Here is a 56,486-nt window from a genome sequence, read left to right as displayed (position 1 = left end):
TACGTCCCCAACACCAACTCCAACACCGTCACCGTCATCGACCCGGAGACCTACAAGGTCATCGACTCGTTCCCGGTCGGCCGCCAGCCCCAGCACGTCGTACCGTCCTGGGACCTGAAGACCCTCTGGGTCAACAACGACCTCGGCAACAGTCTCACCCCCATCGACCCGAGCACCGGCAAGGCCGGCAGGCCGGTCGCCGTGCACGACCCGTACAACCTGTACTTCACGCCCGACGGCAAGTACGCCGTCGTCATGGCCTCCATGGACCGCCAGCTGGTCTTCCGCGACGCGCACACCATGAAGGTCGTCAAGGCCGTCCCGGTCCACTGCTACGGCGTCAACCACGCCGACTTCTCCCCGGACGGCCGCTACTTCATCGTCTCCTGCGAGTTCAGCGGCGAACTGCTCAAGGTCGACACCGCGCAGATGAAGGTCATCGGCCAGCAGCGGCTGCCGCACCGCGGGGCGATGCCGCAGGACGTCAAGATCTCCCCGGACGGCAAGCTGTACTACATCGCCGACATGGTCGCCAACGGCATGTGGATCCTCGACGGCGACAACTTCACCCAGCCGCGGTTCCTCTACACCGGCAAGGGCGCCCACGGCCTCTACATCAGCCGCGACTCCCGCGAGATGTACATCTCCAACCGGGGCGAGGGCTCCATCTCCGTCTTCGACTTCGCACAGAACCGGGTCACCAAGAAGTGGCACCTGCCCGGCGGCGGCAGCCCCGACATGGGCGGCGTCTCGGTCGACGGCAAGGTCCTGTGGCTGTCGGGGCGGTACAACTCCGAGGTGTACGCGATCGACACGCAGACGGGCAGGGAACTGGCCCGCATCAAGGTCGGCAGCGGCCCGCACGGCCTCGCGGTCTATCCGCAGCCGGGCCGCTACTCGCTCGGGCACACGGGAATCTTCCGCTGAACCGGAGGCAGCCGGACCAGGGACGCCTGAACCGAGGTCAGCCGGACACGCCGCCGTTCGGGTGAGGATCCGCGTGCCGCCGCCGCGGAGTGGGGATCGTGCTGAGCATGATCTCAACTCGCCTGCGGCGGCGGCTCGTTGCCGCCGTCCTGTCCCTGGGTGCCGTCCTCGCCTCGACGGCCGCCACCGCTCCCCCGTCCCCCGCCGCGGCGGCAGCCGCCAAGGCCGCGCCGTCCTGTCCCCGGTTCGAGGACAAGCTGAAGGCCGCCGCCGACCGCAACGTGGACCTCGACCGGATCACCCCGACGCCCGCCTGGCGCACCACCTGCGGCACGCTGTGGCGCAACGACAACCGGGCCCCGGCCGCCATCTTCGAAGAGGGCTTCTTCCCGCGGGACGTGGTCCACGGCCAGTACGACATCGAGAAGTACGTCCTGGTCAACCAGCCCTCGCCGTACGTCTCCACGACGTACGACCACGACCTCTACAAGACCTGGAAGTCGAAGTACAACTACTACATCGACGCTCCGGGCGGCATCGACGTCAACAAGACCATCGGCGACACCCACAAGTGGGCCGACCAGGTCGAGGTCGCCTTCCCCGGCGGCATCGCCCGGCAGTACATCGTCGGAGCCTGCCCGGTCGACAAGCCGACCAAGACGGAGATCCTCAGCGACTGCGTGAGCAACCCGTACTACCAGCCCTGGCACTGACGCCTCGGGGAGCGGGCCGCTCGGGCCCGCTCCTTGAGTCTCCACCCGCTGGAAGGCCCAGACTCGGGGACATGACCGAAGACGGCACCGGACTGCTCACCATCGGCGCGCTGGCCCGGGCCACCGGACTGACCGTGCGCACCATCCGCTACTGGTCGGACGAGGGCGTCCTCACCCCGGTGACCCGCTCGTCCGGCGGCTACCGGCTCTACGACAGTGCCGCCGTCGCCCGCCTGGAGCTGATCCGTACCCTGCGCGAGCTGGGGCTCGGCCTGGACGACGTACGGCAGGTGCTGGCCGGGGAGCGGACCGTCGCCGAGGTCGCGGCGACCCATGTCGCGGCCCTGGACGCGCAGATCCGGGCGCTGAAGGTGACCCGCGCGGTGCTGTCGACGGTCGCCCGACGAGGTTCCGACGCAGAGGAGACGGCACTCATGAACAAACTCGCACGGCTGTCCGCCGCGGAGCGGCAGCGGATCGTGGACGACTTCGTGGCGGAGATCTTCCACGGCCTGGACACCGCCGACCCCTGGATCCGGGAGCGCACCCGCAGCATCGGCGTGCAGCTGCCGGACGACCCGACGCCGGAACAGGTCGACGCCTGGGTGGAGCTGGCGGAACTGCTGCAGAACCCGGACTTCCGGGCCACGATGCGACGGATGATCGAGTTCAACGCCGCCGACCGCACTCCGGACACCCCGTCGGGTGCCTCGGCGATGTTCTTCCAGCGGCTGGTCGAGCTCGCCGGCGCCGCGCGCGAACGCGGAGTGACCCCGCAGTCACCCGAGGCGGACGCCGTCCTGACCGAACTGCTCGGCGCGGACGCCGACCGCGCGGCCGTGCTCCACCGGATCGACCTCGGCAACGAGGTCGTCCGCTACCGGGAGTTGGCGGCCCTGATCAAGGGCGAGCCGGAGCCGCCGAGGTTCCAGGAGGAGTTCGCCTGGGTGGTCGCCGCGCTGCAGGCCTGGCCGGGCCGTTAATCTGACCTGCGTCAGTACGCCAGCACGGCAGTAGAAACACGAGCAAAAGGGGCGGATCGGTGGCGGACATCGAGGAAGCACGCAAGCAGTTCGACCGGATCGACGCGAACGGTGACGGATTCATCACCGCTGCCGAGTTCAAGTCCGCTCTGGCCCAGGAGGGTGACTGGAACGTCACCGAGGCGGTGGCGGAGTCCATCATCAAGCAGCGGGACCTCAACGGCGACAAGGTCCTGTCGTTCGACGAGTTCTGGGCCTACCTGAACAAGTGACGTGCCGAAAGGGGCCCTCCGCAGGGAGGGCCCCTTTGTCTTGCCTGCCTGCCATGCCCGCCTGTCGTGCCCGGCTGTCACGCCCGCCTGCCGTGCCCTGGCTGTCACACCCGCCGGATCCGCACGCTCCACCGGCCCCCGTGCCGCTCCAGGGTCAGCGGCAGCTCGAAGCACTTGCCGACCTGGTCGCTGGTGAGGACCTCCGCGGCCCGCCCCTGCGTGATCACCCGGCCGTCCCGCAGCAGCACGGCGTGGGTGGTGCCGGTCGGCAGTTCCTCCAGGTGGTGGGTGACGAGCACGGTCGCCAGCCGCGGATGCGCCGACCGCAGCTCCTCCAGCGCCTCGATCAGCTGCTCCCGGCCGGGCAGATCCAGGCCGGTCGCGGGCTCGTCCAGGAGCAGCAGCCGGGGCTCGGGCATCAGGGCCCGCGCGATCAGCGTCCGGCCGCGCTGCCCGTGTGAGAGAGTCGGCCAGCGGGCCTCCCGCAGCGCCGCGAGCCCCAGCGTCCCGATCAGCGCCTCGGCCCGCTCCTCCTGCTCCCGGGACGGCCGCCACCTCGGCACCGGCTCCACCGAGTTCGTGACCCCGGTGAGCACCACCTCCCGTACGGTGAGCGGCGAGGCAAGCGGATGGCGCGGATTGACGTGCCCCACATGCGCGCGCAGCTCCCGCAGATCGACCCGGCCCAGCCGGCGCCCGAGCACCTCGACCGTGCCCCGCGTCGGATGCACCACCGCCCCGAGCAGCCCGAGCAGGGTGGACTTGCCCGCGCCGTTGGCACCGAGCAGCGCCCAGTGCTCACCGGCCCGGACCGTCAGGGACACCTCCTGGAGGATGGGCCGCCCGTCGCGGACGAAATCGACACCCTCGGCACGCAGCACCTCGCTCACCTCGCCACCCCCCGGTTCACCGCGGACAGCACCGCCCGCACAGGCGTGTGTGCGATCCGGGTCGGGGCCAACTCCGGTTGGCAGCAGGGGCCTTCACCCGTTCATGGTAAGGGTGGTAGCGGTGGTACGGCATGGGGCTACGGCATGGGGCTGGGGCTCTGAGCTTGAAATTAAAGGTTTCCCCTCGGTCTTCAGGGTCGGGGGGTGTCCTGTTTTTGGGGATGTTTGCCGACAGGGTGGCGGGGTGCGGGGCTGGTGGTGCGGCCTGGCGGGCGGCCGGGGCCGGGGCGGGTGGCTTTCGGCGGTCTGGCGGGGGTGCCCAGGATCCGGCGGATCCGGGGATAGCCGCGTCGGACGCGGCCGGGGGTGAGCCGATCCGGTGTGAGGGGTTTCTCCCAGGGCCGGCGCAGGTCGTCGGCGAGGGGGCGGGCGAGGCTGAGCTGGGTGTAGGCGGCGAGGATCAGCCAGACCCATCGGTCGGCCTGTTCTGGCGTGCGCAGGCGGGGGCGGGTCAGGCCGAGGGCCTGCTTGAAGAACCGGAATGTGTGTTCGATGTCGAATCTTCTGAGGAAGATCCGCCACAACCGGTCGACGTCGTGCGTGGCGGCGTCGGGGACGGAGTGCCACAGCCACAGCGGCTTGGGATCTCGATTGCCGGGCAGGTACTCGACCGCGAGGTGGACCAGGGTGCCCTCGACGTTGGGCAGGGCGCCGGGATGGTCGGCCCAACCGCCTTGGCGGCGCTCCAGCTTGGGGTGCAGGCGTCCCCAGCAGCGGGCCGTCACGGCACCGAACCGGTCGTGGCGGGTAGTGGACTCCTGGGCGGGCGCGGGGTGGGTGGCCGGGTCAGCGAGCCGGAAGGGCTCGCCGTGACGCGGTTGCCGGCCCTTGGTGGGTCCCTTGCGGCGCCCGGGTGGGTGGTGCATGACGCGGTCGGCGCGGATCCGCCCGAGCAGGCGGACCGGCTCGTCGCGCAGCAGCCACGTCAGACGCACGATGTCGTAGCCGGAATCCAGCACGAACAGCACCTCGGGGTCGCCCTCGCGCCACTGCCCGGCCTCGCGCAGACGCGCGAGCAGGTCCCGGACCTGGGTGGCGGTGACGTCAGTTAGGTCATCGTCCGGGCTGAGGCGGACTGCGTCCAGCGGCCCGGTCCATGAGGTCCGGCCCCCGCCCAGCGCGGCGGCGACCTGGTAGGGCCACCCCGGGATCGTCTGCCGCACCCCGTCGCAGCGACATGGCCGGTAGCAGTGCAGCCGGTCCGGCGAGCACTCCGCATCCGGGCGCGGCCACGGTGTCACGTCCAGCGCGATCGAGATCTGCCCGTCCGTCCCACGCGACAGCTCCAGGCTGGCCAGCGCCAACCGCAGCCGCGACACATCCAGGCGGCCCTGGGCCAGCGCGTCGTACATCGCCCCGTGCCCGCGCCGGTGCACCACCTGGAGCGACAGTTCCGGCAGCGACACCACCGGGCCGTCGGCACACAGCACCGCGTCCGTCAACTCGAACAACGCATCGGCACGGCGCGGCATTGCCGCGTACAACTCCATCCGAAAGGACGACAGTTCTGCAAGTGCCTGCCGATCAGCGGCTCCATGGACGACACTCGACACCGACGACCTCCCGGCCCGTTGTGCGACTCGACATCACACAGCGTGAAGCGGAGGTCGTCGCCATGTCCGGCAGATCCCCGTGTGAGTGAACGACTCGAACCTCAGACGATCACTGAAGGTTTAATTCCAAGCTGAAGGGTCCCAGAGGGCCTTCATCGGCGGTCACCGCCTTCGCGGCAAGATCGTCGTACGCCGCCGGCCTGTCCGTGCCTGCCCTCACCCGATCGCCGTGCGGCAGGAATAGTCCCCGCGCGGCCGGGGTTGACGCCCGACAACAGAAGCATGCGCGTGCATGTAAGCGTCACTCATCCGGAAGGCCTGTCATGAAGATCGGCATCATCGGCGCGGGCAACATCGGCGGCAACCTCACCCGACGGCTCACCGCCCTCGGCCACGACGTCTCCGTGGCCAACTCCCGCGGCCCCGAGACGCTCAAGGCGCTGGCGGAAGAGACCGGTGCGACCGCGGTCCGGGCCGAGGACGCGGCCAAGGGCGCCCAGGTCATCGTCGTCACCGTCCCCGTCAAGGCGGTCCCGAACCTCCCCTCCGGCCTGCTGGACGGCGCCGCCGAGGGCGCGGCGGTGATCGACACCGGCAACTACTACCCGCGGGAGCGCGACGGCCGCATCGCGGGCATCGAGGACGAGGGCATCACCGAGAGCCGCTGGACCGAACGGCATCTCGGGCACCCGGTGATCAAGGTGTTCAACGGCACCTACGCCCAGGACATCCTGGACCGCCCCCGTCCCGCGGGCGACCCCGAGCGGCTCGCCGTCCCGGTCGCCGGCGACGACGAGCAGGCCAAGCGGACCGTCCGCGCCCTCGTCGACGAACTCGGCTTCGACACGGTCGACGCGGGCGGCCTCGACGACTCCTGGCGCCAGCAGCCGGGCACCCCGGTCTACGGCCTGCGGGCAGGCGTGGAAGGAGTGAAGAAGGCCCTCGCCGAGGCATCCCGGGAGCGCCCGGCGGACTTCCGGGGCTGAGCCGGCGGACTTCCGGGGCCGAGTCCGACGGCTCCGTGCCCCCACGCACGCCGCCGAGTCGGGGACACTCCCCGGGAGGCGCTGCGTGGGGGAAGGCCGTCAGGGGCGCTGCCGGCCCGCTCCGTCGGCCGTCATGCGCCGTGGGCCCACTGCTGCAGAGCGGCCTTGCTCGCGAAGTCCGCCACGTTCTCGTCGTGCGGCGTGCTGGTGTACTGGTGGAAACGCCACTTCGCCTTGATGCGGGGCTTGCCGGCGGTGACGTAGTCGGCGATCCAGAGGCCGTCGCCCGCGTACGAGGTGTCGTCGACGTTGAGCCAGAAATCGCGGTTCGTGTAGAGGATGACCCGGTGGCCGGGGCGCAGGGCCTTCACCTTCCTGAGGAAGGTGTCCTTCTCCGAGGTGCTCGCGCGGGTGCCGTCGCCGGTGGTCTCCCAGTCGACGGCGAGGATGTCGCCCGCCCGCGACGGGGCCTTGGTCACGAAGTACTCCGCCTGAGCGGTGAGGCTGCCGGGCCACAGGAAGTGGTAGAAGCCCACGACCAGACCGGCGTCACGGCCGGTCTTCGCCTGGGCGCCGGCGTGGGGGTTGACGTACGAATGGCCCTCCGTCGCCTTGATGAAGGCGAAGGAGAGGCCGCTCGTGTCGTAGGAGGACGACTGGAACGCGCTGACGTCGATGCCGCGGAGCATGTGGGGGACTCCTTGGAGTGCCAATGGGGGGAAAGGCGTTGCTGGTTGAGTGATGCCCCACGATGGCACGCCCGATCCGCCCCGCGCGCAGGAACCTCAGCTTCGGTCGGCCACCGAACTGAGGACCGAGGCCGGCTTCGCCGACCAGTCCGAGGTGATGATGCTCGCGTGGCCCTTGGCCAGCAGCGCCAGCCGGGCGGCGACCTCGGCGTCCGTCGGGTCGGTGGAGGAGATGGCCGGGGACACGTTGTACGCGTCGGTCATGATCGAGATGTAGTGGTTCGTGGAGTAGAACGAGGTGTCGTAGCCGTTGTTCACATAGGTGGCCGCGTCACCGTCGAAGAACACGAACCAGGGCCGGATCGAGGTGTCGGAGGCCCAGCGGCTCGCCCGCGGGTCGCCGCCCGCCGCGCCCAGCACCGCGGGGAAGGCCACCGCCCGGGAGATGTTCCCGGCCGCGTACAGGTCGCGCAGATGGTCGCCGTACTCCTGGTCCGTCCAGTAGTGGTCGAACGGATTGGCCATCTCGACCGTGCCGGGGATCGTCTCGAAGACGAACTTGCCCTTGAGGGAGTCGCGGCTCGGCCAGGCGTTCGCCTTCGCGGCCGCGTCGAGCGAGCTGTAGGTGCCGCCGAGTAGATCGGCCGGCTTGTAGACGCCGCTGCCGAGCTTCTGGGACACGAGCGCGTCGAACGCGTCCGGTCCCATGCCCGCGTTGTTGTTGAAGCCCACCTTCATCTCGACCTTGATGACGATCGGCGGGTGGTCGGGGTGGAGCTGGTTCCAGGCGGCCATGTTGTCCAGGCAGCTGCCGAGGTCCTGGTTGCGGTCCTTGCTGTACAGCTCGCCCGGGGTCTTCGCGGCCTCGCAGTTGTTGTCGTTGCCCAGCGGATTGCTGTGGCTGACCCGCCAGCGGTGACTCAGGCTGTCCACGTACACGTCCAGCTCCAGCAGTGAGGCGCCGGAGTCCAGTGCCTGTGCGAAGTACGCGTACTTGGCCTTCTCGTACGCGTTGTGCGTGCCGATCGCCGTCGTCCCGGAGAACCTGGGCGCCGCCGCGTGCGCGGTGCCAGGCCCCACCATCAGCAGAGCGGCCGCCCCCAGCAGTGCCGCCACCCGTCCCACTGCGCCCATCGCCCAACTTCCCTTCGTTTCGGTCGAGTTGGCGGCAGCGTAGGGGCAAGCGGTTACTGCACGGTAGCTCCCGGAGGAACATCAGTCACTCCGGTCGTCGTACGGCATGTCGCGGCTGGCGGCTAGATTGCTAGCATGCTAGCCTCGAAGGCGTGGGAGACGAGGAAGTCAAGCAGTTCAACGTGTACCTGCCGATCGGACTGATCAAGCAGGTCAAGTACCGCGCCATCGAGTCGGGCTCGTCCTTGTCGGCACTGGTCGCAGACGCGCTGCGTGCCTACCTCGACGACGCCCAGGGGCGAGAACAGCAGTCGACCGAGAAGGAGACCTGACATGGCGACCGAAGGCATCGAGGCCGTGTTCCTGGAGACGCACAACTGGGGCAGGGCGGCGAAGTTCTTCCAGGCGCTGGGCTACGACCTGGAGTTCGCGACCGACCACAACTCGGGCCAGTTCCGGTGCGGCGACGGACCGTACGTGTTCATCGCCGAGATCCCCGAGGACCGCGAGCCGCAGACGCAGATCGTGCTGAAGGTGCCCGACGCGGACGCGTTCCGCGCCGATCCCGCCGTCGAGGTGGTCACGCCGTTCGAGGACACCCACTTCGGCACCCGGCTGATGACGGTCCGCGACCCCGACGGACGGCTGTGGAGCCTCCAGGCTCCCCAGAGTTCCCAGGCTCCCCAGGTTCCCGGGAAGGAACAGCCGTGACGGCGAGCGAACGGACCGGACCCGACAACACCGCCGTGCGCTGCGCCCTGTGGCGCGCGATGCACGTCGAGACCGACCCGCCCCCGCACGTCCTGCGGGACGAGATCGGCCTGCGCATCGCCGACCCCGGCGCCGGCTGGCGCGCCCGTCCCGACATGGACCCGCAGGCCACCCGCGGGTTCCGGGCGGCCGTCGTGGCCCGCGCCCGGTTCATCGAGGACCTGGTCGCCGAGCAGGCCGGCCGGGGCGTCGACCAGTACGTCCTGCTGGGCGCCGGCCTCGACACCTTCGCCCAGCGCGCCCCCGGGACCGCGTCCCGGCTGCAGGTCTTCGAGGTCGACCGCCCCGGCCCGCAGGAGTGGAAACGCGGCCGTCTCGCCGCACTCGGTTACGACATCCCCGACTGGCTGCACCTGGTGCCGGTCGACTTCGAGGCGAACGGCGGGGCTTGGGGGAAGCAGCTCACCGCGGCCGGATTCGACCCCGGCCGGCCGTCGGTCGTCGCGTCCAGCGGCGTCACGATGTATCTCACCAGGGAGGCCACGGCCGCGACCCTGCGCCGGCTCGCCCGGCTGGCCCCCGGCTCCACCCTCGCCATGACCTTCCTGCTGCCGGAAGACCTGGTGGCCGAGGCCGACCGCCCGGGCCTGCGCGCCAGTACGGCGGGCGCCCGCGACTCGGGTACGCCGTTCGTCAGCTTCTACACGCCCGAGGAGATGCTGCACCTGGCGCGCGAGGCGGGCTTCCCGCAGGTCCGGCATGTCTCGGGCGGCTCACTCGCCGAGCGGTACTTCAGCGGCCGCCCGGACGGACTGCGCCCGTCGACGGGGGAGGACCTGCTGCTGGCCACCACCTGACATCCGCCGCCCGCCGCCGCGGCCTGACGCCCCCGACGCGTCGATACCATGGCCGGAACGGCGAGTTGGGGGAGTCCAGGTGGAAGCGTTGATGGGCATGGCGCTCTCGGCTGTCGGCACGGTCGTTTCGGGTGCCCTCTCCGGAGCGGGCGGCGAGGCGGGCCGGCGGACCTCCGAGCGGCTCTACGACCTGCTGAGCCGAGGCCGCCGTGCCGGGGCCGGCGGTGCGGGCAACTCCGGCTCCCCAGCGTGCGGTTCGAGTCGGCCCAGACTGCCCGTCACCGAGTCCGAGCAGGCCGAGGCGGCCCGGCTCCTGCTGGAACTCGCCCGCAGCTCACCGGAGTTCGCCCGCGAGGTGACCGAGTGGGTCCGCGAGGCCTCGTGGCTGTCGCCCCGCACCGTACCCGCCGTGGCGCACGGCGCCTCCCGGCCGCAGATGCTGCCGCCGGCGACGGCCGTGTTCACCGACCGCGCGGAGGTGCTCGCCTGGCTCACGGCGCTGCTGGACGAGGAGGGCCGTACCCCGGGTGCGCCGACGATCGCCGTGCTCACCGGGCCGGGCGGCATCGGCAAGACCGCCGCCGTCGTCCGGTGCGCGTTCGAGCTGATGGACCGGTTTCCCGACGGCGTGCTGTTCGCGGACCTGGCGGGCGCGTCGGACGGTACGGCGCTCCAGCCCTCCGACGTGCTCGCGCGGTTCCTGGAGCGGCTCGGGGTTCCGGCCGCCATGGTGCCCGGCGACGAGGCACGGCAGCGGGATCTGTACCTCGACTGCACGGCAGGGCGGCGCATGATCGTCGTACTGGACAACGCCCGTAGCGACGCCCAGGTCGTTCCGCTGCTCCCGGCGTCCCCGGAGTGTCTCGTGCTGGTCACGAGCCGGCACCGGCCGGGGCTTCTCGTGTCCGAGCACGGGGCACGGCCGCATTCCCTGGGGCCGCTGTCCCTCGCGGATTCCGTCACCCTGATCAGGCGGGTCGCCGGCAGCGACCGCGCGCCGGCTCCGGACGCCGTCGTCCGGGCCGTCGCGGAAGGCACGGGCGGGATCCCCCTCGCCCTGTGCACCACGGGCGCCGGGCTGGCCGTCCGGGAACACCTGACGTGGGAGCGGGTCGCGCGGCAGCTGTCCGACCGGATCCACGGCCACGACGCGGGAGGCGCCGCCATGGGAGAACCGACCCCCGACGCCCCGGCCGACCCCGTCCGCGCCGTCCAGGATGTCTCCTACGGCGAACTCGGCCCCGACTGCGCCACGTTGTACCGCGCGATCGCGGTGTGGCCCTGGCCGACCGTGACCGTACGGTGCGCCGCGCATGCCGCCGGCATCGACGAGGACGAGGCGCGGGCGCTGCTGGAGCAGCTCGCCCGAGTGCATCTGCTGGAGGAGGTCGGGGCGGAGCGCTACCGCTTCCACGACCTCACCCGGGCCCACGCCCACGCGCTCGCGGCCGCCGAGGACGGGCACGGCCGGATGGCCGCCGCGGTCCGCCGGGTGGCGGTCGCGCAGCTGCGTTTCGCGGCGGGACGGGACTTCCGGGTCATGCCGCTGCGCTGGCGGCTCGGCCCCGCCTATCGGGGGCTCGCCCTCCCGGAGCACCGCGACCCCGCCGACGGCAAGCACGCGCTGGCCGACCTGCGCGCCGAACGGGAGAACCTCGCGGCCGTCGTCCGGGCCGCCGCGCACCACGGCTTCGACGACCTCGTCTGGCAGCTGTGCGAGGCCCTGTGGGCCCTCCATCTGCTGCTCGGCTTCCACGCCCAGTGGATCGACACCCACCTGCTCGGGGCCGAGGCCGCCCGGCGCAGCGCGGCGGAGTTCGGCGACCCGCGCGCCGTGGGCCGCATGCTGACCCAACTGGCCTTTGCCTACATGGGAGTCGGCCGGGCGGACGAGGCGGCCCGTGCCCTTGAGGAGGCGAGGGCCGCGGACCAGGCCTGTGGCCACCACCGGGGCGAGGCGACCGCCGTGGAGTCCCTGGGCCTGCTCCACCTCAAGCAGTGGGAGTTCGTGGCGGCCCAGCGGTGCTTCGAGGAGGCACAGGAGATCCTCCGCCGCATCGGCCCGGGCCAGGACGGCTGGACGGACGTACCGCGCGCCACCGCCCTGTTGGCACACCACATCGGCCGCGCCCAGACCAAGCAGGGCCACTTCACCGCCGCCGTCGCCCGGTTGAACGACGCCCTGGCGCAGTTCCGCCGGCTGCCGGGCGGTGACCCCTACAACGTGGGCCGTGTCTACATGAGTCTGGGCGACGCGCACCTGGACGCGGGAGACGCGGAACTCGCGCGCGTGTGCCTGGACAAGGCCGTCGAGGCCATGACCGAGGCCGACGCGGCGCTGCAACTCGCCGACGCCCTCGAAGCGAGGTCCCGGTGCCATCGCCGCGCGGGCCGCCCGGCGGAGGAGGCGGAAGACCTCCGCGCCGCCGCCACCTGCTACGAGGAGCACGGGAACCAGGCCGGCCTGGACAAGGTGAGGTCGCGGCTGGCCGAGCTGACGGCCTGAGGCCGAGCTGACGGCTGACGCTGAGCTGACGGCCCAAAAGCTGAAAGCCCCGGCTCACGGTGCGAGCGGTTCCACGGCGACGCGATGCGCCGTGGCACCGGTGCGTACGGTGATCCCGGGGACCGCGCGCTCAAGGCTCCTGCCGCTCGCGAGCCAGGCGTGGAGCGCGGAGGCGTAGGCCGCCGGATCGCACAGATCGGCTCGCCCGTCGGCGCCCGCGGCGGCGGACAGCCGTACCAGTTCTCCGGCGCGGGTGCGTACGACACAGCGGTCCGGCCCGTCCACGTAGGCGACCAGCCCGCAGTACGGGTGGCGGTCCAGCGCCTCCGCCGTCCAGACGGCCGGCGGCCCGAGCCGTGGGTCGTCCGCGTCCGCGTACCGCACGACGATGTCGGCGATGCGCAGCCGGCCGGTGTCCCGCGTCTCCTCGTCGACGAGCGTGTGGGCGGAGTCGACCCACGCGGGGGTGTCCGACGGGTCGGATCCGTCATCGGGGACGGCGTACCGGACCACGGCGACCTCCGCCGGATCCACCCCGACCACGCCGGCGAGCACACGGACCGGCGCGGTACGACGGGCCGGCCGGTAGGGCGGGAGCGGCAGCGGGTCGAGCAGCGCCGGGTGTCCCGGCTCCGGGATGTCCATGAGGTCGTAGAACAGGCGGCGCAGCAGGGCGGCCGACTCCCCGGGGGACGAACTGGTCTGCTCCGCCAGCTCCTTGAACCGGCCCGGGTCGTGCGCCGCGACGGCCTGGTCGATCTGTGCGCGGAGACTGCCTCGACGCAGCAGACGGGGAGCGGTACGGCCGAGGGCGGCGACCGGTGAGAGCGGGTCGAGATCCTGCTGCGGGAACGCCCCGAGGAGCACGGGGACACCTATGGACGCCGCGTAGTACGTGACGCTCGAGTGATCACCCAGGACGCAGTCGGCGGCGATCAGCGCCTGGCGCCACCCGTCGAGCGGAGGGATCGCGTCGAGACCGGCTCGCCGCGCGTTGTCCAGCCAGGCCCGGACCTGCCCGGGCCCGTGGCCGTACCAGATGTTGGGGTGCAGTACCGCGACGGTGCGGTACTCGTCGGCCGGCAGCTCGGCCGAGAGGCCGGACAGCAGCCAGGGCAGCAGATCGTCCGTCCCCGGCTCTCCGCCGAAGAGGGAACGCGGGGCCCAGGTCGAGCTGACGACGATCAGCCGCCGGCCCGGCTCCACGCCCAACGCGCGCCGGAAGGCGTCGCGTTGGGGGAGTGCGTCGAGGATGCGGTCGTAGCACGGGTCCCCGGCGAGCACCGCGGTGGGCGCTGCCTCCGGGCAGGCCGAGCGCAGCCGCTCCAGCTGTTCGGGGTGAGAGAGGACCGTGGCGGTGGCGAGGGGACGCCCGCCGTCCAGGAGCCAGTCGGGCGACAGGCCGAAGACGGGCGAGGGCGAGGGCGACGGGTGTCCGGTGTCCGGTGTCCGGTGTCCGGTGTCCGGTGTGGCCAGCCTTTTATTGTATCCGACCCCGTGTGACAGCACGGCCAACCTGCCCTGCAGAGAGGCCAGTTCACCGCCGTAGCTGGCCGACACCACCAGATCGAACGCCGTGTCCTTGGCCTGCTCCCAGGGCAGGACCGGCAGTCCCGCCCGCGCCAGCAGCTCGGGCACTCCGGCCAGGAACGGGGACGAACCGGTGCAGGTGGCGAACATCTGCACCCGGACGTCGGAGTGGAACAGCGGGAGCACGTCCAGCAGCCGCGTCGCCGACGTCACGTTGTGCACGACGAACAGGACACGGCGGCAGCCCACCCGCGTGACCCACCGCTGCGCGTCCTCGCCCACCGGCACCCGCACCCGTGCCGCCCCGCCCGTCGTCGCCCCACCCGTCACGCGGTTCACCTCAGCACTCGATGATGTTCACCGCAAGTCCGCCCCGGGCCGTCTCCTTGTACTTGACGGACATGCGGACGGCTGTTGATCATGGGGTTGACCTGCAGTTTTGGTATGCCCAGGCTTGCCTTGAATCACGACAGGGACTTTTTGGGGACTTCTTGTCGAGAGCTGATGACAACGTATCCCATGCTGCGTGAGACGCCTGCGGGGTTGGGCCGTTGAAGCTCGGGCGGCATCCGAGGGCTTCGGTGAGCTCCGTACTCGTAATGCGTCGGTCTCGGGTTCGCCCCGAAGGCCTGGTCGGTCGGTCAGGTCCGGTTCATGACCACGTGAGGGTCGCCGCACTCCAAGTGAGGGTGATCGCGTCGCCGTTGAGAAGTGTGTCTGCGAAGGCGGTGACCTGCCGGACGACGTCCGTGAAGCGTTCGGGGTAGTTGGTTGCGGCGGGGCCTTGTCGGCGGCGCCAGGCGGTGTAGGAGGTCTGACGGCGATCGCCGAGGTCGGTGATGGTGGAGTTGAGCGGTTTCAGAGTGATGCCGCGGTGTGTGGCGGTGGCGGTCAGTGCTTTGGTGAGTTCTTGGCCGTCCAGGTCGTTGAGGGTGAGCAAGCGGTAGAGGTCGCCGTAGTCGCGGTCGCGGGTGTTGAGGTCGCCGAGTGAGACGGCGGTGGAGAGTTTCTCGGCGATGACGGTGGTCAGTGGGTAGCCGAAGATCTGGAAGCTTTCCTCCGTGAGCTGCTGTGGGTAGTCGATGAGCCGGGGGCCGGGCGTGACGGGGTCGCCGAAGCTGACGTCCAGTTGGAGCTTGAGTCGGGCCCGGGCGATAGAGGCAGCCATGGACAGGCGCAGACCGTGGTACTCGTCCTCCTCGCGGATGGGGACTGTCTTGAGCGTCGTGGGATCGAATACGGCTCCGTCGTCGATCTCGGTGGCGGCGATGGCCGCGATTCTGTGGATGATCTCGGTTTCGGTGCCTGGGAACGAGCGGCCGAGGATGTCGATGTCGCGGGTCATTCGACGTGCGCCGAACTGGGCGAGCAGCAGGCCGCCCTTGAGGACGAAGTGTTCCCGGCCAAGGGGCGATGAGGCCAGGCGGTAGAGGAACCGTTCGAGGACGTACTCGACCATGACCTCGTCCGTGGACCGGCTGTTGCGGCGGGCCAGGTTGCGCAGGTCGTTGTAGACGCGGCCGGCGGTGGTGTCGCGGGTGGGGTTGGCCATCAGGCGAGCACCGCCTCTACGGCGGGGCGGACGACGGAGAGAGCGTCCAACTCGCGTGCGATGTGCTGGAGTTCGCCGACCCCGCCGCGTCCGCTCCGGCGCAGGTAGCGGCCAAGCGCGGAGAGGGCGAGGGTCTCGCCGAGGCGGCTGCGGTGGCGCATCGCGTCGACGACGCTGCGGGCTGCGTTGTACATGGGGATGGTCTCTCCCGGGGCTGCTTCGAACCGTTCGATACCGAGGTCGAAGGTCTTCGCGGCGTACTGCGCCACCACGGTCGGCGGGTAGGAAATCGTCGGGCGGCGTGTACCGCGCGGCACGGCGATGTGTACGGCTGCGGGGATGTCGTCGATCAGCTCATGCAGGGCCAGGGCGGATTCACCGCACACGACGGCGCGAGGGGCCCGTGCGCACACGGCCAGCAGATCCGCGTGCGCGGTCTCCGGGGCGTCTGCCCGCCGATACACCCCACGGGACAGTTCGTCTATCTCCGCTTCCGTGACCAAGTGCGCCAGATCGCGAGGGGAGAGCAGGGCCTGACGTGCTTGCGCCGTCGTGAATGTGGGGGAGAGGCCGGCCAGCCGCTGTTCCAGGCGCGAGTTTTCCGCAGCGTCCATGTATCGAATGGTACCCCTCAGGTGGACCCAGGGGATCGATTTAATACGCCCAGTGGTGGGCGAGTGGTGTATCCGGCGTTGATCACATACCGCGAACCCACAGGTCAAGAGCCCCTTCCATGGGGACTTCCCAGGGACTTTCACGTCTGCCTCAGGGAGTCTCCAGGGACTTTCCGCCGCGTAAGAAGGGAAGGCCCCGACAGCGCTGAAAGAAACGAACGCGCTGGTCAGGGCCTGTTCCCTCAGCACTCGATGATGTTCACCGCAAGTCCGCCCCGGGCCGTCTCCTTGTACTTCACGGACATGTCCGCGCCGGTGTCCTTCATGGTCTTGATGACCTTGTCCAGGGACACCTTGTGGGAGCCGTCGCCGCGCATGGCCATCTTGGCGGCGGTGACCGCCTTCACCGCGGCCATGCCGTTGCGCTCGATGCACGGGATCTGGACCAGGCCGCCGACCGGGTCGCAGGTCAGGCCGAGGTTGTGTTCCATGCCGATCTCGGCCGCGTTCTCGACCTGCTCCGGGGAGCCGCCGAGCACCTCGGCCAGCGCGCCCGCGGCCATGGAGCAGGCGGAGCCGACCTCGCCCTGGCAGCCGACCTCGGCGCCGGAGATGGAGGCGTTCTCCTTGAAGAGCATGCCGATCGCGCCCGCCGCGAGGAGGAAGCGGACCACGCCGTCCTCGTCGGCGCCCGGCACGAAGTTGATGTAGTAGTGCAGGACCGACGGGATGATGCCGGCCGCGCCGTTCGTGGGGGCCGTGACGACCCGGCCACCGGCCGCGTTCTCCTCGTTCACCGCCATCGCGTAGAGCGTGATCCACTCCATGGCGTGGGCCAGCGGGTCGCCCTCGGCGCGCAGCTGGCGGGCGGAGACGGCCGCGCGGCGGCGGACCTTCAGACCGCCGGGCAGGATGCCCTCGCGGGACAGGCCGCGCCGGACGCACTCGCGCATGACCCGCCATATCTCCAGCAGGCCCGCGCGGATCTCGTCCTCGGTGCGCCAGGCCCGCTCGTTCTCCAGCATCAGCGAGGAGATCGACAGGCCCGTCTCGCGGGTGAGGCGGAGCAGCTCGTCGCCGGTGCGGAAGGGGTACTTCAGGACCGTGTCGTCCAGCTTGATCCGGTCCGCGCCGACCGCGTCCTCGTCCACCACGAAGCCGCCGCCGACCGAGTAGTAGGTCTTCGAGAACAGCTCCGCTCCGGAACCGTCGTACGCCCAGACCGTCATGCCGTTGGCGTGGTACGGCAGCGCCTTGCGGCGGTGCAGCACGAGGTCCTTGTCGAAGTCGAAGGGGATCTCGTGCTCGCCGAGCAGGCTGATCCGGCCCTCGGCCTTGATCGCCTCGACGCGCGCGTCCGCCGTCTCCACGTCCACCGTGCGCGGCGAGTCGCCGGCCAGGCCCAGCAGGACGGCCTTCGGGGTGCCGTGGCCGTGCCCGGTGGCGCCCAGGGAGCCGTACAGCTCCGTGCGGACGGAGGCGGTCCTTTCCAGCAGGCCTTCGTTGCGCAGCCGACGGGCGAACATCCGTGCCGCGCGCATCGGGCCGACCGTGTGGGAGCTGGACGGGCCGATGCCGATCGAGAACAGGTCGAAGACCGAGATGGCCACGGTCACTCCTCAGGAAACAGGGGGGTGGTGGGGCACCTTCCGGCACCTTCCGGCGCTCTGCGTCGGGTGCCCCACCGGGGACTTACTTGGCCGGACCTACTTGTTCAGGCCCGGGTACAGCGGGTGCTTGTCGGCGAGCGCCTTCACGCGCGCCTTGAGGGCCTCCGCGTCGTAGGACGGCTTCAGCGCCTCGGCGATCACGTCCGCGACCTCGGCGAAGTCCTCGGCCGTGAAGCCGCGGGTCGCGAGGGCGGGCGTGCCGATCCGCAGGCCCGAGGTGACCATCGGGGGGCGCGGGTCGTTCGGGACCGCGTTGCGGTTGACCGTGATGCCGACCTCGTGGAGGCGGTCCTCGGCCTGCTGGCCGTCCAGCTCGGACGCGCGCAGGTCGACCAGGATCAGGTGCACGTCCGTGCCGCCGGACAGCACGTTCACCCCGGCCTCGCGGGCGTCCGGCGCCGTCAGCCGCTCGGCGAGGATGCGGGCACCCTCCACCGTACGACGCTGGCGCTCCTTGAAGCCCTCCGAGGCCGCGACCTTGAAGGACACCGCCTTCGCCGCGATCACGTGCTCCAGGGGGCCGCCCTGGAAGCCCGGGAAGACCGCCGAGTTCAGCTTCTTCGCGAAGTCCTTGTTGCGGGCGAGGATGATGCCGCCGCGCGGGCCGCCGAGCGTCTTGTGGGTCGTGGAGGTGACCACGTCCGCGAACGGCACCGGGTTGGCGTGCAGGCCGGCCGCGACCAGGCCCGCGAAGTGCGCCATGTCGACCCACAGGTACGCCTCGACCTCGTCGGCGATCCGGCGGAACTCGGCGAAGTCCAGCTCACGGGGGTACGCCGACCAGCCCGCGATGATCACCTTCGGACGGTGCTCCTTGGCGAGCCGCTCCAGCTCGGCCATGTCGACCAGGCCGGTCTCGGCGTCCACGTGGTAGGCGACCACGTTGAACTGCTTGCCGGAGAAGTTCAGCCGCATCCCGTGGGTCAGGTGGCCGCCGTGCGCGAGGTCCAGGCCGAGGATGGTGTCCCCGGGCTGGGCCAGCGCGAACAGGGCCGCCTGGTTGGCGGAGGCCCCGGAGTGCGGCTGGACGTTGGCGTACTCGGCGCCGAACAGCTCCTTGACCCGGTCGATGGCGATCTGCTCGGCGACGTCGACGTGCTCGCAGCCGCCGTAGTAGCGGCGGCCCGGGTAGCCCTCGGCGTACTTGTTGGTGAGGACCGAGCCCTGGGCCTCCATGACCGCGACGGGCGCGAAGTTCTCGGAGGCGATCATCTCCAGCGTGGACTGCTGGCGATGCAGCTCGGCGTCGACCGCGGCGGCGATCTCCGGGTCCAGCTCGTGCAGGGACGTGTTCAGGACAGTCATACGGCTACGACTCCTCAGCCGGCGGAAAAGGCGGTGTACTCGTCGGCGGAGAGCAGCTCGGCCGGCTCCTCCGCGACGCGTACCTTGAACAGCCAGCCGCCCTCGAAGGGGGCGGAGTTCACCAGCGACGGGTCGTTGACGACGTCCTCGTTGACCTCGGTGACCTCACCGGTGACCGGCGAGTACAGGTCGGAGACCGACTTGGTCGATTCCAGTTCGCCGCAGGTCTCGCCCGCGGTCACGGTGGAGCCGGCCTCGGGGAGCTGGACGAAGACGACATCGCCGAGCGCGTTGGCCGCGTGCTCCGTGATGCCGACCGTCGACACGCCGTCCGCGGCGGCCGACAGCCACTCGTGCTCCTTGCTGTAGCGCAGCTGCTGGGGGTTGCTCATGGCCTGAATTCTCCTGTACGCGCGTGTGTGCTGATGAAGGGGGACCGCTGGAAACGCACGCGAGCAGCGGTGATGTGCCCGACGTCACGTCCTGGGGTACGGCTCGGGGCTACGACGGTGTCACTTCTGGCGCTTGTAGAACGGCAGCGCCACGACCTCGTAGGGCTCGTGGCTGCCCCGGATGTCCACGCCGACGCCCGCGGTGCCCGGCGCCGCGTGCGCCGCGTCGACGTAGGCCATGGCGATCGGCTTGCCCAGGGTGGGGGAGGGGGCGCCGGAGGTGACCTCGCCGATCACCGCGCCGCCCGCGACGACGGCGTAGCCGGCGCGCGGGACCCGGCGGCCCTCGGCGATCAGCCCGACGAGCACCCGCGGCGGGTTCTGCCGAGCCTTGGCGGCGGCCTCGGTGAGCGCCTCGCGGCCCACGAAGTCGCCCTCCTTCTCGAACTTCACCACCCGGCCGAGCCCGGCGTCGAAGGGGGTGAGCGAGGTGGTCAGCTCGTGCCCGTACAGCGGCATGCCCGCCTCCAGGCGCAGGGTGTCCCGGCAGGACAGGCCGCACGGGACCAGGCCGACGCCCTCGCCGGCCTCGGTCAGCGCCCGCCACAGCTCCACGGCGTGCTCGGGCTTCACGAACAGCTCGAAGCCGTCCTCGCCGGTGTAGCCGGTGCGGGCGATCAGCGCAGGGACGCCGGCGACCGTGCCGGGCAGACCGGCGTAGTACTTCAGGCCGTCGAGGTCGGCGTCGGTGAGGGCCTTCAGGATGCCGGGCGACTCCGGGCCCTGGACGGCGAGCAGCGCGTACGCGTCCCGGTCGTCGCGCACCTCGGCGTCGAAGCCGGCGGAACGCTCGACGAGGGCGTCCAGCACCACCTGGGCGTTGGAGGCGTTGGCCACGATCATGTACTCGGTCTCGGCGAGGCGGTAGACGATCAGGTCGTCCAGGATGCCGCCGTCGGCCTGGCAGATCATGGTGTAGCGGGCGCGGCCGACGCCGACGGAGGCGATGTTGCCGACCAGGGCGAAGTTCAGAAGGGCGGCGGCCTCGGCGCCGGTGACGGTGATCTCGCCCATGTGGGAGAGGTCGAACAGACCCGCCTTCGTCCGCACCGCGACATGCTCGTCGCGCTCGGAGCCGTAGCGCAGGGGCATGTCCCAGCCGGCGAAGTCGGTCATCGTCGCACCGAGCGAGCGATGCACGGCATCGAGCGCGGTGTGTCGGAGTTCAGTGCTGCTCATCGGACGGTCGTCTCCCAGGACAAACAGGACGGGCGAGGAACGTTCCTCCCCATCTGTCATCGGAACCTGAGAGGTTCGCCAGGACCGCCACGGGGACGATCACGGCTTGCACCTTGGGTGGAGCCACTGACACAGCGGCCCGCTTTTCAGATGTGCCTCGCCCGCGCGGTAACGGGGCCTGAGAGATTCAAGGGAGGGACTTGCTCCTTCGGCGCCCCAGCGAAGGCTGCTGGGGACTCTCCCGCGCGGATTCAAGCGGCCGGTATGCAGTTGGCGGCCACATCATTGCACGCCGTACCCCCGCCAGCCAGAGCCTGGCTTTTGTAACCGACCTGTGGCAGTACGCACACGGAACCGCCGACAGTCGTACATTACCTTCCCTTTACATTAACCGGGCATGGGGATTACCGAGCCGACAGGGGAGGACGATCACGGTGAACAGCACCCCGGCGTACGCCAGCGCCGCCACCACCGGCATCGCGGTGCCCAAGCAGCCCACCGCCCCGGCGCGCGAACGCTGCGCCGGGCGCCCGGCCCCGGTCGTCCGCGACCTGCGCGACCGGGCCGGCCGCAGCCCGCGCGCCCTGCTCTTCGGCCCGCGGGACCTGGTGGTGATCACCGGCCTGCCCGGTGGCGGCAAGTCCACCCTGATGCGGCGCGCGGTCCCCGGCCGCCGCATCGACTCCCAGGACACCCGCGACCGCTTCGCGGCCCGCCTGCCCCTCTTCTTCCCCTACGCGGTCTACCGCCCCCTGGTCCGCCTCGCGCACTACGCCGCCCTGCGCGGCGCCCTGCGCGGCGGGGAGGGCGTGGTCGTCCACGACTGCGGCACCCAGCCCTGGGTGCGCGCCTGGCTCGCCCGCGCGGCCCGCCGCCGCGGCGGCACCCTGCACCTGCTGCTGCTCGACGTCACCCCCGTGACCGCCCGCGAGGGCCAGCGCGAGCGCGGCCGGGGCGTCTCCCGCTACGCCTTCGGCCGCCACCGCCGTACGACCGCCCGGCTGCTCCGCGCGGTCGGCCGGGGCGAGCTGCCCGCGGGCTGCGGCTCGGCGGTACTGCTGGACCGGCCGGCGGCGGACACCCTGCAGCGGATCGCGTTCACGGGCTGAGCCCCGAAGGCCGTGCCCACGAGGCGCGGTCCTGATGCGCGCGATGCGGTCTTGTCACAGCCACCCGCTAGCCTTCATGGTCACAGCAGTGGTTCCCAGCAGGCGGTAGGCAGATGGACTTCCCGGCGGACATTCCCGCGGACTTCCCGGCACAGGCGCACTCCCAGCCGCACAGCGGCTGGCCCGGCAACGAGCTGGAGGAGGTGCTCTCGGCCTCCCTCGGCATACCCACGGCGGCGGGCCGGATCATCGAGGTCCTGGGCCGAAGCCTGCTCTGGGTCCCGCTGCCCAGCGGCGGCGGCCCGGGCAGCGGCCCGCTCGACCTGCCCACGCTCGACATCGACGGCCAGGTGTACGTCCCGGTGTTCAGCTCCGAGGAACAGCTGCGCCGGGCGGTCGGCTCCCACATGTCGTACACCATCGCCCCCGCCGTGGAGTTCGCCCGCGGTCTGCCCGCGCAGGTCGGCATCGCGGTGAACCCCGACGCGATGGTCGGCATCCCGCTGCGGCCCGAGGCGGTGGCCGAGCTGTGCCGGTCCGGCCGCACCCCGCTCGACGGCCCCGCCTCCGGCGGCCGGGTCCGCCTCTTCGAGCCCGACTGGCAGGACGACCCGGTCGACTTCCTCTCCGCCGCGTCCGCCGAGTTCGCCGAGACCGGCGTGGTTCTCACCGCCCGCCGCTGCCTGGCCGCCATCGAGACGGACGACCCGGTCATGTTCATCGGCGTCGAACTCTCCCGGTGGGAGGGCGACCTCCGTGACCTCCCCCTGCAGGCCCTGGGCAGAGCCCTCGGGAAAGTCCCGGTCACGTGGCCGGTCAACCTGGTCCTCCTGGACGTGACCGACGACCCGGTGGCCACCTGGCTCAAGTCGACCGTCCGCCCCTTCTATCAATACGGCCACTGAAGTACCTGAAGGGGCGCGGGGAACTGCGCGAGTACCCCCCACGACCCCGCACCCGCGCACGCACACGAGGCCCCGGGCTACTAGGCGCATAAGCTGTCTCCCAACGCAGGGCACTGACAAGAAGGGCACGAGGTGAGCGCGACCCACAGCGGCAGCGTGACGCACATGCTGCGCCAGGTCACCCCCGGCCGCTACGACGCCTACGAGGCCCTGCTGCGCGCCCTCGCCACCCCCTCCTCCGGTCAGATCTGGATGCTCCTGTGGCACGGCCAGGCCGGCTCCCCGGACGCCCAGTACGGAAACATGGAAGTCGACGGCTTCCACTACGCCCCCTGCGTCACCTCCGCCCAGGAACTCTCGGCCAGCGGCTGGAACCGGTCGTACGAGGTCGTCGACGCGCTCGACGTGGCCCGCACCCTCTACCCCGACCACTACGGCCTCTGGCTCAACCCGCACGCCCCGGGCGGCGGCGTCGGCATCCCCTGGCTGGACCTGCGCCGCATCGCCACCGGCCTGGACCGCCAGCCCGCCGGACCCCTCCGGCTGACCGAACCCGGCATCGAGATCCCGCAGTTCTACGCCCTGCTCGCGCAGAACGCCCACCGCACCCCGGCCCTGCGCGCCCTGCGCCGCGCCTGGGTGCAGCCCGCCCTCGGCGCGCCGTATCTCGCGATCGGCCTGGATGTGTACGACACCTCGCCGGCCGCGGTCGACTCGGTGCGCGCGATGATGCAGCAGTCCGTGGGCGCGGTCCCGGAGGGCCTGCCGGTGTCGACGGTCGCGATGACCGACGACTACGACCCGGTGGTGATTTGGATGCGGGCCAACGCCCGCCCGTTCTACGACCGCGAGGCCCACGCGGCCGCGCCCCAGCCCCAGCTCCAGGCGTCCCCGCAGCAGGCCCCGGCCGCCGGATACGGCTATCCGCCGGTACACGGCAGCTACTGACCGTGGCCGCCGGCCGCATTCACTGACCTGGGCCTGCGGGCCGTAGCGCACCGTTTTGCCGCGACTTGTCCGGGACTCCACCGCGGCTTTTTCGCCCCCGTCTGTCCCTGTCTGTCCCGTCCGTTCGCCGTGACTTCCTGTCCGCATAACAGGAAACGCCAGCTTGCATCACGGTTGCGCATCCATTCCTTGTCAAGGCTGGCGGCTGATCGCGCCAGCGTTGAAGACTCCCCCTTCAAGGGGTTCGCCCCTGTGTACGACGGACTGTTTGATGCCGCTACCAGCGGCAAGTGCGGGCCGGCTACCGCCGGTTGAGAGGGGTCCCAGCCTGATGACGGCACCATTGCACGAGCCGGCCGCGGAAGCCGCCCCGGGCGCGGCGGAAGAAGCCGCGGTCGCGGCCTCCGGCGCGAAGGCCGTCCAGGGCCGGTCCCTGGGCCGGATCGCCTGGGAGCGGCTCAAGCGGGACAAACTCGCCCTGACGGGCGGTGTAGTCGTGCTTCTCCTCATCGTGATCGCGCTGCTCGCGCCGGTGATCACGAACCTCGTCGGCCAGGACCCGGATGTCTACCACCAGGACCTGATCGACCCGCTGTTCAGCACCCCCAAGGGCTCCATGGGCGGCATGAGCGGCGACCACCTGCTCGGTGTGGAGCCGGTCAACGGCCGCGACATCTTCGCCCGCATCCTGTACGGCGCCCGGATCTCGCTGCTCGTCGGCTTCCTGTCCGCCGTGGTCGCCGTCGTCCTCGGCACCGTCCTCGGCATCCTGGCGGGCTTCTTCGGCGGCTGGGTGGACTCGCTCATCAGCCGCGTCATGGACGGCCTGCTCGCCTTCCCGCAGCTGCTGTTCATCATCGCGCTGGTCTCCGTCATGCCCAACCAGATGCTGGGACTCACCGGCACGGGCGTGCGGGTGTTCGTGATGATCCTGGTCATCGGCTTCTTCGGCTGGCCGTACATCGGCCGTGTCGTGCGCGGCCAGACGCTGTCGCTGCGTGAGCGCGAGTACGTCGAGGCGGCCCGCTCGCTCGGCGCCGGACAGCTCTACATCCTCTTCAAGGAACTGCTGCCCAACCTCGTCGCGCCCATCATCGTGTACACGACGATGATGATCCCCACGAACATCCTCACCGAAGCGGCGCTCAGCTTCCTGGGTGTGGGCGTCAAGCCGCCCACGTCCTCCTGGGGGCAGATGCTCTCGAGTGCGATCGACTACTACGACTCGGATCCCATGTACATGGTGATCCCTGGCGTGGCGATCTTCATCACGGTTCTTGCCTTCAACCTCTTCGGCGACGGCGTGCGGGACGCGCTCGACCCGAAGGGCTCCCGCTGAAGTGCCGTACCCCAAGCGTCCCGTGAGTTCTTCCACGGGGTCTCTCATCAAATTCGGAGGATCCGAGATCGTGACTACCCAACGCACCTCAGGGCGGCGCAAGCAGGCCCTTGCCGCTGCCGCAGTGGTCGCCGGGCTGCTGACCACGGCGGCGTGCGGCGGAGGCAATGGCGGCTCGAAGGACGGAGCAGCCGGCTTCGACGCGGCGAACAACAAGGTGGCCCAGGCCGACCAGGCCAAGAAGGGCGGCACCCTGAAGTTCGTGAGCACGCAGGACGCCGACTCGTGGGACACCACGCGCGGCTACTACGGCTTCATGTGGGACTTCTCCCGCTACTACAGCCGTCAGCTGCTCACCTACAAGACGGAGCCGGGTGCCGAGGGCGCGAAGCTCACCCCGGACCTCGCCACCGACAGCGGCAAGGTCTCGGGCGACGGCAAGACCTACACGTTCACCCTGCGCGACGGCATCACCTGGGAGGACGGCAAGCCGATCACCTCCCAGGACGTCAAGTACGGCATCGAGCGCTCCTGGGCGCAGGACGTCCTGTCCGGCGGTCCGGTCTACCTCCAGCAGATGCTGGACCCGAGCAACACCTACAAGGGTCCGTACAAGGACACCTCGAAGGACCACCTGGGCCTGAAGGCGATCGACACGCCGGACGCGAAGACGATCGTCTTCCATCTGCCGACGCCCAACTCGGACTTCCTCCAGGTGCTGGCGATGACCGCGGCCTCGCCCGTGCGCCAGGACAAGGACACCAAGTCCAAGTACGGCCTGCACCCGTTCTCCTCGGGCCCGTACAAGTTCCAGTCGTACGCCCCCGGCAAGAACCTGGTCCTCGTCCGCAACCCCAACTGGAAGGCGTCCTCGGACCCGGTCCGCAAGGCGTACCCGGACCAGGTCACCCTGGACATCTCCACCAACCAGGCCGACGCCGACCAGCGTCTGATCAACGGCGACTACGACATCGACGCCTCGCAGACCGGTCTGGGCTCGCAGGGCCGCCAGATCGCCCTGAAGCAGCACAAGGACAACCTGGACAACCCGGTCTCCGGCTTCATCCGCTACGCGGTCTTCCCGCAGAGCGTCAAGCCGTTCGACAACCTCCACTGCCGCAAGGCCGTGATCTACGCCGCCGACCACGTGTCGCTGCAGACCGCGCGCGGTGGCCCGGTCGCCGGTGGTGACATCGGCACCAACATGCTCCCGCCGTCGGTCGCCGGTGGCGAGGGCCAGAAGTACGACCCGTACCAGATCTCCGGGGCGAACAAGAACGGCAACGTCAACCTGGCCAAGCAGGAGCTCAAGGCCTGCGGTCAGCCGAACGGCTTCACGACGACCATCGCCGTCCGCAACAACAAGGCGCAGGAAGTCGCCACCGCCGAGTCCCTGCAGGCCGCGCTGAAGAAGATCGGCATCAACGCCGACATCTACCAGTACGACGGCTCGCAGAGCCCGGGCATCATCGGCTCCCCCTCGAACGTCGAGAAGAAGAAGCTCGGCATCATCATCATGGGCTGGGGTCCGGACTTCCCGACCGTCCAGGGCTACGGCATCCCGCTGTGGGACAGCAAGTACATCCTGCAGAGCGGTAACAACAACTACGCCCTGATCAAGGACAAGACGATCGACGGGCTCTTCGACCAGTACACCACCACGCTGGACGAGGCGAAGAAGACCCAGATCTCCACGGAGATCAACCACAAGGTGATGGACGGCGCGTACTACCTGCCCTTCACCTTCGAGCGGTTGCTCAACATCCGCTCCTCGCGTCTGGCCAACGTGTACACGACGAACGCGTACAGCGGTTTCTACGACTTCGTCAACCTCGGCCTGAAGTCCACGAAGTAGTCCCGGCACACCCGCCGAACGGCACGAAAGGCAGGTGAAGGCCGGCGCGGCGAGCCGCGGGCCCACCGGAAGATCTCCGGGGCCCGCGGTCCGCGGCGGGCCGTAAGCTGTGCTCGCTTACCTCATCAGGCGGCTGTTCGCCGCCGTAGTGATGCTGGTGGTCATCATCCTGGTGGTCTTCAGCATCTTCTTCCTCGTCCCCAAGTGGGCGGGCGTGGACATCGCCACGAGCTTCGTGGGCAAGCAGGCAGACCCGCACGCCGTCGCGGCGGTGCGCGAGAAGCTCGGTCTGAGCGACCCGATCTACTCGCAGGTCTGGCACTTCTTCAAGGGCATCTTCGTGGGTCGCACCTACGCGGCCGGCGGCGATGTCACCCACTGTGCCGCGCCGTGCTTCGGCTACTCCTTCCGCAGTGAGCAGGCCGTCTGGCCGGTGCTGACCGACCGCTTCCCGGTGACCCTGGGTCTCGCGCTCGGCGCCGCCGTGCTGTGGCTGGTCTTCGGTGTCGCCGCGGGTGTGCTCTCCGCCCTCAAGCGGGGCAGCCTGTGGGACCGCGGCGCGATGGTCGTCGCCCTCAGCGGTGTCTCCCTGCCGATCTACTTCACGGGTCTGCTCTCGCTGGCGATCTTCAGTTACGGACTGAACTGGATCAACGGCCAGTACGTCTCGATCAGCAACAGCTTCTCCGGCTGGCTCGGCGGCATGATCCTGCCCTGGATCACCCTCGCCTTCCTGTACGCGGCGATGTACGCCCGTATCACCCGCGCCACGATGCTGGAGATCCTCGGCGAGGACTACATCCGCACCGCCCGCGCCAAGGGTCTCAAGGAGCAGGTCGTCATCGGCAAGCACGCCATGCGCTCGACGATGACCCCGATCCTGACCATGCTCGGCATGGACCTCGGCGCCCTGATCGGCGGCGCGATCCTCACCGAGACCACGTTCAGCATCCCCGGCCTCGGCCAGGCCGTGCTGACCGCCATCAAGAACCAGGACCTCCCCATCATCCTGGGTGTCACCCTGATCACCTCCCTCGCGGTGCTCCTCGCCAACCTCGCGGTGGACATCCTGTACGCCGTGATCGACCCCCGAGTGAGGCTCGCATGACCGAACTCAGCAAGACCGGAGCGGCCGTGGGCGAGCCCACGGACGCCTCGCCCGCGCCGGCCTCCTTCCTGGAAGTGCGCGACCTGAAGGTGCACTTCCCGACCGACGACGGTCTGGTGAAGTCCGTTGACGGGCTCAGCTTCCAGCTGGAGAAGGGCAAGACCCTCGGCATCGTGGGCGAGTCGGGCTCCGGCAAGTCCGTGACCTCGCTCGGCATCATGGGCCTGCACACCGCAGGCCAGTACGGCAAGCGCAAGGCGCAGATCTCCGGCGAGATCTGGCTGAACGGCACCGAGCTGCTGTCCGCCGACCCCGACCACGTGCGCAAGCTGCGGGGCCGCGAGATGGCGATGATCTTCCAGGATCCGCTGTCCGCGCTGCACCCGTACTACACGATCGGCGCGCAGATCGTGGAGGCCTACCGGATCCACCACGACGTCGACAAGAAGACCGCCCGCAGGCGCGCGATCGAGATGCTCGACCGCGTGGGCATCCCGCAGCCGGACAAGCGGGTGGACAGCTACCCGCACGAGTTCTCCGGCGGTATGCGCCAGCGCGCCATGATCGCCATGTCGCTCGTGAACAACCCCGAACTGCTCATCGCGGACGAGCCGACCACCGCGCTCGACGTGACGGTCCAGGCGCAGATCCTGGACCTGATCCGCGATCTGCAGAAGGAGTTCGGCTCCGCGGTCATCATCATCACCCACGACCTGGGCGTCGTCGCCGAACTGGCCGACGACATCCTGGTGATGTACGGCGGCCGCTGCGTCGAGCGCGGCCCGGCCGAGAAGGTGTTCTACGAGCCCCGCCACCCCTACACCTGGGGTCTGCTCGGCTCGATGCCGCGGCTGGACCGCGACCAGCAGGAGCGCCTGATCCCGGTCAAGGGCTCCCCGCCCTCGCTGATCAACGTCCCGTCCGGCTGCGCCTTCAACCCGCGCTGCCCGTACGCCGACCTCCCGAAGGACAACCTGACCCGCACGGTCCGCCCCGAGCTGTCCGAGGTCGGAGACAAGCACTGGGCCGCCTGCCACATGTCGCAGGAGCAGCGGGAACGGATCTGGACCGAAGAGATTGCGCCGAAGCTGTGAGTGAGAACACAGAGGACAAAGAAGTGAAGGCCTCTGGTACGGCCACCCTCAGCAAGGACGCCGCGCCCGGCGAGACCCTGCTGAAGGTGACCGGGCTGCAGAAGCACTTCCCCATCAAGAAGGGCCTGTTCCAGCGGCAGGCCGGTGCCGTGCGCGCGGTCGACGGACTCGACTTCGAGGTCCGCTCCGGCGAAACCCTCGGCGTCGTGGGCGAGTCGGGCTGCGGCAAGTCGACGATGGGCCGGCTGATCACCCGGCTGCTCGAACCGACCGCGGGGAAGATCGAGTTCGAGGGCAAGGACATCACGCACCTCGGCGTGGGCGGCATGCGGCCCATGCGCCGCGACGTGCAGATGATCTTCCAGGACCCGTACTCGTCGCTGAACCCGCGGCACACCATCGGCACCATCGTCGGGGCCCCCTTCCGGCTGCAGGGCGTCGAGCCCGAGGGCGGCATCAAGAAGGAGGTCCAGCGGCTGCTGTCGGTGGTCGGCCTCAACCCCGAGCACTACAACCGCTATCCGCACGAGTTCTCCGGCGGTCAGCGCCAGCGCATCGGCATCGCCCGCGCGCTCGCCCTGAAGCCGAAGCTGGTCGTCGCGGACGAGCCGGTCTCCGCGCTGGACGTGTCGATCCAGGCGCAGGTCGTGAACCTCATGGACGACCTCCAGGAGGAACTGGGCCTGACGTATGTGATCATCGCGCACGACCTCTCGGTGGTCCGGCACGTCTCGGACCGCATCGCGGTGATGTACCTCGGCAAGATCGTCGAACTGGCCGACCGGGAGTCGCTGTACAAGGCGCCGATGCACCCGTACACCAAGGCGCTGATGTCGGCGGTGCCGATCCCGGACCCGAAGCGGAAGAACGCGAAGAGCGAGCGCATCCTGCTCAAGGGCGATGTGCCCTCGCCGATCTCGCCGCCCTCGGGCTGCCGCTTCCACACCCGGTGCTGGAAGGCGACGGAGATCTGCGCGAGCGTCGAGCCGCCGCTGCTGGAGCTGAAGCCCGGTCAGCAGGTGGCCTGCCACCACCCGGAGAACTTCGAGGACCAGGCCCCGCAGGACACGGTCCTGCTGACCGCCGCGAAGGAGGCGGCCGAGCTGGTCGCCGACGAGGTCCTCGCGGAGTCGGCGGAGACGTCGGCGGCGGTGGCGGCGGAGCTGGCGGAGGAGAGCGCGGAGGAGAGCGCGGAGAGCGCGGGGGAGGGCACCTCCGATGCGAGCGCCTCCGAAGAGCGCACCGAGGAGGGCGGCTCCCAGGAGTCAACCGACAAGTAGCACATGACGGTCCGGCAAAGTCATGTACATGCCTGAACGGGAGAGTGCAGAGTCGTCCGTGTCCGACCACTGATCGGTACACGCTCGAAAGGGACGACCATGGCACTCTCCCGTTCGGCACGCTCAGGAGCGCTGGTCACCGCCGCGGCCTCCGTCCTCCTCATCGCCGCCGCTCCCGCCCCCACTCCGGGCGCCCCCGGCATCGGCGATGCCTACTTCCCGCAGCTCGGCAACGGCGGCTTCGACGCGCTGCACTACGACCTCGACGTCGCCTACGCGCCCGGCACCGGCCGCCTGGACGGCCGTACCACCCTCACCGCCCGTGCCACGCAGAACCTGTCCTCCTTCGACCTGGATCTGCAGCAGTTGGATGTCAGCCGCGTCGAAGTCGACGGCAGACGCGCCGAGTTCACGCGCACCGGGGACGAACTCGTCATCACCCCGCGGCACAGTCTCGCCCGGGGCCGCACCTTCCGGGTGACCGTGACCTACGGCGGGACACCGCAGCCCCTCGGCGGGCCCATCGTGTTCGGCTCCAAGTACGGCTGGATGAAGACCGCCGACGGCGTCTTCGTCGCCTGTGAGCCCAACGCCGCCTCCACCTGGTTCCCGTCCAGCGACCACCCCTCCGACAAGGCCACCTACGACATCCGGATCAAGGCGCCCCAGGGCCTGACCGGCGTCTCCAACGGCCGCCTCGTGTCGACGTACGACAAGGGCGGCTCGACGTACACCCACTGGCGCGAGTCGAAGCCCATGGCGACCTACCTCGCCACCGCCACCATCGGCAGGTTCGACGTACGCACCGGGCGGACCCCCGGCGGCATCCCGATCTACGTGGCGATCGACCCCGTCCTGAAGAACAGCAACAAGGTCGACGTGTACGCCGTCACCGCCGCCGCGACCGACTACTGGTCGAAGATCTTCGGGCCGTACCCGTTCGAGGAGACCGGCGCCATCGTGGACGACATGCCCGAGGCCGGGTTCTCGCTGGAGGTGCAGAGCAAGCCCGCCTACTCGGCGGTGCGCAACGAGACGACGATCGTGCACGAGCTGGCCCACCAGTGGTTCGGCGACTCGGTGAGCGTCGACCGGTGGAAGGACATCTGGCTCAACGAGGGATTCGCCACCTACGCCCAGTGGCTGTGGGCGGAGCACCAGGGCACCCGCTCGGCCCACGACTCCTTCCTGGCCGCCTACAAGTCCGTCCCCGCGGACTCGTCCTTCTGGAAGACCGAGGTGGCCGACCCGCAGCGCGACACGATGTTCGCCTCCGCCGTCTACCAGCGCGGCGCGATGACGCTGCAGATGCTCCGGGAACGGATCGGCGACCAGGCCTTCTTCAAGCTGCTGCCCGCCTGGACGAAGCTCCACCGGTACGGCAACGCGGACACCGCCGACTTCATCCGCCTCGCCGAGCGCGTCAGTGGGCAGCAGCTGGACGACCTCTTCCGGACCTGGCTGTTCACGCCGGGGCAACCCGCTCTGTGAGCCTGGCTTTGTAAGGTTCATGCACCCCGGCGAGTGAGAATGTCGGGGTGCAGCTCCAGCAGATCTTCAGTCCCTCCGTCCAGCACGCGCTCGATGTCATCGGCATCTTCGTGTTCGCGATCTCCGGCGCGCTGCTGGCCGTCCGGAAGAACTTCGACGTGTTCGGCATCGCCGTACTCGCCGAGGTGACCGCGCTGGGCGGAGGGCTGTTCCGCGACCTGGTCATCGGAGCCGTGCCCCCGGCCGCCTTCACCGACCTCGGGTACTTCGTGACCCCGCTGATCGCCGCGCTCGTCGTCTTCTTCCTGCATCCGCACGTGGAACGCATCCAGTCGGCGGTGCTGGTCTTCGACGCGGCCGGCCTCGGCCTGTTCTGTGTCAGCGGCACGACGAAGGCGTACAGCTACGGCCTCAACCTGACCGCGTCGGCGACGCTCGGCCTCGCCACCGCCGTCGGCGGCGGTGTGCTCCGGGACGTGCTCGCCAACGAGGTGCCCTCACTGCTGCGCTGGGACCGCGATCTGTACGCGGTCCCAGCGATCGTCGGCGCCACCATGGTGGTGCTGTGCCTGCGCTACGACGTCCTCACCCCGTTCACCAGCGGGCTCGCCGCCGTCACGGCTTTCGTGCTGCGCCTGCTCGCGATGCGGTTCCACTGGCGAGCTCCGCGTGCATGGAACCGCCGCTCGACGGTTTCCGAGGAGTAGACCCGGTCGTTCCGGCGGCGTTCCCGGTAAGGGAACCATGGGTTCCGGTAAGAGCGCCGTCCTGCCCCTTGGCGTGGTTCTGGCCCATCTGCAGCGTCAGCCAGCGGAACACCGTGTCGACCTGCGGCCGCCACAGCGCCATGTTGTGGCCGCCCGCGCTGTGCGGCAGGAACACCACGTGCACGGTCGTCGGCGCCTTGGCGATCGACTCCAGCGCCACGCCCGCCTGGTAGCCGTCGCCGGACTCACCGGAGATGTAGAGCGCGACCGGCGGCGGCACGGGCTGCTTCTTCAGGATCATGTAGGGGTTGTTGTCGTTGCGCACGGTGGGATTCTGCGCGGCGAGGGAGTTGCGCTCGCCGATCGGGTCGTTGTAGCCGGACAGGCTCACCGCGGCCCGGTACCGGTCCGGGTGCGCCACGGCCAGCTTGACCGCGCAGTGGGCGCCCGCCGAGTACCCGGCCGTGGCCCAGCCCTTCGGCGCCGGCTCGGCGCGGAAGTTGTCCATGACCATCTTCGGCACGTCGATGCTGAGCCAGGTGTCGGCGTTGACCTGCCCGGGGATGTTCGCGCAGCCGGTGTCGACGCCGGCCAGCAGGTTGGTGCGCGGGGCGACCAGGATGAACGGCGCCACCTGGCCGCTCTTCATCAGCGGCAGCAGCTGCTCGTGCGCCTTCATGGAACCGAACCAGGCCTTGGCCGAACCGGGATAGCCCGGCAACAGCTCCACCACCGGGAACTTCTTGTCCTTGTAGGCCGGGTCGTTGTACTGGGGCGGCAGCCACACATAGACCTCGGCGTTCACTCCGGAGACCCGGCCCTTGAGCTGGGTGACCTTCACTCCGCCGGCCGCGTGCATGCCGGGCCCGTCGGCCTGTGTGAAGTTCTGCTTGACCTTGGGCAACCGTTTCACCGCTATGCCACCGGTACCGTCCTTGCCCAGGTCCTGGGCCTGGTTGACGTGGTTGCCGGTGCCGAGCAGGTCGGCCCAGTTGTCGTACAGGTTGTTCTGGTTGTTGACCAGGACGAAGATCAGCGTGACGGCTGTGCCCTGGGCGAACAGCAGCATCAGCACTCGGGTTGCGGCACGCAGGGCCTTGGGCCCGCGCACCCGCGACCACAGGGCGAGCGGCAGTATCAGTGCGACCACGGCCAGCACGATGGTCGTGTAGAGGAACGGAGTCCCGGTGAGGCTCATGTCCCCATAGAGGGGAATCAGGGCTTCGAGGTTGTGGACGTCTCCGGACACTTACCTAGAAATTGCCGGAACCTCACTCGTCCGAGGGATCCGATGGTAGCTCGTAACCTGCCGGACATCTACAAAGCTACCGCTTAGTAGTTTCCTGTTGTACCGTTCATCCATGCCAGAAGCAGCTTCCGTCCCTGCCGCGCGGGCCGTGATCGGCGACAGCGAGTTCGACCGCGACAGCGCGGTCGTCCGGCGCGAGCCCGGTGTCTACGACATCGACCTGTCCGCCGACTGGACCATCTTCGGTGCCGTCAACGGCGGCTTTCTGCTGGCCGTCCTCGGCCGTGCCCTCGCGGACACCCTCCCGCACCCGGACCCGTTCACCATCTCCGCGCACTACCTGACCGCCTCCCGGCCCGGCCCGGCGGTCGTGCGCACCGAAACGGTCCGCACCGGCCGCACCCTCTCCACCGGCCAGGCCTCGCTCTTCCAGTACGACGAGCAGGGCAACGAGGTCGAACGCATCCGCGTCCTCGCCTCCTACGGCGACCTCGCCGCCCTCCCCGCCGACGTCCGTACGACGGCGACGCCGCCCGCGTTCCCGCCGCTGGAGCAGTGCTTCGGCCCCGACGACGGGCCAGCCCCGGTCGACGGCGGCTCCGCCATCGCCGACCGGCTCATGATCAAGCTGGACCCGGCCACCCTCGGCTGGGCGCTCGGCGCGCCCTCCGGCAAGGGCGAGATGCGCGCCTGGTTCGGGCTGGCCGACGGCCGCGACGCGGACCCCCTCTCGCTGCTGCTGGCGGTGGACGCCCTGCCGCCCACCGCCTTCGAGATCGGCATCCAGGGCTGGGTCCCCACGGTGGAACTCACCGTCCACGTCCGCCACCGCCCGGCCCCCGGCCCGCTGCGCGTGTCCATCACCACCCGCAACCTGGCCGGCGGCTTCCTGGAGGAGGACGCCGAGGTCTGGGACAGCGAAGACCGCCTGGTCGCCCAGTCCCGGCAGCTGGCCCGGGTCAGGCTCGGCTGAGCGGCGCACGCCCCAGCCACGCGGCCAGCTGCTCGTAGACGCCGGCCCCTTCGGGGATCTCCCGGCGGCTGTCGAAGGGCGTCTCCTCGTCGCGCGGACGGGAGTCGGGCAGCACCCTGCGGGCGTTGGCCAGCGCGAACTCGGCCAGTTCCGCGTCGAGTTCGCCGGTGTGACCGATGGCCTGGGCGAGGTCCCAGGTGTGGGTGACGATCTCCATGACGTAGCCGGCCAGGGCCGCGTGCCCGGGTACCTCGCCCCAGGGCACCCGCACCGGGGCCGTCATGCGCTCGTCGCTCTCCCAGGCCTTCACGACCCGGGCGCGTACCTCGTCGTAGGCCTCCGCCCAGCCTTCGTCGGTGACCTCGTCGGCGACGGGGCGGACCGCGAGCCCGTCCCCACCCTCGCCGACCACCGCGATCCGCCGGGTACCGCCGACGACGTGGCTCAGCAGGGCCCTTACGTCGTACTCGGAACAGGGGGTCGGGGCGGTGAGGTGTTCGGGGCGGACGGTCCTGATCAGGGCCGCCGCCTGCTCGGTGGCGCGGGTGTAGACGGGGCGCGGGTCGATGAACTCGGTGCTGGTCATGGTGTGCCTCTCCGTGGGTCGATGGGGCGAGCCTCGCGGAATAACCTGACAACCTCCGTCAACATTTGCGAAGAGCTTGCCGACGGCGGATTCTGGGCCCGTGAAATCCGACCGGCTGCTGTCGATCCTGCTGCTCCTGCAGACCCGGGGCCGCGTGCCCGCACCCGAACTCGCCGACCGGCTGGACGTGTCGGTCCGCACCATCTACCGGGACATCGAGGCACTGTCGGCCGCCGGCGTCCCGGTGTACGCCGAGCGCGGCCGGCACGGCGGCATCGAACTCCTCGCCGGTTTCCGCACCGACGTCACCGGACTGACCGCCGACGAGTCCCGCGCCCTGTTCATCCTGGCCGCACAGGGCGCCCATGCGGCCCTCGGCCTCGACGCGGCCCTCGGCTCGGCCCTGCGCAAGGTGATGGCCGCTCTGCCGGCGCCGCACCGGCCCGCGGCCGAGGTGACCAGCCGCCGCATCCTGGTGGACGCCACCCGCTGGAAGAGCGGCCCCCGGCAGGCCGTCGACCTGGACGTGCTCCAGGACGCCGTCTTCTCCGACCGGCGCCTGAAGCTGCGCTACCGGCACAGCGGGGAGCGCGAGCCGCGGACGTACACCGTGGATCCCTACGGCCTGGTCGCCAAGGCCGGGGTCTGGTACCTGGTCGCCGACCGGCGCGGCGCGCCGCAGCTGTTCCGGGCCGACCGGATCCGCTCGGCCCGGCCGCTGGAGGAGCCCGTACGACGGCGTCCGGGCGTCGAACTCGCCGACGCCTGGGAGGTGCTGCGCCGCCAGGTGGAGGAGCGGGAGGGCGGGATCGAGGTGACCGTGCGGGTACGGCGGGAGCGGCTGGACATGTTCCGGCGGGTGGCCGCCGCGCATCTGGCCGCTCCGCCGGACGACGACGGTGAGAGCGAGTGGATCACCGTCCGGCTGGCCTACCCGGTGCTGGCCGCGGTCCGTCAACTCCTCGCGTTCTCCGACCGGGTGGAGGTGCTGGACCCGCCCGAGGCCCGCACGGAACTGCTGGCCGCGGCCGCTTCTGTCACGGCCTTGTACCAGGAGGCTTCAGGACCCTGAATCGACAGCCGGCGGACAGGGCGGGCCCAAGTACCGCCAAGGCACCGTTGGTTGAGTGCGGCTCTCAGGGCGACTCGTCGTCCTCCGGCGGCTCTTCCGGCAGTGGCGGCTCCGGACAGCGGCAGAGCTGTCAGCGGCCCTCCGGCATGCCCACCGGCACGCCCGGCGGTATGCCCTCGGGCATGGCGAGCGGCGCGCCCGGTGCTCAGGGCGGCCAGGGCGGGCCCGGGGGCGGCCAGGGCGGCGGCTGCGGCGGTCCGGGCGGGGGCGGGGCCGGCGGGCAGGCCCGGCAAGGCTGACCGAAGGCCGGGCTGTACGGCCGTACGGCCACAGGGGCGGCTCAGTCCAGCCAGTGGCCGCGGCCGATGGTGATGAGCCGCAGCTGCCGGGTGGCCATCTGGGTGACCCGCTCCCGCTCCTCCGCCGGGGCCTCCAGGGCCTCCAGGAACAGGGAGGCGGTGATGAGCATCTGGTCGACGTAGAGGTGCGCGAGCATCATCAGGTCGTCGTCGTTCCAGCCGGTGGCCTCGGGATCCTTGGCCAGCTCGGCCTTCACCTCCTCGGCGAACCGCAGCAGCTGGTCCCGGATGGCCTCCCGCACCGGCTGCACCCCGCCGTGCCGCTCCCGGGCGATGAACCGGACGTGCGCCGGGTGCGTGTCCACGTGCCGGGCGATCAACTCGATGGCGCGCGTGATGCGTTGTTCGCTGCCGCCCGCCGTGGACACCGTCGTCCGCACCATCGGGTGCAGGCTGCCCAGCGCCTCGTCGACCAGCGCGACACCGAGGTCGGCGGTCGAGCGGAAGTGCCGGTAGAAGGCGGTGGGGGCGACGCCGACGGCCCGGGTGACCTCGCGCAGACCCAGGCTGCTCAGGCTCTGCTCCTCCAGCAGCGCGAGCGCGGCGTCGAGGAACGCCTGCCGGGTCTTCTGCTTCTGCGCCTGCCGGATGCCGAGGGTGTGACTCATGTCATCCAGTTAACAACTGTTCTCTGGAATTGAAAAGCCGTGCGGCGCGCTAGAGTAGAAGTCAGTGAACAACTGTTACTACAACTGTTCACCGAAACTTCACACCCGCCTGATTCACCTGGCATCCCGGAGGGGGATCCGATCCCATGCTGTTCCTCGTCGCCGCACTCATGCTGCTCGGCGTCGTCCTGGGCACCGTGGCCCACGCACCGCTGACCGTCACCGCCGCCGTCGCCGCGGTCATCGCCGTCTGGCTCGGCGTCTTCGCGCTCCGCGAGCGCCACGGCCGCCGACGCCGTACGCAGGCCAACTGACCGCCCGCCACGACTTCCAGGAGCTGAACATCATGCAACTCACCGCACCGGTCACGACCGGCAACGAGACTCGTCCGGCCCCGCGGGACGCCGACGGCATGGCCGTCGCGTCCTTCATCCTCGGCCTGCTCGGTCTGCTCGTCCTCAACATCTTCCTCGGCCCGATCTCCATCGTCCTGGCCGCGGTGTCCCTGTGGCGCGGCACCACCCGCCGCGGCCGAGCCTGGCTGGGCCTCACCCTGGGCGTGGCCGACCTGGCCGTCCTGGTCATCGCCATGCAGGTCTCCCACACGCTGTCCTGGAGCCTGTGACCCGCCCGAGCTCCACCGGACCGACCGGCCCCCGAGGACGACGGGGCACCCGGCCGGAACCACAGGGATCACCGCCCCGTCCCCACCGGGGTGCAGCCGAACCGCCACCAACCCAACCGCCACCGCCGTGGGCAGTCGTTCCGCAGGGCGGAACGGGTGGGTACGGCCGACAGTGCCGGGCATCTCGCCACCAAGCCCAGGCGCAGCCAACGCAAGGTGCACGGCAAGCCCAGCCAACCTGCACGGCCGAAGCCAACCGCAGGGACCCGGCGCCGTAGAATCGGCACACCATGGCTTACCTCGACCACGCCGCGACAACCCCCATGCTCCCGGAGGCGGCAGAGGCACTGACCGCCCAGTTGAGCATCACGGGCAACGCCTCCTCCCTTCACGCATCCGGCCGCCAGGCCCGCCGTACGGTCGAGGAGTCCCGCGAAACGCTCGCGGAAGCGCTCGGCGCCCGCCCCAGCGAGGTCGTCTTCACCTCGGGCGGCACCGAGGCCGACAACCTCGCCGTCAAGGGCCTGTACTGGTCCCGCCGCGCGGCCGATCCGGCCCGCATCCGCGTCCTCGCCAGCCCCGTCGAGCACCACGCCGTCCTGGACGCGGTCCACTGGCTCGGCGAACACGAGGGCGCCACGGTCGAGTACCTCCCGGTCGACTCCTACGGCCGGGTCCACCCCGACGCCCTGCGCGCGGCCATCGCCCGCAACCCCGACGACGTCGCCCTGGTCACCGTGATGTGGGCCAACAACGAGATCGGCACGATCCTGCCGGTCCGTGAACTCGCCGACGTGGCGGCCGAGTTCGGCATCCCGATGCACGCCGACGCGGTCCAGGCCCTCGGTCAGGTCCCGCTCGACTTCGCCGCCTCCGGCCTCGCCGCGATGACCGTCTCCGGCCACAAGATCGGCGGCCCGTACGGCATCGGCGCGCTGCTGCTCGGCCGCGACCACACCCCCGTACCCGTGCTGCACGGCGGCGGCCAGGAGCGGCATGTCCGTTCCGGCACCCTCGACGTCCCCGCCATCGCGTCCTTCGGCGTCGCCGGCCGGCTCGCCATCGAGCGGCGCGCGTGGTTCGCCCGCGAGATCGGCGCCCTGCGCGACCAGTTGATCGCCGCCGTCCGTACGGCCGTCCCGGATGCCATCCTCGGCGGCGACCCGGCACCCGAGGGCCGCCTTCCGGCCAACGCGCACTTCACCTTCCCCGGCTGCGAGGGCGACTCGCTGCTGCTCCTGCTGGACGCCCAGGGCATCGAGTGCTCGACCGGTTCCGCCTGTACCGCGGGCGTCGCCCAGCCCAGCCATGTGCTGCTCGCCACCGGCACCGACCCGGACCTGGCCCGGGGCACCCTGCGCTTCTCGCTCGGCCACACCTCCACCGAGGCGGACGTGGAAGCGGTCGCGAAAGCCATAGGCCCGGCGGTGGAAAGGGCACGCGTCGCGGGCCTCAGCTGAGACAGTCGAGACGGCCGAGACAGCTGAGGCAGCTGAGATGAAGAGCGGCCGTCGTGACATGAGGCGACCTACGAGGCGGGTTCCCTTCGCCGGTATTGTCCGGATCAGGTAGTTGGGGGTCGCCTTCCGGTCCAGTCCTTGCGACCTTCCGGCCTCTCAGCCCGAGCGTCGACGTCGGCACCAGCGGAGACGGTGTACCTCTCGTTGAAGAGAACATGTATCTCTCGCTGACGTCGGCTACTCCGCTTGAACTCCCTCACTCGTCTCGCAGGTCTAGTTTCAGAGTAAATCGGGACGAACCAGACGGAAAGAGGTCGGGCCTTGATTTTTTCGGAGCCGCCTCCCGGGGCCCCGTACCCTGGAAGGGCTATGACTGAGACCCCGCAGCGCCCCCTCCGCGTCCTCGCCGCCATGTCCGGCGGAGTCGACTCCGCCGTCGCCGCCGCGCGCGCCGCGGAAGCCGGCCACGACGTCACCGGCGTCCACCTCGCGCTCTCCGCGAACCCGCAGTCCTTCCGGACCGGCGCGCGGGGCTGTTGCACCATCGAGGACTCCCGTGACGCCCGCCGCGCGGCCGACGTCATCGGCATCCCGTTCTACGTCTGGGACCTCGCCGACCGCTTCCGCGAGGACGTGGTCGAGGACTTCATCGCCGAGTACGAGGCCGGCCGCACCCCCAACCCGTGCCTGCGCTGCAACGAGAAGATCAAGTTCGCCGCGCTGCTCGACAAGGCGCTGGCCCTCGGCTTCGACGCGGTGTGCACGGGCCACTACGCCCAGGTGATCGTGCGCGAGGACGGCTCCCGCGAGCTGCACCGCGCCTCCGACATGGCGAAGGACCAGTCGTACGTCCTCGGTGTGCTGGACGAGAAGCAGCTCGCCCACGCGATGTTCCCGCTCGGCGACACGGTCACCACCAAGGAGGAGATCCGCGCCGAGGCCGAGCTCCGGGGCCTCGCCGTCGCCAAGAAGCCCGACTCGCACGACATCTGCTTCATCGTCGACGGCGACACCCAGGGCTTCCTCGCGAATCGCCTCGGCAAGGCGGAGGGCGACATCGTCGACGAGTCCGGCACGAAGGTGGGCACGCACGAGGGCGCCTACGGCTTCACCATCGGCCAGCGCAAGGGCCTGCGCATCGGCACCCCGGCCCCCGACGGCAAGCCGCGCTACGTCCTCGACATCTCGCCGGTGGCGAACACGGTGACCGTCGGCCCGGCCGCCGCCCTGGACGTCACCGGGCTGACGGCGATCAAGCCCCGCTGGTGCGGCACCGCCCCCACGGGCCCCGGCACGTACACCGCTCAGCTGCGCGCCCACGGCGGCGAGACCGAGGTCGTCGCGGAGCCGGTCGACGGCGGGCTGCGCGTGCGCTTCACCGAGCCGGTCCGTGGCGTGGCCCCCGGCCAGGCGATCGTCCTCTACGACGGCACGCGCGTGGTGGGCTCGGCGACGATCGCGACGACCACGCGCGCGCCGGCCGCGGCGGTGTAGCCGCCGCGCCGCCGCTCACCCCGCGACGAACTCCGCCAGCACCGGCCCCAGGACCTCCGGCTCCACCATGTGGGTCTGCCCCGCCAGGACCCGGCAGGCGCCCTGGGGCACGGTCTCCGCGACCGCGCGGGACGCCTCGCGCATCCACTCCGGGCTCGCCCCGCCCGCGACCGACAGCACCGGTACGGAGATCGCGGCGAGCCGCTCGCGGGGCAGCAGGCCGTCGCCCATGACGGCGTCGTCGTACGCCAGGCTCGGCGCGACGGCCTCCATCCCGGCCCACATCGGCGACTGCCGGGCGCCCTGGATCATCTCTTCGCCGAGCCCGGTCAGCCGCAGGAACAGCTCCACCGCGTCCCCCCGGCGGCCGTCCGCGAGCGCCTCCGTCAGGGCCTCCTTGTATGCGGCCTCGCGCTCGGCGCCGCCCTGGAGGAAGTCGGCGTACGGCACCTCGTAGACGGCCACCCGGCGCACCGGCAGCCCGCTCGCCGCCGCCTCCAGCACCAGCGCACCGCCCGAGGAGACGCCGAACAGCACCGCGTCACCGCCCACGGCGTCGAGCAGCGCGGCCAGGTCCTCGATCTCGCGCTCGACCGCGTACGGCGCCGTGTCACCGCTCGCGCCGCGGCCCCGGCGGTCGTGGACGACGGCCGTGCAGCGGTCCGCGATCCGCTGGGCCAGGGGCGCCATGGTGCCCCCGGTGGACATCGCGCCGCTCACCAGGATCACCGTCGGCCCCTGGCCGGTCACTTGGTACGCGAGGGCGGTTCCGTCGCGCGAAGTCGTCTTCTTGTCCATGCCGGTGCAGACTGCCGTACCGGCGTGAACTCATCGCTCACGACACGTCGACGTCGTAGAAGCAGTAGTGATCCTTGATCTCCGCCACCTCCGCCTTCGGGTTCGGGTACGCCCACACCAGGTCCGCGGCGTTCGGCAGCGACCAGTAGGACGCGGTGCCCTTGAAGGGGCACACGGTGTGCGTCTCGGAGGGGGTCAGCAGGTCGAGCCGTACGTCCTCGGCGGGGAGGTAGTACCGCACCGGGCTGCCCGTCTCGCGCAGCACCAGCGGCCGGTCGGTCTCCGCGAGCACCTGGCCGTCGTGCACCACGCGCACGTGCTGCTCGCTCTTCTCGATGGTGATCGTGTGTCCTTGGCTCATATCTGGACAGCACGGGCGGGCCCGCGCTTCTTCCCCGATACGGCGCTTCTTTCCGGGTACCGCAGGATCCGTTCGGCAGGGCCCGGCCGTACGGTAGGGGCCATGAACATCTGCGTCTTCCTGTCCGCGGCCGACCTCGACGAGCGGTACACGCGCCCCGCGCGCGAGTTCGCGGAACTGATCGGCAAAGGCGGTCACACCCTGGTGTGGGGCGGTTCCGACGTCGGTCTGATGAAGGTCGTCGCCGACGGGGTGCAGGAGACGGGCGGCCGGCTGCTGGGCGTGTCCGTGGAGTTCCTCGCCGACAAGACGCGGCCCGGCACCGATGAGATGGTCATCGCCGCCGACCTCGCCGAACGCAAGAAGCTGCTGCTGGAGAAGGCCGACGCCGTGGTGATCATGGTGGGCGGCACCGGCACGCTGGACGAGGCCACCGAGATCCTGGAGCTGAAGAAGCACGGCCACACGGAGATGCCGGTGGTGCTGCTGAACACGGCCGGGTTCTACGACGGTCTCAAGGAGCAGTTCCGCCGCATGGAGGACGAGGGCTTCCTGCCCCGCCCGCTGTCCGAGCTGGTGTTCTTCGCCGAGGAGCCGGTGGCCGCGCTGGCGTACCTCGAGGAGTCCGTCGCGGGCCGCTGATGCGAGCATGGCGGTCATGGCTACTCATGTGATCACCGGGGCCGGGTCCGGCATCGGCGCGGCCGTCGCCCGCCGTCTGCACGCGCGCGGGGACGAACTCGTCCTGCACGCGCGCGACGCGGGCCGCGCGAAGGAACTGGCGGCCGAGTTCCCCGGCGCCCGGACCCTGGTGGGCGACCTGGCCGACCCGGACAAGCTGTCCTGGGCGTTCTCCCACCAGAGCCTCCCGGACCGGGTGGACTCCCTGCTGCACATCGCCGGTGTCGTCGACCTGGGCGAGGTCGGCGACCTGACCCCCAAGTCCTGGCGCCACCAGCTCAACGTCAACCTGATCGCCCCCGCCGAACTGACCCGGCACTTCCTGCCCCAACTGCGCGCCGCCCGCGGCCATGTGATCTTCGTCAACTCCGGCGCCGGCCTCAACGCCCACGCCGGCTGGTCCGCGTACGCGGCCTCCAAGCACGGCCTCAAGGCCCTCGCCGACGCGCTCCGCCACGAGGAGCACGGCAACGGCGTCCGCGTCACCTCGGTCTACCCCGGCCGCACGGCCAGCCCCATGCAGGCCAAGGTCCATCAGCAGGAGGGCAAGGACTACGACGCCGCGAAGTGGATCGACCCCGAGTCGGTCGCCACGACGATCCTGCTGGCCCTGGACCTGCCGAGGGACGCGGAGATCAACGACCTCACGGTACGACCGGGGCGCTGACCGCCGCATCGGCGGAGCCGGGGGGCGGGTGTTCGGCATACCCTGCCGGGGTGAGTGAGAACAGCCAGTTCAGGTTCCCCGGGGCCACCGGGGTCGGGTCCATGCCGGGCGGCGACGCGCGCGAGGCCGCCAAGACGGTGACCGGCAGCTTCGAGGACTTCCCGGTCCTGTCCGAGCTGCCCGCCCGTGGCCCCGGCGCCGACATGATCGGCCGTACGGCGGGCATGCTCGTCGAGCTGTACGCGCGCGTGGAGCCCAGCGGCTGGCGCATCGGGGACCGGCCTGGCCGGGACACCAAGCGGGCCCGGTCCTGGCTGGGGGAGGACCTGGACGCCCTGGAGGAGTTCACCCAGGGGTACGAGGGCGATCTCAAGGTGCAGGCGGTCGGGCCGTGGACCCTGGCCGCCGCCCTGGAGCTGAAGAACGGCGAGGCCGCCCTCTCCGACCCCGGCGCCTGCCGTGACCTCGCCGCCTCGCTCGAAGAGGGGCTGCGACTCCACCTCGCCGAGGTCCACCGTCGTATCCCCGGCGCCCGGCTCGTCCTCCAGCTCGACGAGCCCTCCCTCACCGCCGTACTGCGCGGACAGGTCCGTACCGCCAGCGGCTACCGCACGCACCGCGCCGTGGACCGGCAGGTCGTGGAGGCCACCCTGCGGGAGGTCATCGCAGTCCATGGCGACGGACCCGTGATCGTGCACTCCTGCGCCCCCGACGTGCCGTTCGCGCTGCTGCGGCGGGCCGGCGCGGCAGCCGTCTCCTTCGACTTCTCGCTTCTCACCGAGCGTGACGACGACGCGATCGGCGAGGCCGTCGAGGGCGGCACGCGGCTGTTCGCCGGTGTCGTGCCGGGCACGGACGGCCCATTGTCAGACCCTGCCGGTAGCGTCATGGGTGTCAGAACGCTGTGGCGCAGGCTGGGGCTGCATCCGGGGTTGCTCACGGAGGCGGTCACGGTCACCCCGGCGTGCGGCCTCGCGGGCGCTTCCCCCGCGTACGCACGCCAGGCCCTCGCCCACTGCGTCCGGGCGGCGAGATCCCTCGCGGACAACCCAGAGTAACGGGAGGACAACACGGTGGCCGGCGACAAGCAGCAGGCGGAGACGGCAGTGCCCGCCGAGGCACGGGAGAAGCACGCGCAGCTCGCTGAGCAGATCGAGGAGCACCGCTTCCGGTACTACGTGAAGGACGCTCCCGTCGTCAGCGACGCCGAGTTCGACAAGCTCCTGAAGACTCTGGAGGCCCTGGAGGAGCAGTATCCGGAGCTGCGCACCCCGGACTCGCCCACCCAGAAGGTCGCGGGGTCGTACGAGACGGAGTTCACCGCGGTCGAGCACCGCCAGCGCATGCTGTCGCTCGACAACACCTTCAACGACGAGGAGCTGGCCGCCTGGGCCGAGCGCATCGCGCGCGAACTCGGCGACCAGGAGTACCACTTCCTGTGCGAGCTGAAGGTCGACGGCCTCGCGGTCAACCTCACGTACGAGCACGGCCGCCTGACGCGCGCGGCCACGCGTGGTGACGGCCGTACCGGCGAGGACATCACGCCCAACGTCCGTACGATCAGCGAGATCCCGGACCGGCTGCGCGGCGACAAGGTCCCCGACCTGGTCGAGATCCGCGGCGAGGTCTACTTCCCGATGGAGAAGTTCCTCGAACTGAACGAACGCCTGGTCGCCGCCGGTGACAAGCCGTTCGCCAACCCCCGTAACGCCGCCGCCGGTTCGCTGCGCCAGAAGGACCCGCGGGTCACCGCCACCCGCCCGCTGCACATGGTCGTCCACGGCATCGGCGCCCTGGAGGGCTTCACGGGCATGACCCGGCTGTCCCAGGCCTACGACCTGCTGAAGACCTGGGGCCTGCCCACCTCCGCGCACAACCGCGTGGTCGACGACCTCGACGGCGTACGGCAGTTCATCGCCCACTACGACGGCGAGATGCGCCACTCCGTGGAGCACGAGATCGACGGCGCCGTCATCAAGCTGGACGAGATCCGGCTCCAGGGCCGCCTCGGCTCCACCGCGCGTGCGCCCCGCTGGGCGATCGCGTACAAGTACGCGCCGGAAGAGGTCAACACCAAGCTCGTCGACATCAAGGTGGGCGTCGGCCGCACGGGCCGCGTCACCCCGTACGCCCAGGTCGAGCCGGTCACGGTCGCGGGCAGCGAGGTGGAGTTCGCCACCCTGCACAACCAGGAGGTCGTCAAGGCCAAGGGGGTCCTCATCGGGGACACGGTCGTCATCCGCAAGGCCGGTGACGTCATCCCGGAGATCCTCGGCCCGGTGGTCGACCTGCGCGACGGCACCGAGCGGGAGTTCGTGATGCCGGGCGAGTGCCCCGAGTGCGGCACCCCGCTGCGGCCCATGAAGGAGGGCGACATCGACCTCCGTTGCCCCAACGCCCGTACCTGCCCGGCCCAGTTGCGCGAGCGCGTGTCCTATCTCGCGGGCCGCGAGTGCCTGGACATCGAGGGCTTCGGCGCGGTGGCCGCCGCCGCGCTCACCCGCCCGCTGGAGCCGGCCGACCCGCCGCTGGTGGACGAGGGCGACCTCTTCGACCTGACGGTGGAGAAGCTGCTGCCCATCAAGGCCTACGTCCTCGACCCGGACAGCGGTCTGCCCAAGCGGGACCCGAAGACGGGCGAGGAGAAGGTCGTCACGGTCTTCGCCAACCAGAAGGGCGAGCCGAAGAAGAACACCCTCGCCCTGCTGGAGAACGTCGAGGCGGCCAAGCAGCGCCCGCTGGCCCGGTTCCTGAACGGCCTGTCCATCCGGCACGTCGGCCCGGTGGCCGCGCAGGCCCTCGCCCGCGAGTTCCGCTCCGTCGACCGCATCGAACAGGCCACCGAGGAGGAGCTGGCGGCCACCGACGGCGTCGGCCCGATCATCGCCGCCGCGCTCAAGGAGTGGTTCGCCGAGGACTGGCACCGCGAGATCGTCCGCAAGTGGAAGGCGGCCGGAGTCCCGCTGGAGGACGAGTCGACCGGCGAGGACGAGGGCCCCCGCCCGCTGGAGGGTCTCACGGTCGTGGTCACCGGAACGCTGGAGCACTTCACCCGGGACGGCGCCAAGGAGGCCCTGCAGAGCCGGGGCGCGAAGGTGACCGGATCGGTATCGAAGAAGACCTCGTTCGTCGTTGTGGGCGACAATCCCGGATCGAAGTACGACAAGGCCGTGCAGGCGAAGGTTCCGGTTCTGAACGAGGACGGTTTCACCGTCCTCTTGGAGCAGGGCCCCGAAGCGGCGGCCGAAGTCGCGCTTCCGACCGAGGAGTAGCGGTTGAAGGCCACCCGTTCGGCGCATATCAGTTGCATACGGGTGGCCCGGGCGCATTCGGGCAACCGTCGACGACCGGTGCCCGTGGAAGCCTTCCGCGGCCTACTGTTGAGGTGTGCACCTGCCGTGCCCAGCTGCGGTTGGGGCATCCCCGTGCGCTCCCAGGGCGCGGGGAAGGGTTCTTCAACGCGGAGCTGCTGATGGGTGTCGGACATCGGGCCGCGTGGCGTGGGCACCGCCGGCTGTGAGAGGGACGGAATGGAACCGACCGAGAGCGTCGCCCCGGACTCACGGCTACGCCTGCGCCGGCGCGCGGGCACCTGGCGGGGGACCCGGTGGACGGCGCGGAGCCACGGCCGTACGGGGGCGCAGCCCTGCGCGTCCGGACCGGGCGCCACCTCCGACGCCCACGCGCCGATACCCCTGGCCATCGAGCCCGCCCAGGGCCTGAACGGCGCCGACTCCGAACGGCATCTGTCCTGGCCCGCGCTGCCCGCGGCCGTCGTGGCCGCCGCCGCGTTCGTCCTCGGCGCCGGCTTCTACCGCGGCTTCAGCGGCCACCACGCCCTCTTCCCGAGCGGCACCGTCGGCTGGTCGCTGGCCCTGCTCACCGGCGTCATCGTCGGCCACCTCGTGATGCTGGGCCGGGCCCGCTGGTGGGGCGGCACCGGCTCCGGCGCCGCCCTCACCCTCGCCGTGCTCCTCCTGTACGGCTGGGTGCCCGCCGGCATGGTCAGCCTCACCGTCGTCGTCCTGGTCGGCATCGCCCGGCGCCACCGCTGGCGGCAAGGCGTGCTGAACGGCGCGGTGGACATCCTCGGCATCGGCGCCGGAGCGCTGCTGCTCGGCGCGTTCGGCCGGGTCCCGAGTGTGGAGACGCCCTGGCGGCCGGACAGCTGGAGCATCGCCACCGCACCCGAGGTCGTCCTCGCCGCCGTCGCCTATCTCGCGGTCAGCCGCGGCCTGCAGTGGTATCTGTACGCCCCGCGCAGCGGCAAGGTGCCCACCGTGGCCCGTACGGCCCTGGTCAGACAGGGCTTGCTCGCCGTCGCGCTGCTCGGCATCGCACCGCTGCTGTGCGTCGTCGCCGACGCACAGCCCATCCTGCTCCCGCTGTTCGCCATCCCGCTCATCGCCCTCGACTCCACACTGTGGATGGCCCGCGCGCGTGCCGAGGAGCAACTGCGCGACCCGCTGACCGGCCTGCCCAACCGGCAATGGCTGCTGGAGCGGATCTGGACGGCCCTCGACGACGCCGAACGCATCGGCGCCCGCTCCGCGCTCATGCTGATCGACCTCGACCGGTTCCGCTCGGTGAACGACACCCTCGGTCATCTCGCCGGCGACCGGCTGCTGCTCCAGATAGCCGACCGGCTGCGGCTCGCCCTGCCGCGCGGAGCGGAGGCCGCGCGGCTCGGCGGCGACGAGTTCGCCGTGTTACTGCCCGTCGCCGACTCCACCACGTCGGCCACCCGGGTCGCCCGCGGCCTTGTCGCCGCGCTCAGCTCGCCTCTCGACCTCGACGGCCTCACCCTCGTCCTGGAGGCCAGCGCCGGCGTCGCCGTCTTCCCCGACCACGCCCTGGACGCCGAAGGCATGCTGCGGCGGGCGGATGTGGCGATGTACCAGGCGAAAAGGGACCGTACGGGCGTGGAGGTGTACGAGTCCAAGCGGGACTCCAACACCCCGGACCGGCTCGGCCTGCTGGGCGATCTGCGCCGGGCGCTGGACGCTCACGAGGTGCAGCTGCACTACCAGCCCAAGGTCCGCTTCGACGGACAGGTCGCGGGCCTGGAGGCGCTGGTGCGCTGGGTCCATCCCGAGCGCGGGAAGGTTCCGCCGGACGAGTTCATCGCCATCGCCGAGTCCTCCGGGCTGATGCCCCATCTGACGGAGTACGTGCTGGAGACCGCGCTCGGCCAGGTCGCCAAGTGGCGCGCCCAGGGGCTGCGGGTGCCGGTGGCGGTGAACGTCTCGCCGCGCGATGTGCATACGCCCGGTTTCGCCGGGTCGGTCGCGGCCCGGCTGGCCCGGCACGGGGTCCCCGCGGGCGCCCTGCAGCTGGAGATCACCGAGCATGTGCTGCTGGAGGACCCGCAGCGCGCCGCGGACACCCTCGCGGGCCTGACCGGACACGGCGTGAAGATGTCGCTGGACGACTTCGGCACCGGGTACTCGTCCCTGGTGCATCTGCGGCGGCTGCCGGTGAGCGAGCTGAAGATCGACCGATCGTTCGTCGCGCGGCTGGCCGTGGACAACGAGGACGCCGAGATCGTGCGCTGCACGGTCGATCTGGCGCATTCGCTGGGGTTGCTGGTCGTCGCCGAGGGCGTGGAGGACGACGAGACGTGGGAGCGGCTGCGGGATCTGGGGTGTGACGCCGTACAGGGGTGGCTGGTCGCTGCGGCGATGCCTCCCGAGGAGACCACGGCGTGGTTGCGGGCGCGCGGGTCTCGCGGGTGGCAGAGGCCGCGCGCCGCGCTGCCTGCCGCCGAGTAGTTCTCCCACCCGCCCGCCCGTGCGGTCCCGCGCCCCCACAAGGCGTGTGCGGTGTGAGGCGTGTGCCGTCAGGCTCCCGCGAAGTGGGCGATCAGCAGCGCCACGCGCTCCTCGTGGGCCCTTTCCGGCAAGCGGCCGCTTCTCATCAGCGTGGCCAAGCCGTGCAGACCCGCCCAGAACGTCTCCGTCAGCAGGCCGGGGTCCTCGCCCTCGGCCGTGATCGGCTCGACGGCCGCGAGCAGCTCACCGAACGCCTCCCGCAACGGCGCCGGGGACTCCTCCGTGGCGAACGGCAGGTCCACCAGGTGGGTGAACATCGCGTCGTAGAGGGCGGGCCGGCGCCGTGCGAAGGACGTGTAGGTCTCCGCGACCGCCGTCAGCTCCTCCCGCGTGCCGTGTACGGCGGTCCGCGCCTGGCGCAGCTCCGTCGCCAGGTCGGCGCAGCCCTGCACCGAGACCGCCGCCATGATCGCGTCCTTGCCCTTGAAGTGGCTGTAGAGGACCGGCTGGCTGTACTCGATCTCGGCGGCCAGCCGGCGGGTGGTCACCGCGTCCCAGCCCTCGGCCTCGGCCAGCTCCCGGGCGGCCGTCACGATCAGCCGCTCACGTTCCGCTCGTTCGCGCTCCCTGGTTCGGTGTGCTGGGCCTCGTCCTGCTGGCCTTCGCCGGAGCCCGTGCCGAGGCGTGGTTCATGCTCGCCGTGGCACTCGTACCGCTGGGAGACACGTGGACGGTGCTGCGTCACGGCGGCACGAAGGCCGTGGCCTTCGGGATCCACTTCGCCACGGCAGTCGTTGTCCTGATCGGCGTGGGACTGCTCTTCGCGGTCTGACGACCGACGACACCACACGACATCAGCGAGGGGGAAGGTCATGTCACTGTTCGTGCCGGAGTCCGGTGATTCCGTGATCGTGCGCGGCGCCGATGCCGAGGTGGTCGGGGGTACCCCGGTCGGCGTCCAGCTGCTGGCCGACCACAGCGCGACCGGAGGGGCGCTGTCCGCCGTGCGCGTCACCCTGGCGGAGGGCGCCGATGGCGCTCGGCCCCACCTCCACCACACCGGGGCGGAGATGTTCTACCTGCTCGACGGGTGCGCCGAGATCCTCTCCGGCGACGACATCGTCACCGCCGAGCGCGGCGATCTCGTCGTCCCGCCGGAGAAGCCGCACGCCTTCGCCGCCGTCCCGGAGGCCACCGCGGACATCCTCATCGTGTTCACCCCGGGCATCGAGCGCTTCGAGTACTTCCGCCACCTCCAGCGCATCCGCCTCGGCGAGGCCACCCCGGAGAGCATCCTCGAGGTGCAGGAGCGGTACGACAACCACTTCCTCAGGAGCGAGGTCTGGGAGGGCCGCCGGGGCTGACGAGCGAGGGCCCGGTGAACCGGCTGACGAACGGGGGCGGCGGGGGGCTCGGTAAACCGTTTCACGGCCACGGCTCCCCGCCCCATAGGATTGAGCCCAAACCACACACACTCACCCAGAGGATCGCTGCATGCCTGGCATCACGCGCGAGGAGGTCGCCCACCTCGCCCGGCTGGCGCGTCTGGAGCTGAAGCCCGAAGAACTCGACCACTTCGCGGGACAGCTGGACGACATCATCGGCGCGGTCGCCCGCGTCAGCGAGGTCGCCGACCAAGACGTACCGCCGACCTCGCACCCGCTCCCGCTGACGAACGTCATGCGGCCGGACGAGGTCCGTCCCTCGCTCACCCCCGAGCAGGCGCTGTCCGGCGCCCCGGCCCAGGAGCAGCAGCGTTTCAAGGTGCCGCAGATCCTGGGAGAGGAGTGACCGACATGACGGACAGCAACATCATCAAGCTCACGGCCGCGCAGATCGCCGAGAAGATCGCCTCCGGCGAGCTGACGGCCGTCGAGGTCACCGAGGCCCACCTCGCCCGCATCGACGCCGTCGACGAGAAGGTGCACGCCTTCCTGCACGTCGACCGCGAGGGCGCCCTCGCCCAGGCCCGCGCCGTCGACGAGAAGCGCGCGCGGGGGGAGAAGCTCGGGCCGCTCGCCGGCGTGCCCGTCGCGCTCAAGGACATCTTCACCACCGAGGGCGTGCCCACGACCGTCGGCTCGAAGATCCTGGAAGGGTGGATTCCGCCATATGACGCCACCCTCACCAAGAAGCTGAAGGCCGCCGACGTCGTCATCCTCGGCAAGACCAACATGGACGAGTTCGCCATGGGGTCCAGCACCGAGAACAGCGCGTACGGGCCCACCGGCAACCCCTGGGACCTCACCAAGATCCCCGGTGGCTCCGGTGGCGGTTCCTCCGCCGCGCTCGCCTCCTTCCAGGCGCCGCTCGCCATCGGCACCGACACCGGCGGCTCCATCCGCCAGCCGGCCGCCGTCACCGGCACGGTCGGCGTGAAGCCGACGTACGGCGCGGTGTCCCGCTTCGGCATGGTCGCCTTCTCCTCGTCCCTCGACCAGGGCGGGCCCTGCGCCCGTACGGTCCTGGACGCCGCCCTGCTGCACGAGGTGATCGCCGGGCACGACCCGCTCGACTCCACCTCCGTCGACGCCCCGGTCCCGGCGGTGGTCGAGGCCGCCCGCAACGGCTCGGTGCGGGGCATGCGCGTCGGCGTGGTCAAGCAGTTCCGCGGCGAGGGCTACCAGGCCGGCGTCATCCAGCGCTTCGACGAGTCGGTCGAACTGCTCAAGGAGCTGGGCGCCGAGATCGTCGAGCTGGACTGCCCGTCCTTCGACCTCGGCCTGTCGGCGTACTACCTGATCGCGCCCTCCGAGTGCTCCTCCAACCTCGCCCGCTTCGACGGCCTGCGCTACGGCCTGCGGACCGGCGACGACGGCGGCCACTCGGCCGAGGAGGTCACCTCGCTGACCCGCGAGGCCGGCTTCGGCCCCGAGGTGAAGCGCCGGATCATGCTGGGCACGTACGCCCTGTCGAGCGGGTACTACGACGCGTACTACGGCTCCGCGCAGAAGGTCCGCACGCTCATCACGCGTGACTTCGAGAAGGCCTTCGAGCAGGTGGACGTCATCGTCTCGCCGACGACGCCCACCACCGCCTTCCCGATCGGCGAGCGCGCCGACGACCCGATGGCGATGTACCTCGCGGACCTGTGCACCATCCCGACCAACCTGGCGGGCAACGCGGCCATGTCCCTGCCCTGCGGTCTCGCCCCGGAGGACAACCTCCCGGTGGGCCTGCAGATCATCGCCCCGGCGATGCAGGACGACCGCCTGTACAAGGTGGGCGCCGCCGTCGAGGCCGCCTTCGTGGAAAAGTGGGGACACCCGCTCCTTGAGGAGGCTCCGTCGCTGTGAGCAAGCTGTCCAAGGCCAAGGACTTCAAGAAGTCCAAGTCCGGTACGTACCTGTCGATGGCCACCACCGCGTTCGGCGCGATCGGTGTCACCAAGCAGATCAAGAAGGCCCGCGCCGAGCACGACACGCTGCGGCTGATCGACGCGACGCTGTCCGCCGCGGCGATCGTGACCGGCCTCGCGATCCTCTACCGAGAGCTGAAGCGGCTGGGCGACGACGACGTCCTGCTGGGCTGAGAGGGAAGTTTTCACCGTGACCACCACGACCGACCTGGTGTCGTACGAGGACGCGCTGGCGTCGTACGACCCTGTCATGGGCCTTGAGGTCCATGTCGAACTCGGCACCAAGACCAAGATGTTCTGCGGGTGTTCGACCGAGCTGGGCGCCGACCCCAACTCGCAGACCTGCCCGACCTGCCTCGGCCTGCCGGGCGCGCTTCCGGTCGTCAACGCGACCGGCGTCGAGTCCGCGATCAGGATCGGTCTCGCGCTGAACTGCGAGATCGCCGAGTGGTGCCGCTTCGCCCGGAAGAACTACTTCTATCCGGACATGCCGAAGAACTTCCAGACCTCCCAGTACGACGAGCCGATCGCCTTCAACGGCTACCTCGACGTGCAGCTGGAGGACGGCGAGACCTTCCGCGTGGAGATCGAGCGCGCCCACATGGAGGAGGACACCGGCAAGTCGACGCACGTCGGCGGCGCCACCGGCCGTATCCACGGCGCGTCCCACTCGCTGCTGGACTACAACCGCGCCGGCATCCCGCTCATCGAGATCGTCACCAAGCCGATCGTGGGCGCCGGCGAGCGCGCCCCCGAGGTGGCGAAGGCGTACGTCCGTGAGCTGCGCGAGGTCATCCGTGCCCTCGGTGTGTCCGAGGCCCGCATGGAGATGGGCCAGATGCGCTGCGACGTGAACCTGTCGCTGATGCCCAAGGGCAGCGACAAGTTCGGCACGCGCAGTGAGACGAAGAACGTCAACTCGCTGCGTTCCGTGGAGCGTGCGGCCCGCTTCGAGATCATGCGGCACGCGGCCGTGCTGTCGTCCGGCGGCACGATCGTGCAGGAGACCCGCCACTTCCACGAGGACACCGGGTCCACGACCTCGGGCCGCGTGAAGGAGGAGGCCGAGGACTACCGGTACTTCCCGGAGCCCGACCTCGTGCCGGTCGCGCCGTCGCGCGAGTGGGTCGAGGAGATCCGCGCCGCGCTGCCGGAGATGCCGCTGGCCCGCCGTACCCGGCTGCTCGCCGAGTGGGGCATCACGGCCATCGACATGCAGGCGATCCTCAACGCCGGTGCGCTGGACCCGATCGTCGCCACCATCGACGCCGGTGCCGACGCGGCCTCCGCCCGCAAGTGGTGGATGGGCGAACTGGCGCGCAGCGCCAACGAGTCGGGCACGGCGCTGGACGAGCTGGCCATCACGCCGCAGCAGGTCGCCCGGGTCACCGAGCTGGTGACCTCCGGTGACCTGAACGACAAGCTGGCCCGCCAGGTCATCGAGGGCGTCCTCGCCGGCGAAGGCACTCCGGACGAGGTCGTCGAGAAGCGCGGTCTCAAGGTGGTCTCCGACGACTCGGCCCTCGGTACGGCCGTCGACGAGGCCATCGCCGGCAACCCCGGCATCGCGGACAAGATCCGCGGCGGCAAGGTGGCCGCCGCCGGCGCCCTGGTCGGCGCGGTCATGAAGGCGACCCGGGGCCAGGCCGACGCGGCTCGCGTCAAGGAACTGATCCTGGAGAAGCTGGGCGTGAGCGAGGGCTGAGCCCGCACCGCGCACCGTACGGCCCCGGCGGCATGTCCGCCGGGGCCGTACGCATGTCCGGGCGCCCCGCCGCACCTGCTCGCACCCGGAGGCACTACGCTCGCCCGCCATGAGTGGACGCACCGATTCCGACGCCGGACCCGCGATAGCGGAGAACGCGGAGCAACAGACGGGAGACCGGCCGATCGGACAGGACGCGGGGCGGCCGGTCGGGGAGGACCCGGACGAGCAGAACGGGGAGGACGCGCAGGAGCAGGTCGGGGAGCAGTCGGTCGGGGAGGCCCGGCGGGCCCGTTGGATCGCCGCCGCGACCGGGGTGCTGCTCGCGCTCGCGGGGCTGGCCGCCGCCCTGGTGCGGTTCACCGGCGCCGCGCCGGTCCGCGTCCCCGCCGCCTTTGCCCTCGGCGCCGCCGTGTGCGCTTTCGCCGCGGTGCTCGGGGCCAAAGGCCGTACCCGCAGGGCCCTGTGGCTGTTGATCGCGGGGACCATGGTCATGGCGTTCGGAGACCAGTCCGACTGAATCCCGCGAAGTGCCGGGCGAAGCGCGCGAAGTGCCGCTCGGGGCGACAGAGTTCGCCGGAATGTCCTGTGACGTCTCTCCCACTCCTGTGAATAAGCCCACGAACACGGCAAACGATCACTTTCGCCTGCAAGAGTGTCTGCGATTACTCATACCTTCTTTGCGGGCTGTTCAGTTTTGGACGATTGTTCCCGGCCAAAGATCCACACATCGTCTCTGGGAGCACGTCCGTGGCAGACCTCGCCCGTTGGTGTGTCCGGCATCGACTGATCGCGGTCCTGCTGTGGCTGCTCGCCTTCGGCGGGGCCACCGCTGCCGCCGCGGTGGCGGGTTCGGCGTACTCGAACGACTACGAGGTCCCCGACACCGAGTCCGGCCGCGCGACCCGGCAGCTCGAAGCGGGGTTCCCGGGACTGGGCGGGGACAGTGACACCGTGGTCTGGCACACCGCCGCCGGTACCGTCCGCGCCGCCGACGTCGAGCAGACCATGACCCAGACCCTGGACCGGATCGCGGCGCTGCCCGGCGTCGCCTCGGTGACCGGCCCCTACCGCGGCCAGGGCGGGCACCGGATCAGCGCCGACGGCCACACGGCCTACGCCACCGTCACCCTCACCCAGTCCGCCGAGCACATCGGCGCCGCCGAGGCGCGGGCCGTGGTGCGCACCGCCAAGGCCGCCGAGGGCGACGGACTCCAGGTGGAGCTGGGCGGCACCGCGATCGGGCGCACCGAGTCCCCGCACGAGCACACCGCCGAGCTGGTCGGCGTACTCGTCGCCGCCGTCGTCCTGTTCCTCGCCTTCGGCTCGCTCGCCGCCTCGCTGCTGCCCATCGCCACCGCGCTGGTCGGCGTCGGCACCGCCTACGCCGGCATCGGACTGCTCGGCCACGCCATGACGGTCGCCGACTTCGCGCCCATGCTCGGCATGCTGATCGGTCTCGGCGTCGGCATCGACTACGCGTTGTTCATCGTGACCCGGCACCGGCGCGGTCTGAAACGCGGCCTGAGCGTCACCGAGGCCGCCGTGCACGCCGTGGCCACCACCGGGCGCGCGGTCGTGTTCGCGGGTGCGACGGTGTGCATAGCCCTGCTCGGGATGCTCACCCTGCGGCTGAGCTTCCTCAACGGGGTCGCCGTGGCCGCCTCGCTGACGGTCGTGCTCACCGTCGCCGCCTCGGTCACCCTGCTGCCCGCCCTGCTGTCGTACCTCGGCCCCCGCGCGCTCAGCCGCCGCGAGCGTCGCCGGCTCGACCGGCACGGGCCGCGCCCGGAACTGCCCACCGGTCTCGCCGCCCGCTGGTCGGCGCTGGTCGAACGCCGTCCCAAGCTGCTCGGCGCACTCGCCATGGCCGTCATCGCCGTACTCGCCCTGCCGACCCTCTCCCTCCACCTCGGCACCTCCGACCAGGGCAACGACCCGCGCACCGCCACCACCCGCAAGGCCTACGACCTGCTCGCCGAGGGCTTCGGACCCGGCGTGAACGGGCCGCTCACCCTGGTGACCCGGGTGGCCGGCGCCGCCGACAGGCTCGCCCTGGACAACCTCGACGACACCCTCCGCGACACCCGGGGCGTCGCCTCCGTCACCCCGGCCACCTACGACACCGGCGGCGACACCGCCTACCTCACCGTCGTCCCCGAGTCCGCGCCGCAGTCGCAGGACACCAGCGACCTCGTGGACCGGCTGCGCACCGACGTGCTGCCGCGCGCCGAGACCGGCACCTCCCTCGACATCCAGGTCGGCGGGGTCACCGCCGGCTACGACGACTTCGCGGATGT

At 70.7% G+C, this 56,486-nt stretch carries 54 protein-coding genes, 1 pseudogene and 1 riboswitch (2 of these 56 running past the window's edge); of the genes and pseudogenes, 38 read left to right on the top strand and 17 right to left on the bottom strand.

The window, feature by feature from the left end:
• The 4 genes from AB5L52_RS13915 to AB5L52_RS13900 all read left to right on the top strand — a co-directional run.
• Window positions 1-927, top strand: partial view of a hypothetical protein gene (locus AB5L52_RS13915; RefSeq protein ID WP_351029986.1) — the 3' portion only. Its footprint begins 261 nt before the window's first position; the window shows 927 of its 1,188 coding nt (coding positions 262-1,188); the start codon falls outside the window, past its left edge; the stop codon is at window positions 925-927.
• Window positions 928-1,034: 107 nt separating this feature from the next.
• Window positions 1,035-1,640 (top strand): ADP-ribosyltransferase, encoded by a 606-nt coding sequence (locus AB5L52_RS13910; protein WP_351029984.1) that lies wholly within the window; start codon window positions 1,035-1,037, stop codon window positions 1,638-1,640.
• Window positions 1,641-1,711: 71 nt separating this feature from the next.
• Entirely contained in the window at window positions 1,712-2,623 is a 912-nt protein-coding gene (locus AB5L52_RS13905) for a MerR family transcriptional regulator (RefSeq protein WP_369364255.1), read from the top strand.
• A 59-nt stretch (window positions 2,624-2,682) separates the two neighbouring features.
• Complete coding sequence (locus AB5L52_RS13900; protein WP_351029980.1) at window positions 2,683-2,895, top strand: EF-hand domain-containing protein; 213 nt, start codon at window positions 2,683-2,685, stop codon at window positions 2,893-2,895.
• Window positions 2,896-2,999: 104 nt separating this feature from the next.
• Here the strand turns inward: AB5L52_RS13900 and AB5L52_RS13895 are convergent, their stop codons facing one another.
• Window positions 3,000-3,785 (bottom strand): ABC transporter ATP-binding protein, encoded by a 786-nt coding sequence (locus AB5L52_RS13895; RefSeq protein ID WP_369364253.1) that lies wholly within the window; start codon window positions 3,783-3,785, stop codon window positions 3,000-3,002.
• Between the two features lie 191 nt (window positions 3,786-3,976).
• Complete coding sequence (locus tag AB5L52_RS13890; protein WP_369364252.1) at window positions 3,977-5,317, bottom strand: NF041680 family putative transposase; 1,341 nt, start codon at window positions 5,315-5,317, stop codon at window positions 3,977-3,979.
• 287 nt (window positions 5,318-5,604) lie between these two features.
• Between AB5L52_RS13890 and AB5L52_RS13885 the strand changes: the two genes are divergently transcribed.
• On the top strand, window positions 5,605-6,384 hold the full coding sequence (locus AB5L52_RS13885; RefSeq protein ID WP_369364250.1) for an NADPH-dependent F420 reductase: 780 nt from the start codon (window positions 5,605-5,607) through the stop codon (window positions 6,382-6,384).
• 131 nt (window positions 6,385-6,515) lie between these two features.
• Here AB5L52_RS13885 and AB5L52_RS13880 read toward each other — a convergent pair whose 3' ends face one another.
• A complete protein-coding gene (locus AB5L52_RS13880; protein WP_351029977.1) occupies window positions 6,516-7,073 on the bottom strand; it encodes a glycoside hydrolase family 25 protein in 558 nt (185 codons plus the stop codon).
• Between the two features lie 96 nt (window positions 7,074-7,169).
• A complete protein-coding gene (locus AB5L52_RS13875) occupies window positions 7,170-8,207 on the bottom strand; it encodes a phosphatidylinositol-specific phospholipase C domain-containing protein (RefSeq protein WP_369364248.1) in 1,038 nt (345 codons plus the stop codon).
• 152 nt (window positions 8,208-8,359) lie between these two features.
• On the opposite strand from AB5L52_RS13875, the gene AB5L52_RS13870 reads away from it, so the two are divergent.
• The 4 genes from AB5L52_RS13870 (at window position 8,360) to AB5L52_RS13855 (ending at window position 12,281) form a co-directional block, all read left to right on the top strand.
• Window positions 8,360-8,539 (top strand): CopG family transcriptional regulator, encoded by a 180-nt coding sequence (locus tag AB5L52_RS13870; RefSeq protein ID WP_076093860.1) that lies wholly within the window; start codon window positions 8,360-8,362, stop codon window positions 8,537-8,539.
• A 1-nt stretch (window position 8,540) separates the two neighbouring features.
• Window positions 8,541-8,918, top strand: a complete 378-nt coding sequence (locus AB5L52_RS13865; RefSeq protein ID WP_369364246.1) for a VOC family protein — start codon at window positions 8,541-8,543, stop codon at window positions 8,916-8,918.
• A complete protein-coding gene (locus AB5L52_RS13860; protein ID WP_369364244.1) occupies window positions 8,915-9,775 on the top strand; it encodes a class I SAM-dependent methyltransferase in 861 nt (286 codons plus the stop codon). Before AB5L52_RS13865 ends, AB5L52_RS13860 begins: the two co-directional genes overlap by 4 nt.
• A 79-nt stretch (window positions 9,776-9,854) precedes the next feature.
• Complete coding sequence (locus AB5L52_RS13855) at window positions 9,855-12,281, top strand: tetratricopeptide repeat protein (RefSeq protein ID WP_369364242.1); 2,427 nt, start codon at window positions 9,855-9,857, stop codon at window positions 12,279-12,281.
• Window positions 12,282-12,335: 54 nt separating this feature from the next.
• Here AB5L52_RS13855 and AB5L52_RS13850 read toward each other — a convergent pair whose 3' ends face one another.
• From AB5L52_RS13850 to gcvT, 7 genes are all read right to left on the bottom strand, one after another.
• Window positions 12,336-14,141: a hypothetical protein gene (locus tag AB5L52_RS13850; protein ID WP_369364240.1), complete on the bottom strand. Its 1,806-nt coding sequence runs from the start codon at window positions 14,139-14,141 to the stop codon at window positions 12,336-12,338.
• A gap of 322 nt (window positions 14,142-14,463) precedes the next feature.
• Window positions 14,464-15,363, bottom strand: a complete 900-nt coding sequence (locus tag AB5L52_RS13845) for a nucleotidyl transferase AbiEii/AbiGii toxin family protein (RefSeq protein WP_369364238.1) — start codon at window positions 15,361-15,363, stop codon at window positions 14,464-14,466.
• Window positions 15,363-15,977, bottom strand: coding sequence for a hypothetical protein (locus AB5L52_RS13840; protein ID WP_351565077.1), 615 nt, complete (start codon window positions 15,975-15,977; stop codon window positions 15,363-15,365). Before AB5L52_RS13840 ends, AB5L52_RS13845 begins: the two co-directional genes overlap by 1 nt.
• A gap of 242 nt (window positions 15,978-16,219) precedes the next feature.
• Window positions 16,220-17,587 carry an L-serine ammonia-lyase gene (locus AB5L52_RS13835; protein WP_369364237.1) on the bottom strand — a complete coding sequence of 456 codons (1,368 nt, stop codon included), beginning with the start codon at window positions 17,585-17,587 and terminating at the stop codon, window positions 16,220-16,222.
• Between the two features lie 96 nt (window positions 17,588-17,683).
• Window positions 17,684-18,952 carry a serine hydroxymethyltransferase gene (glyA, locus tag AB5L52_RS13830; RefSeq protein ID WP_369364235.1) on the bottom strand — a complete coding sequence of 423 codons (1,269 nt, stop codon included), beginning with the start codon at window positions 18,950-18,952 and terminating at the stop codon, window positions 17,684-17,686.
• Window positions 18,953-18,966: 14 nt separating this feature from the next.
• Window positions 18,967-19,344, bottom strand: coding sequence for a glycine cleavage system protein GcvH (gene gcvH / locus AB5L52_RS13825; protein WP_076093870.1), 378 nt, complete (start codon window positions 19,342-19,344; stop codon window positions 18,967-18,969).
• Window positions 19,345-19,464: 120 nt separating this feature from the next.
• Window positions 19,465-20,583, bottom strand: coding sequence for a glycine cleavage system aminomethyltransferase GcvT (gene gcvT / locus AB5L52_RS13820; RefSeq protein WP_369364233.1), 1,119 nt, complete (start codon window positions 20,581-20,583; stop codon window positions 19,465-19,467).
• A gap of 156 nt (window positions 20,584-20,739) precedes the next feature.
• Window positions 20,740-20,837: riboswitch (glycine riboswitch) on the bottom strand.
• Between the two features lie 180 nt (window positions 20,838-21,017).
• On the opposite strand from gcvT, the gene AB5L52_RS13815 reads away from it, so the two are divergent.
• From AB5L52_RS13815 to AB5L52_RS13770, 10 genes are all read left to right on the top strand, one after another.
• Window positions 21,018-21,692, top strand: coding sequence for an AAA family ATPase (locus AB5L52_RS13815; RefSeq protein ID WP_369364231.1), 675 nt, complete (start codon window positions 21,018-21,020; stop codon window positions 21,690-21,692).
• A gap of 113 nt (window positions 21,693-21,805) precedes the next feature.
• On the top strand, window positions 21,806-22,597 hold the full coding sequence (locus AB5L52_RS13810) for an enhanced serine sensitivity protein SseB (RefSeq protein WP_369364229.1): 792 nt from the start codon (window positions 21,806-21,808) through the stop codon (window positions 22,595-22,597).
• 132 nt (window positions 22,598-22,729) lie between these two features.
• Window positions 22,730-23,545 carry an enhanced serine sensitivity protein SseB C-terminal domain-containing protein gene (locus AB5L52_RS13805; protein ID WP_351029954.1) on the top strand — a complete coding sequence of 272 codons (816 nt, stop codon included), beginning with the start codon at window positions 22,730-22,732 and terminating at the stop codon, window positions 23,543-23,545.
• Between the two features lie 331 nt (window positions 23,546-23,876).
• Window positions 23,877-24,884, top strand: coding sequence for an ABC transporter permease (locus AB5L52_RS13800; protein WP_351029952.1), 1,008 nt, complete (start codon window positions 23,877-23,879; stop codon window positions 24,882-24,884).
• Between the two features lie 70 nt (window positions 24,885-24,954).
• Window positions 24,955-26,739: an ABC transporter substrate-binding protein gene (locus AB5L52_RS13795; RefSeq protein WP_351029951.1), complete on the top strand. Its 1,785-nt coding sequence runs from the start codon at window positions 24,955-24,957 to the stop codon at window positions 26,737-26,739.
• Between the two features lie 109 nt (window positions 26,740-26,848).
• On the top strand, window positions 26,849-27,847 hold the full coding sequence (locus tag AB5L52_RS13790) for an ABC transporter permease (RefSeq protein WP_351029949.1): 999 nt from the start codon (window positions 26,849-26,851) through the stop codon (window positions 27,845-27,847).
• A complete protein-coding gene (locus AB5L52_RS13785) occupies window positions 27,844-28,941 on the top strand; it encodes an ABC transporter ATP-binding protein (protein ID WP_351029947.1) in 1,098 nt (365 codons plus the stop codon). The genes AB5L52_RS13790 and AB5L52_RS13785 overlap by 4 nt, the downstream gene beginning before the upstream one ends.
• Window positions 28,938-30,221, top strand: coding sequence for an ABC transporter ATP-binding protein (locus AB5L52_RS13780; protein ID WP_369364226.1), 1,284 nt, complete (start codon window positions 28,938-28,940; stop codon window positions 30,219-30,221). Before AB5L52_RS13785 ends, AB5L52_RS13780 begins: the two co-directional genes overlap by 4 nt.
• Before the next feature lie 99 nt (window positions 30,222-30,320).
• Window positions 30,321-31,712: a M1 family metallopeptidase gene (locus AB5L52_RS13775; protein WP_351029943.1), complete on the top strand. Its 1,392-nt coding sequence runs from the start codon at window positions 30,321-30,323 to the stop codon at window positions 31,710-31,712.
• A 47-nt stretch (window positions 31,713-31,759) separates the two neighbouring features.
• Entirely contained in the window at window positions 31,760-32,419 is a 660-nt protein-coding gene (locus AB5L52_RS13770; protein WP_351029941.1) for a trimeric intracellular cation channel family protein, read from the top strand.
• Here AB5L52_RS13770 and AB5L52_RS13765 read toward each other — a convergent pair.
• Entirely contained in the window at window positions 32,328-33,617 is a 1,290-nt protein-coding gene (locus AB5L52_RS13765) for an alpha/beta hydrolase-fold protein (protein WP_351029939.1), read from the bottom strand. The genes AB5L52_RS13770 and AB5L52_RS13765 overlap by 92 nt on opposite strands.
• 163 nt (window positions 33,618-33,780) lie before the next feature.
• Between AB5L52_RS13765 and AB5L52_RS13760 the strand changes: the two genes are divergently transcribed.
• On the top strand, window positions 33,781-34,641 hold the full coding sequence (locus AB5L52_RS13760; RefSeq protein WP_369364224.1) for a thioesterase family protein: 861 nt from the start codon (window positions 33,781-33,783) through the stop codon (window positions 34,639-34,641).
• Here AB5L52_RS13760 and AB5L52_RS13755 read toward each other — a convergent pair.
• Window positions 34,628-35,227: a TIGR03086 family metal-binding protein gene (locus tag AB5L52_RS13755; RefSeq protein ID WP_351029936.1), complete on the bottom strand. Its 600-nt coding sequence runs from the start codon at window positions 35,225-35,227 to the stop codon at window positions 34,628-34,630. The genes AB5L52_RS13760 and AB5L52_RS13755 overlap by 14 nt on opposite strands.
• 100 nt (window positions 35,228-35,327) lie before the next feature.
• Here AB5L52_RS13755 and AB5L52_RS13750 point away from each other — a divergent pair, with 100 nt between their 5' ends.
• Entirely contained in the window at window positions 35,328-36,299 is a 972-nt protein-coding gene (locus AB5L52_RS13750; protein ID WP_369364223.1) for a helix-turn-helix transcriptional regulator, read from the top strand.
• Between the two features lie 340 nt (window positions 36,300-36,639).
• On the opposite strand, the gene AB5L52_RS13745 is transcribed toward AB5L52_RS13750, so the two are convergent.
• Window positions 36,640-37,266 (bottom strand): TetR family transcriptional regulator, encoded by a 627-nt coding sequence (locus AB5L52_RS13745; RefSeq protein ID WP_369364221.1) that lies wholly within the window; start codon window positions 37,264-37,266, stop codon window positions 36,640-36,642.
• Window positions 37,267-37,412: 146 nt separating this feature from the next.
• On the opposite strand from AB5L52_RS13745, the gene AB5L52_RS13740 reads away from it, so the two are divergent.
• The 4 genes from AB5L52_RS13740 (at window position 37,413) to mnmA (ending at window position 40,845) form a co-directional block, all read left to right on the top strand.
• On the top strand, window positions 37,413-37,580 hold the full coding sequence (locus AB5L52_RS13740) for a hypothetical protein (RefSeq protein WP_351029933.1): 168 nt from the start codon (window positions 37,413-37,415) through the stop codon (window positions 37,578-37,580).
• A 32-nt stretch (window positions 37,581-37,612) separates the two neighbouring features.
• Window positions 37,613-37,891, top strand: coding sequence for a DUF4190 domain-containing protein (locus tag AB5L52_RS13735; RefSeq protein ID WP_351029932.1), 279 nt, complete (start codon window positions 37,613-37,615; stop codon window positions 37,889-37,891).
• Between the two features lie 290 nt (window positions 37,892-38,181).
• Window positions 38,182-39,351 carry a cysteine desulfurase family protein gene (locus AB5L52_RS13730; RefSeq protein ID WP_369364218.1) on the top strand — a complete coding sequence of 390 codons (1,170 nt, stop codon included), beginning with the start codon at window positions 38,182-38,184 and terminating at the stop codon, window positions 39,349-39,351.
• 369 nt (window positions 39,352-39,720) lie between these two features.
• Window positions 39,721-40,845 carry a tRNA 2-thiouridine(34) synthase MnmA gene (gene mnmA, locus AB5L52_RS13725; protein ID WP_369364216.1) on the top strand — a complete coding sequence of 375 codons (1,125 nt, stop codon included), beginning with the start codon at window positions 39,721-39,723 and terminating at the stop codon, window positions 40,843-40,845.
• 15 nt (window positions 40,846-40,860) lie between these two features.
• Here mnmA and AB5L52_RS13720 read toward each other — a convergent pair whose 3' ends face one another.
• Both AB5L52_RS13720 and AB5L52_RS13715 read right to left on the bottom strand, forming a co-directional pair.
• A complete protein-coding gene (locus AB5L52_RS13720) occupies window positions 40,861-41,643 on the bottom strand; it encodes an alpha/beta fold hydrolase (RefSeq protein WP_369364214.1) in 783 nt (260 codons plus the stop codon).
• A 37-nt stretch (window positions 41,644-41,680) separates the two neighbouring features.
• The gene (locus tag AB5L52_RS13715; protein WP_351029927.1) at window positions 41,681-42,004 is read right to left on the bottom strand and encodes a DUF427 domain-containing protein; all 324 of its coding nucleotides are present in this window, start codon (window positions 42,002-42,004) and stop codon (window positions 41,681-41,683) included.
• A 102-nt stretch (window positions 42,005-42,106) separates the two neighbouring features.
• Between AB5L52_RS13715 and AB5L52_RS13710 the strand changes: the two genes are divergently transcribed.
• The 5 genes from AB5L52_RS13710 to AB5L52_RS13690 all read left to right on the top strand — a co-directional run bounded on the left by AB5L52_RS13710 (window position 42,107) and on the right by AB5L52_RS13690 (window position 49,123).
• Complete coding sequence (locus AB5L52_RS13710) at window positions 42,107-42,646, top strand: TIGR00730 family Rossman fold protein (protein ID WP_369364211.1); 540 nt, start codon at window positions 42,107-42,109, stop codon at window positions 42,644-42,646.
• A gap of 7 nt (window positions 42,647-42,653) precedes the next feature.
• Window positions 42,654-43,352, top strand: a complete 699-nt coding sequence (locus tag AB5L52_RS13705) for an SDR family oxidoreductase (protein ID WP_351029924.1) — start codon at window positions 42,654-42,656, stop codon at window positions 43,350-43,352.
• A 50-nt stretch (window positions 43,353-43,402) separates the two neighbouring features.
• Window positions 43,403-44,410, top strand: coding sequence for a methionine synthase (locus AB5L52_RS13700; protein WP_351029922.1), 1,008 nt, complete (start codon window positions 43,403-43,405; stop codon window positions 44,408-44,410).
• Between the two features lie 15 nt (window positions 44,411-44,425).
• Window positions 44,426-46,624, top strand: a complete 2,199-nt coding sequence (gene ligA, locus AB5L52_RS13695; RefSeq protein WP_369364209.1) for an NAD-dependent DNA ligase LigA — start codon at window positions 44,426-44,428, stop codon at window positions 46,622-46,624.
• A 258-nt stretch (window positions 46,625-46,882) separates the two neighbouring features.
• Window positions 46,883-49,123, top strand: a complete 2,241-nt coding sequence (locus tag AB5L52_RS13690; protein WP_351029919.1) for a bifunctional diguanylate cyclase/phosphodiesterase — start codon at window positions 46,883-46,885, stop codon at window positions 49,121-49,123.
• 68 nt (window positions 49,124-49,191) lie between these two features.
• On the opposite strand, the gene AB5L52_RS13685 is transcribed toward AB5L52_RS13690, so the two are convergent.
• Entirely contained in the window at window positions 49,192-49,716 is a 525-nt protein-coding gene (locus AB5L52_RS13685) for a TetR/AcrR family transcriptional regulator (RefSeq protein WP_369364206.1), read from the bottom strand.
• A 5-nt stretch (window positions 49,717-49,721) separates the two neighbouring features.
• Between AB5L52_RS13685 and AB5L52_RS13680 the strand changes: the two are divergent.
• From AB5L52_RS13680 to AB5L52_RS13645, 8 genes and pseudogenes are all read left to right on the top strand, one after another.
• Window positions 49,722-49,955, top strand: a pseudogene (locus tag AB5L52_RS13680) (DUF4267 domain-containing protein); the annotation flags it as partial.
• Window positions 49,956-49,995: 40 nt separating this feature from the next.
• The gene (locus tag AB5L52_RS13675) at window positions 49,996-50,487 is read left to right on the top strand and encodes a cupin domain-containing protein (RefSeq protein WP_369364204.1); all 492 of its coding nucleotides are present in this window, start codon (window positions 49,996-49,998) and stop codon (window positions 50,485-50,487) included.
• A 130-nt stretch (window positions 50,488-50,617) separates the two neighbouring features.
• Window positions 50,618-50,914 carry an Asp-tRNA(Asn)/Glu-tRNA(Gln) amidotransferase subunit GatC gene (gene gatC, locus AB5L52_RS13670; protein WP_004925108.1) on the top strand — a complete coding sequence of 99 codons (297 nt, stop codon included), beginning with the start codon at window positions 50,618-50,620 and terminating at the stop codon, window positions 50,912-50,914.
• A complete protein-coding gene (gatA, locus tag AB5L52_RS13665; RefSeq protein ID WP_351565016.1) occupies window positions 50,911-52,419 on the top strand; it encodes an Asp-tRNA(Asn)/Glu-tRNA(Gln) amidotransferase subunit GatA in 1,509 nt (502 codons plus the stop codon). The genes gatC and gatA overlap by 4 nt, the downstream gene beginning before the upstream one ends.
• A complete protein-coding gene (locus AB5L52_RS13660; RefSeq protein WP_351029913.1) occupies window positions 52,416-52,655 on the top strand; it encodes a hypothetical protein in 240 nt (79 codons plus the stop codon). The genes gatA and AB5L52_RS13660 overlap by 4 nt, the downstream gene beginning before the upstream one ends.
• A gap of 16 nt (window positions 52,656-52,671) precedes the next feature.
• Window positions 52,672-54,186, top strand: coding sequence for an Asp-tRNA(Asn)/Glu-tRNA(Gln) amidotransferase subunit GatB (gatB, locus tag AB5L52_RS13655; RefSeq protein ID WP_351029911.1), 1,515 nt, complete (start codon window positions 52,672-52,674; stop codon window positions 54,184-54,186).
• A gap of 109 nt (window positions 54,187-54,295) precedes the next feature.
• Window positions 54,296-54,706, top strand: a complete 411-nt coding sequence (locus tag AB5L52_RS13650) for a hypothetical protein (RefSeq protein ID WP_369364201.1) — start codon at window positions 54,296-54,298, stop codon at window positions 54,704-54,706.
• A gap of 230 nt (window positions 54,707-54,936) precedes the next feature.
• A protein-coding gene (locus tag AB5L52_RS13645) for an MMPL family transporter (protein WP_369364199.1) crosses the window boundary here: on the top strand, window positions 54,937-56,486 show its 5' portion. It continues 682 nt past the right edge of the window; the window shows 1,550 of its 2,232 coding nt (coding positions 1-1,550); its start codon is at window positions 54,937-54,939; its stop codon lies beyond the right edge, outside the window.

The sequence above is a fragment of the Streptomyces sp. CG4 genome, from assembly GCF_041080655.1.
In the GTDB taxonomy this organism is placed as follows: Bacteria; Actinomycetota; Actinomycetes; order Streptomycetales; family Streptomycetaceae; genus Streptomyces.
The sequence above is the reverse complement of the archived record's forward strand: the minus strand, read 5'-3'. Positions and strand labels throughout refer to the sequence as shown.

Bases quoted from the DNA above. Each gene is read 5' to 3' on its own strand.
- AB5L52_RS13880 (WP_351029977.1), bottom strand. From the start codon at position 7,073: ATGCTCCGCGGCATCGACGTCAGCGCGTTCCAGTCGTCCTCCTACGAC.
- AB5L52_RS13705 (WP_351029924.1), top strand. From the start codon at position 42,654: ATGGCGGTCATGGCTACTCATGTGATCACCGGGGCCGGGTCCGGCATC.
- AB5L52_RS13745 (WP_369364221.1), bottom strand. From the start codon at position 37,266: ATGAGTCACACCCTCGGCATCCGGCAGGCGCAGAAGCAGAAGACCCGG.
- AB5L52_RS13785 (WP_351029947.1), top strand. From the start codon at position 27,844: ATGACCGAACTCAGCAAGACCGGAGCGGCCGTGGGCGAGCCCACGGAC.
- AB5L52_RS13710 (WP_369364211.1), top strand. From the start codon at position 42,107: ATGAACATCTGCGTCTTCCTGTCCGCGGCCGACCTCGACGAGCGGTAC.
- AB5L52_RS13675 (WP_369364204.1), top strand. From the start codon at position 49,996: ATGTCACTGTTCGTGCCGGAGTCCGGTGATTCCGTGATCGTGCGCGGC.
- mnmA (WP_369364216.1), top strand. From the start codon at position 39,721: ATGACTGAGACCCCGCAGCGCCCCCTCCGCGTCCTCGCCGCCATGTCC.
- AB5L52_RS13775 (WP_351029943.1), top strand. From the start codon at position 30,321: ATGGCACTCTCCCGTTCGGCACGCTCAGGAGCGCTGGTCACCGCCGCG.
- AB5L52_RS13875 (WP_369364248.1), bottom strand. From the start codon at position 8,207: ATGGGCGCAGTGGGACGGGTGGCGGCACTGCTGGGGGCGGCCGCTCTG.
- AB5L52_RS13765 (WP_351029939.1), bottom strand. From the start codon at position 33,617: ATGAGCCTCACCGGGACTCCGTTCCTCTACACGACCATCGTGCTGGCC.
- AB5L52_RS13755 (WP_351029936.1), bottom strand. From the start codon at position 35,227: ATGACCAGCACCGAGTTCATCGACCCGCGCCCCGTCTACACCCGCGCC.
- AB5L52_RS13810 (WP_369364229.1), top strand. From the start codon at position 21,806: ATGGACTTCCCGGCGGACATTCCCGCGGACTTCCCGGCACAGGCGCAC.
- AB5L52_RS13690 (WP_351029919.1), top strand. From the start codon at position 46,883: ATGGAACCGACCGAGAGCGTCGCCCCGGACTCACGGCTACGCCTGCGC.
- AB5L52_RS13800 (WP_351029952.1), top strand. From the start codon at position 23,877: ATGACGGCACCATTGCACGAGCCGGCCGCGGAAGCCGCCCCGGGCGCG.
- AB5L52_RS13740 (WP_351029933.1), top strand. From the start codon at position 37,413: ATGCTGTTCCTCGTCGCCGCACTCATGCTGCTCGGCGTCGTCCTGGGC.
- gatC (WP_004925108.1), top strand. From the start codon at position 50,618: ATGCCTGGCATCACGCGCGAGGAGGTCGCCCACCTCGCCCGGCTGGCG.
- AB5L52_RS13910 (WP_351029984.1), top strand. From the start codon at position 1,035: ATGATCTCAACTCGCCTGCGGCGGCGGCTCGTTGCCGCCGTCCTGTCC.
- AB5L52_RS13865 (WP_369364246.1), top strand. From the start codon at position 8,541: ATGGCGACCGAAGGCATCGAGGCCGTGTTCCTGGAGACGCACAACTGG.
- gcvT (WP_369364233.1), bottom strand. From the start codon at position 20,583: ATGAGCAGCACTGAACTCCGACACACCGCGCTCGATGCCGTGCATCGC.
- AB5L52_RS13845 (WP_369364238.1), bottom strand. From the start codon at position 15,363: ATGGCCAACCCCACCCGCGACACCACCGCCGGCCGCGTCTACAACGAC.
- AB5L52_RS13730 (WP_369364218.1), top strand. From the start codon at position 38,182: ATGGCTTACCTCGACCACGCCGCGACAACCCCCATGCTCCCGGAGGCG.
- AB5L52_RS13735 (WP_351029932.1), top strand. From the start codon at position 37,613: ATGCAACTCACCGCACCGGTCACGACCGGCAACGAGACTCGTCCGGCC.
- AB5L52_RS13760 (WP_369364224.1), top strand. From the start codon at position 33,781: ATGCCAGAAGCAGCTTCCGTCCCTGCCGCGCGGGCCGTGATCGGCGAC.
- AB5L52_RS13650 (WP_369364201.1), top strand. From the start codon at position 54,296: ATGAGTGGACGCACCGATTCCGACGCCGGACCCGCGATAGCGGAGAAC.
- glyA (WP_369364235.1), bottom strand. From the start codon at position 18,952: ATGACTGTCCTGAACACGTCCCTGCACGAGCTGGACCCGGAGATCGCC.
- AB5L52_RS13840 (WP_351565077.1), bottom strand. From the start codon at position 15,977: ATGGACGCTGCGGAAAACTCGCGCCTGGAACAGCGGCTGGCCGGCCTC.
- AB5L52_RS13720 (WP_369364214.1), bottom strand. From the start codon at position 41,643: ATGGACAAGAAGACGACTTCGCGCGACGGAACCGCCCTCGCGTACCAA.
- AB5L52_RS13890 (WP_369364252.1), bottom strand. From the start codon at position 5,317: ATGCCGCGCCGTGCCGATGCGTTGTTCGAGTTGACGGACGCGGTGCTG.
- AB5L52_RS13715 (WP_351029927.1), bottom strand. From the start codon at position 42,004: ATGAGCCAAGGACACACGATCACCATCGAGAAGAGCGAGCAGCACGTG.
- AB5L52_RS13905 (WP_369364255.1), top strand. From the start codon at position 1,712: ATGACCGAAGACGGCACCGGACTGCTCACCATCGGCGCGCTGGCCCGG.
- gcvH (WP_076093870.1), bottom strand. From the start codon at position 19,344: ATGAGCAACCCCCAGCAGCTGCGCTACAGCAAGGAGCACGAGTGGCTG.